Consider the following 57,671-nt stretch of genomic DNA (forward strand, 5'->3'; position numbering starts at 1 on the left):
GGCGTACCGCCGCTCGGTATGCGCGACGCTCGACACGCTGCCGACGCGCTTTCGTTATATCGCGCTCGTCGGCCACACCGGCTGCGGCAAGACGCGCCTGCTGAACGCGCTGCGCGACGCGGGCGCGCAGACGCTCGATCTCGAGGCGCTCGCGTGCCATCGCGGCTCGCTGCTCGGCGCACTGCCGGGCACGCCGCAGCCGGCGCAGAAGGGGTTCGATTCGGGGCTCGTTGAAACGCTCGGACGTTTCGACCCCGAATGGCCGGTGTTCGTCGAATCGGAAAGCCGCAGGATCGGGCTCGTGCAGTTGCCGATCGCGCTGATCGACGCGTTTCACGCGGGGCCGTGGGTGCAGGTCGAAGCGGCGCACGACGAGCGCATCGCGTTCCTGCTCGACGATTACGGCCACCTGTTCGACGAACCGGCCGCGTTCAAGGCGCAGCTCCGTCGGCTGATCGGCCTGCACAGCCGCGAAGAGGTCGCGCACTGGAACGCGCTGATCGATGCGAACGCGCGGGCCGAACTGTTCACCTTGCTGATCGACAAGCATTACGATCCCGCTTATGCGCGCACCTACCGCGCGACGTACGGCAAGCCGAACCGGGCGCTGACGTTCGTTTTCCGGCCCAACGCGGCCGACGTGCGCGATCAGGCCAGCGCGCTGCTGGCCCAACTCGCGCAGGCTGGGCTGCCCGCGTCGGCCGCGCTTGCGGCAGGCGCGAAACCCGAAACCGATAAAGACCAATCGACGACTACACGATGACGACCACACGCACCCAACCCAATCCGGCCCTCGGCTGGATGACCTTCCTGCTGATCGCGGTCGCGGGACTGTTCTATGTGAAATGGTTCCCGTACTACAACAAGGCGTTCGTTGCCGCCGAACACCATTCGATCGGCCAGTCGATCCTGATGGGCACGTCGGCGGCCGCACCCGAGCCGTCGCTGAAGGCTGCGCTCGACTATGCGTGGGCGTACGGCAAGGCGATCTGGCAGGCGATGGTACTGGGCCTGTTGCTCGGTTCGGCCGTGCAGGCGCTGCTGCCCGCACACTGGGTCGCGCGCGTGCTCGGCCGCACGGGCTTCGGCAGTGTCGCCGCGGGCGGCCTGCTGTCGCTGCCCGGGATGATGTGCACGTGCTGCGCGGCGCCGGTCGTCGCGGGGCTGCGTGCGCGCCATGCGTCGCCGGGCGGCGCGGTCGCGTTCTGGCTCGGCAACACGGTGCTGAATCCGGCGGCGCTGGTCTTCATGGGCTTCGTGCTCGGCTGGCACTGGAGCGCGCTGCGCCTCGTGCTCGGCATTGCAATGGTGTTCGGGATCGGTTATCTGCTGAACCGCATTGCTCGCCCTGAAGACCGCAGCATCGACGATGCGCAGCTCGCCGCGCTGGCGGCCGAACAGGCCGCGGCCGGCAATCCGTTCGCCCGCTGGGTGAAGCTGCTTGCCCGCATGGCCGTGCGACTCGTGCCCGAATACATCGTGCTCGTGCTGCTGCTCGGCGCCGCGCGCGCATGGCTGTTCCCGCACATCGGCCCGGACATCGGCAATCATCTCGGCTGGATCGTCGCGTTCGCGGTCGCGGGCATGCTGTTCGTGATCCCGACGGCGGGCGAGGTGCCGATCATCCAGGCGATGCTGTCGCTCGGCATGGGCGTTGGCCCGGCCGCCGCGCTGCTGCTGACGCTGCCGCCGATCAGCGTGCCGTCGCTCGCAATGCTCGCGCGTTCGTTCAAGCCCTACATGCTGGCGATCGTCGCGACCCTCGTCGTCGTGTTCGGGATCGTGAGCGGCCTGCTCGCGGTCGCGTTCGGGTTCTGACGCGCGCGAGCGGCGCGCCGGGCGGGCGCGATCGTCGTATTCATCCGGCGCCGCGGCTTCACGCGTGCGGCGCCCTTTACAAGAAGCAAACAGGAAAACGCATGACCCAACCGAAGATTCATCCTCGACTCGAAAAGGCGCTGACGCGCGGCGATCTCGCGATCCGCCAGGCCAATTCCGCGCGGGCAACTGCCGTGCTGAACGCACTCGGCACGATGATCATCGAGGCCTCCGCAACGATCGGCGTCGACGCCAGCATCGACATTCCGCAGGGCGACCGCATTTACGATCCCGTCAACGGGGTGTGGCCGCAGAAGATGCTGGTGTCGTTCGACGGCCCGGTGGACGAAGCCGACAAGGAAGAACTGCGCTCGGTCTACCTGGTCGCCGACGATCCGGGCACGCAGTTCCGCGTCGAATGGCATCGCGCGGACGGCAAGCTCGGCCGCCAGGAAGGCGGCCCGCTCGCGACCGTCGCGTTCCTGACCGACGTCGAGATTCCGTGGAGCGACGACGACGAGTAACGTCGCCGCATGAAGCCGGCGCTGCGCGCGCCGGCCGTCAGCGCATCATCCGCCGCCGGAACAGCCACGCGGACAGCAGGAATCCGCCGACCGCATAGCCGGCGAGCACCGCAACATGCAACGCGACGTCCGTCGCGGGCCGGCCAAGCATCGCGGGCCGGATCAGCTCGACCGCGTTCGCGAGCGGCAGCGCATGCGCGGCGTGCTGCGCGACCGGCGGCAACTGCGTGATCGGGAAAAACACGCCCGACAGCAGCAGCATCGGCGTCAGCACGAGCGTCTGATAGAACATGAAGAAATCGTAGGACGGCGCGAGCGCCGTGACGATCATCGCGACGCTGGCAAACGCGAGGCCCGCGAGCGCGATCACGGGCAGCGCCGCGAGCATCGACGGAAACTGCGCATAGCCGAGCGCACCCGCGACGAGCATGATCGCGGCCCCCGACAGCATGGCCTTGCTGGCTCCCCAGACGATCTCGCCGAGCACGATGTCGCCGAGCGCGAGCGGCGTATGCATGATCGCTTCCCAGGTGCGCTGCACGTGCATCCGCGAGAAGCCCGAATACATCGATTCGAAGCTCGCGGACATCATCACGCTCGACCCGGCCGTGCCGGCTGCGAGGAACGCGATATACGACACACCATCGACATGGCCGAGCATCAGGCCGAGCCCGAAACCGAGCCCGAACAGATAGATCATCGGATCGGCAAGATTGCCGAACATCGACGCGAGCGCGAGCTTGCGCCAGACGAGATAGTTGCGCCGCCATACGGCGACCCAGTTGGTTGCGTTCGCCGGCATCGCGATCGCGAAGCGTGATTCGCGCGGCGGTGCCGAAGGTGCGGTGGCGGAATAGTTGCGGACGTCCATGGTCGATCAGTCCTGCATTTCGCGGCCCGTGAGCCGCAGGAATACATCCTCCAGATTGGCCGGGCGATGCAGATAGCGCAACCCAGAGCGACCCTTGAGTCGCGCGCTGAGCGGCTCCGGGTCGTTCACGTAGCAGAACAGCGTTTCGCCGCTGATCTCGGTGCGCTTCGCGAACGCCGACAACTCGTCGCGCAGCGCGGCCGGATCGGGCCCGTAGATTTCGATCACGTCGCAGCCGATCTCCGATTCGATCAGCGCATGCGGCGCGCCTTCGGCAATCTTGCGGCCTTCCTCGATCACGCACAGGCGGTCGCACAGGCGTTCGGCTTCTTCCATGAAATGCGTGGTGATCAGGATCGTCTTGCCGTGCGCGAGCAGCGAGCGCAGCCGCTCCCACATCAGGTGCCGCGCCTGCGGATCGAGGCCCGTCGTCGGCTCGTCGAGCACCAGCACGTCGGGGTCGTTGACGAGCGCGCGGGCGAGCGTGAGGCGGCGCTTCATGCCGCCCGACAGCTCGCCGACCTTCGCGTCGGCCTTGTTCTCGAGCTTCGCGAATTCGAGCAGCGGCTGCACGAGCGCGCGCGCAGCGTGAGCCGACATCCCGAAATAGCGGCTGAACACGAGCAGGTTTTCGCGCACGGTGAAGTCGGGGTCGAGATTGTCGAACTGCGGGACGACGCCGACACGCTGGCGCGCATGCCGCGCTCGCGATGGAACAGGTTCGCCGCACAGCGAAATGGTGCCCGCATCGGGATACGCGAGGCCGAGCAACATCTTCAGCGTAGTGGTCTTGCCGGCGCCGTTCGGCCCGAGCAGGCCGTAGCATTCGCCGGCCTGTACGTTGAAGGACAGGCCGTTGACGACGAGTTTGTCGCCATAGCGCTTTTCGACGTTGCGGAGATCGATCGGTGCGACGGACATGGGCATGTTGTCGTTGTAAGCGGGTGGTTCCGCCGCCCGATGCGTGGCCGGTTGGCGAACGGATCGGACGAATGCGGGTCACAGGGGCATGACCGAAGCGCGCGACGCCGGCACGTTATGGCCTGCTGGAATACGAACGAGCCATTCTAGTGCATCGGCTGCGTCTCTTCAGGGCAGGCCTGCACGGTGCGATGCAGGTGTGCACCGATCGTGCACCGCATCATCGCGCACGCGCCGAGCGGGGCGAATCAGCGTTTTCCATCCCTTGCGTCCTGAATTGCGGCGCACCATGATGAATGCGTAGGCTCGTTGTCGCGATAGGGAGGTTTCATGGCTAGCTACAACAAGATTTTGCTGTGTTACGACGGCTCGCTCGAAGGGCGCAAGGCATTGCGTTGCGGCGCCAATCTCGCAATGGACCTGAAGGCCGAAACGCACTTGCTGTCGGTCGTCGACATGCGTTCGAGCATTGCGCAAAGCGCGGGTTTGCTGACCGACGTTGCGTGCGGCCGCTTCGAGGAAACCGCGCGCGAAATCCTGCAGGAAGGCGTGAACTGGCTGCGCGAGCGCGGCGTGCAGGCCGAAGGCCATTTCGCGTTCGGCTATCCGATCGACGAAATCGCGAATCTCGCGTCGGAGCTGAAGGTAGACCTCGTCGTCGTCGGCCACCGGTGCCGCAGCGGGCTATCGAGATGGTGGATGGGGTCGGGCAATACGCAACTGCTCGATCGCGTGAACTGCAGCATTCTGGTTGCGTGTTCGTCGGCGGAGGAGCAGAAGGCCGAAATCGCGCGCGAGCGTGAAGCGGCCACGGCGAGCGGCAAATGATCCAATGACGCAATGATTGCCTGACCGGCGATTCGCACCGGTCAGGCGCCGCACTGCATCCGCGGCGCGGGCGTCGCGCGCGACCGGCTACGCATGCAGGTCGATCGCGGACAACTTCCACGAAAACAGCCCGAAGCGGTGGAATACTGCCGCATAGCGCGTGCCGTCGGCGCTGCGCTGGTAGGTCACGACGAATTCATCGACATTCCGGTAGCCGGCACTGGTTTGCTGCTGGTGCGGCGTGTGCGTTGCATCGTTCGCGTTGGCCGGTGCGGGAGATGCCGGTGCCGGCGATGCTGCTGCCGCGGCTGCGTTGCTGACCGGAACGGCTGCGCTCGCCGGAGCCGGATTGGCTGGCGGTGCGGCCGGTGCGCTGCCCGGTGCATTGCCTTGCGGCAGATTCGACCATTCGGGCGGACGCTCGCCCGGATTGCCGCGCGGCGGCAATCCGCTCATCAGCGCGGCCACGCCCTCCGGGGTCGCGTACGCATCGACCAGCGGGCCGATCAGTGCGGACCCGATCAGCGCACCGATCACCGCGAACGGATTCTCCTTCTTCACCGCGTCGATCCGGCGCATCAACTCTTCCGTGACCTGCTGCTTCAGGCTGATGCGCAGCGACGGAAAATCGACATATTCACTGATGGCCTGCGCATCGCGCGAATCGATCGCCGATTTCAGGCGACCGAGCGCGACGTATGGCGATGCGTATGCATAACCGATCGCCGCAATGACGGCGGCGGCCAGTACGACGATCAGCAGGGGCTTGAGCCGCCATGTGCGGCCCGAAGATCCAGTCACGTTGCCTCCGGTGCGGGAATGTTCCGCAATCAGAGACCGCCTTGCGCGGCCGATCGTTCCTCCGCGATGCAGCGATCGATCATCCGGCACACGGCATCGATCGTGCCGACCATGATCAGGCGCGACCGGCCGTGATAGACGCGCACCGGCGCGCGGCGCGCGGGTTCCGCATGATTCAGGCCGGCATTCAGCGATACCCGCGCGAAAGCGGGGAGCGCCGACGGCAGCAGGGACGCCTGCCGTTCGACTGCGACTTCTTCTTTCACAGGCGCTGCCGCGGACAGCGGTGCGCAAGGCGTGCGGCCGCGCAGATGACGCAGGCGACCGAATTGACGGAAAGGCAGCAGACGGGCAAGGCGTTCCATGATGTTCTCCTCAGCGAGACGGAATGTCAGAGTTCGCCTGATCGGATCAGCCCGACGGCGATGCCTTCCAGCGCGAATTCCGCGCTGCCGGCCTTGACGAAGATGTTTTCGTAATCCGGGTTCTCCGCGATCAGCTCGAGACCGCCCGGCCGGCGCATCAGGCGCTTGACCGTGACGTCGTCGCCGAGACGCGCGACGATGATCTGGCCGTCCTTCGCTTCCGTGCGCTTCTGCACGGCGAGGAGGTCGCCGTCAAGAATGCCGGCGTCGCGCATCGACAGGCCGCGTACCTTCAGCAGGTAGTCGGGCTTGCTGGAAAACAGTGCGGGATCGCACGCGTAATGCTGCGAGATGTGCTCCTGCGCGAGGATCGGGCTACCGGCCGCGACGCGGCCGACGAGCGGCAGCGACAGTTGCATCAGGCCGGCGTGCGGCAGCGTGAACTGGTGCGGGGCGTCGTCGATGCCGAGCAGGCGGATGCCGCGCGATGCGCCGGCGGCCAGCTCGATCACTCCCTTGCGCGCCAATGCGCGCAGGTGCTCCTCGGCTGCATTCGGCGAGCTGAAGCCCAGTTCGGCCGCGATCTCGGCACGGGTGGGCGGGAATCCGGAGCGCTCGATCGCGCGACGGATCAAGTCGAACACTTGCTGCTGACGGGCGGTGAGTTTGGTCATGGCTCAACTGTATGGATAGACAGTGAGCTGTATTTTTATACAGTACTTCGGGAATTTCAAGCGTTACTTGAGGTTCGACGCGATCGCGCCGGTTCCGGCGCGATTTCGCGACGTCCGGACGCCGGTTCATCTGCCGCAACCGTCCATCCCGTATGCGTTAGCACTTTTGAGTATTAAAAAATGAGGAACGATTATTTTTAATCATGTAAGCCGTTCGCTAGACTGGCCCGACATCGCAATACCGACAACACTGGAGAACCAAGGATGGCGAAGCGCAATACGGGGCTGGCGGGCGGAGTGGGCCGCCTGATCGCAACACTCGCGCTGGGCGCGGCGGCGGCGCTGGGCGTCGCGACACACGCCCAGGCCGATACGACCTTCCTGAACGTGTCGTACGACCCGACGCGCGAGCTGTATCAGGACTTCAACCAGGCGTTCGGCAAGGAGTGGAAGGCGAAGACGGGCGAGACGGTCAACTTCAAGCAGTCGCACGGCGGCTCGGGCGCACAGGCGCGCTCGGTGCTCGACGGCCTGCAGGCCGACGTCGTCACGCTGGCGCTCGCGTACGACATCGACGCGCTCGCGAACAAGGGGCTCGTCAACAAGGACTGGCAGAAACGCCTGCCCGACAACGCGTCGCCGTACACGTCGACGATCGTGTTCCTCGTGCGCAAGGGCAATCCGAAGGGGATCAAGGACTGGGACGACCTGACCAAGCCGGGCATCTCGATCGTCACGCCGAACCCGAAGACGTCGGGCGGCGCGCGCTGGAACTACCTGGCCGCGTGGGCGTATGCGGTGCACAAGCCGGGCGGCAACGAGCAGACGGCGAAGGAGTTCGTCACGAAGCTCTACAAGAACGCGGGCGTGCTCGATTCGGGTGCGCGCGGCGCGACCACGAGCTTCGTGCAGCGCGGGATCGGCGACGTGCTGATCGCATGGGAAAACGAGGCATTCCTGTCGGTCAAGGAATTCGGTACCGACAAGTTCGAGATCGTCGTGCCGTCGGTGAGCATCCTGGCCGAGCCGCCCGTCGCGGTGGTCGACAAGGTGGTCGACAAGAAGGGCACGCGCAAGCTGGCCGACGCGTACCTGAACTTCCTGTACAGCCCGCAGGGCCAGGAGATCGCGGCGCGCAACTACTACCGGCCGCGTTCGAAGAGCGTGCCGGCGGAACTGACGAAGCAGTTCCCGAAGCTGAAGCTGTACACGGTCGACGACACGTTCGGCGGCTGGACGAATGCGCAGAAGACGCATTTCGCGGACGGCGGCGTGTTCGACTCGATCTACAAGCCGCAGTAACGCCATAACGACAGCGGCGCGCCACGACAGCGCGCCGCATCCCCGACGGGCCGCCGGCGCAATTCATCGCGCCGGCGTTTGCGTCGGGCCCATGAGCAGCATCGACCCAGCAAGAGCATCCGATGACGACGTACACCTTTCGCAAGCCGAGCGCGCTGCCCGGTTTCGGCGTGACGCTAGGCATCACGGTGGCCTATTTGAGCCTCGTGGTGCTGATTCCGCTCGCCGCCACGTTCCTGAAAACCGCGACGCTGTCGTGGGACCAGTTCGTCACCGCCGTCGCGTCGCCGCGCGTGCTCGCGTCGTACCGGCTGACGTTCTCGGCCGCGCTCGGCGGCGCGCTGATCAACGCCGTGTTCGGCTTCCTCGTCGCGTGGGTGCTCGTGCGCTACACGTTCCCGTTCAAGCGCCTCGTCGATGCGATCGTCGACCTGCCGTTCGCGCTGCCGACGTCGGTCGCCGGCATCTCGCTTGCGGCCGTTTACGCGACCAACGGCTGGGTCGGCCAGTATCTCGCGCCGCTCGGCGTCAAGATCGCGTTCACGCCGGCCGGCGTGCTGGTCGCGCTGACCTTCATCGGGCTGCCGTTCGTCGTGCGCACCGTGCAGCCGGTGCTCGAGGATTTCGAGCGCGAGCAGGAAGAGGCCGCCGCATGCCTCGGCGCATCGCGCTGGCTGACGTTCCGCCGCGTCGTGCTGCCGGCCGTGCTGCCGGCGCTGCTGACCGGTTTCGCGCTGGCGTTCGCGCGCGCGCTCGGCGAATACGGGTCGGTGATCTTCATCGCCGGCAACGTGCCGATGAAATCCGAGATCACGTCGCTGCTCATCATCACGAAGCTCGAGCAATACGACTACGCGGGCGCGACCGCGCTCGCGGTCGTGATGCTGGTCGTGTCGTTCCTGATGCTGCTGCTGATCAACACGCTGCAATGGTATTTGCAGCGCCGGACGAGCCGCGGCTCGTCCGGCAAGGGCGCAAGCGGCCCCGCGACCGTCACCGCAACCGCAACCGCAGCAGGAGGCCAGCAATGAGCCAGGAGGCCACCGTCGTGCTGAAAACCCCGTCGTCGGCCGCGCAAGGGCGCGCCGCAAACCGGCTCGACCCCGTCAGCGAGTCGCGCGTCGTGCGCTGGCTGCTCACGGGCATCGCGCTGGCGTTCCTCGCGTTCTTCCTCGTCGTGCCGCTCGCCGCGGTGTTCGTCGAGGCGCTGAGAAAGGGCGTCGGCTTCTATCTCGAATCGCTGGCCGATCCCGACGCATGGGCGGCAATCAAGCTCACGCTGATCGTCGCCGCGATCGCCGTGCCGCTGAATCTCGTATTCGGCGTGTGCGCATCATGGGCGATCGCGAAGTTCGAATTCCGCGGCAAGGCGCTGCTGACGACGCTGATCGACCTGCCGTTCTCCGTGTCGCCGGTGATCTCGGGCCTCGTATACGTGCTGCTGTTCGGCGCGCAGGGCTGGCTCGGGCCGTGGCTGCAGGATCACGACGTGCAGATCATTTTCGCGGTGCCGGGCATCGTGCTCGCGACGATCTTCGTCACGTTCCCGTTCGTCGCGCGCGAGCTGATTCCGCTGATGCAGGCGCAGGGCACCGACGAGGAAGAAGCCGCGCGCGTGCTCGGCGCGTCGGGCTGGCAGATCTTCCGCCGCGTGACGCTGCCGAACGTGAGGTGGGGCCTGCTGTACGGCGTGATCCTGTGCAACGCGCGCGCGATGGGCGAATTCGGCGCGGTATCGGTCGTGTCGGGCCACATCCGCGGCGTGACCGACACGATGCCGCTGCACGTCGAGATCCTGTACAACGAATACAACTTCGCGGCGGCGTTCGCGGTGGCGTCGGTGCTGGCGCTGCTCGCGCTCGTCACGCTCGCGCTGAAGCTGCTCGCCGAGCGTCATCTCGCCGCCGAACTGGCCGGCGCGCGCGACGCCGTTCCCGCACATGCCGGCCCTGTCGCCGCCGTTTCGTCGAAATCGTAAAGAGGCAACCAGAATGGGTATCACCGTCCGTAACCTTCAGAAGCGCTTCGGCGATTTCACGGCGCTCGACAACGTGTCGCTCGACTTCCCTGCCGGCGAGCTGGTCGCGCTGCTCGGGCCGTCCGGCTGCGGCAAGACCACGCTGCTGCGCGTGATCGCGGGCCTCGAGCACGCGGACGCCGGCCAGGTCGTGCTGCAGGGGCTCGACGTCGCGTCGGTCGGCGCGCGCGACCGTCAGGTCGGTTTCGTGTTCCAGCACTACGCGCTGTTCCGCCACATGACGGTGTTCGAGAACGTCGCGTTCGGGCTGCGCGTGAAGCCGCGCCGCGAGCGGCCGTCGGAAGCCGCGATTCGCGACAAGGTGCACGAGCTGCTGAAGCTCGTGCAGCTCGACTGGCTCGCGCAGCGCTACCCGTCCGAGCTGTCGGGCGGCCAGCGCCAGCGCATCGCGCTGGCCCGTGCGCTCGCGGTAGAGCCGAAGGTGCTGCTGCTTGACGAACCGTTCGGCGCGCTCGACGCGAAGGTCCGCAAGGAGCTGCGCGGCTGGCTGCGCCGTCTGCACGACGACCTGCACATCTCGACGATCTTCGTCACGCACGACCAGGAGGAGGCGCTGGAGGTGGCCGATCGAATCGTCGTGCTGAACCGCGGCCACGTCGAGCAGGTCGGCAGCCCGCAGGACGTCTACGATCATCCGCGGAGCGCGTTCGTGTACGAGTTCCTCGGCGCGGCGAACCGGCTGCCGGGCACGGTCGCCGGGCGCGGCTTCGTCGCCGAGGGCGCCGCTGCACCGATCGAGGTGGACGCCGACTTCGCGGGCCCCGCGAACGCATACGTGCGGCCGCACGACCTGCAGCTTTGGCCGGCAGGAGAAGGGCACCGGGACGGCATCGCCGTGGACGTGCGCCGCGTGATCCCGCTGGGCGGCTCGGTGCGCGTCGAGCTCGAGGCGCGCGCGGGCGGTGCGCTCGAGGCGGAGCTCGATCGCGATGCGTGGCGTGCGCTCTCGCTGCAGGTCGGCGACGGCGCGACGGCCGTGCCGCGCGCGGTGCGCGTGTTTCCCGCGCGTTGAAGCGAGCATGCAGGGCAGGGGGCGGAATTCGCTCCGATTCGACTATCAAACAACGACAGCCTAAGAGGCATACCCATGAATTTTCAGCAATTGCGGTTCGTGCGCGAAGCGGTGCGCCAGAACATGAACCTGACGGAAGTCGCGAACGTGCTGTACACGTCGCAGTCGGGCGTGTCGAAACAGATCAAGGATCTCGAGGATGAGCTGGGCGTCGACATCTTCATTCGGCGCGGCAAGCGGCTGACGGGCCTCACGGAGCCGGGCAAGGCCGTGCACCAGTTGATCGAGCGGATGCTGCTCGACGCCGAGAACCTGCGCCGCGTCGCACGCCAGTTCGCGGACCAGGACAGCGGCCACCTCGTCGTCGCGACCACGCACACGCAGGCGCGCTACGCGCTGCCGAAGGTGATCCGGCAGTTCACCGACGTGTTTCCGAAGGTGCATCTCGCGTTGCGTCAGGGCAGCCCGCAGCAGATCGCGCAGATGATCCTGAACGGCGAGGCCGATCTCGGCATCTCGACCGAGGCGCTCGACCGCTATCCGGACATCGTCACGTTCCCGTGCTATTCGTGGCACCACACGGTCGTCGTGCCGAAGGGCCATCCGCTCGTCGGCCGCGAGAACCTGACGCTCGACGAAATCGCCGAGTACCCGATCATCACGTACGACCAGGATTTCACGGGCCGCTCGCACATCGACCAGGCGTTCGCGCAGGCGGGCGCCGTGCCCGACGTCGTGCTGACCGCGATCGACGCGGACGTGATCAAGACCTATGTCGAGCTCGGGATGGGGATCGGCGTCGTCGCGGCGATGGCTTACGATCCGCAGCGCGACACGGGCCTCGTCGCGCTCGATACGCAGCACCTGTTCGAGGCGAGCACGACGCGGGTCGGGCTGCGCAAGGGCGCGTTCCTGCGCGCGTATGCGTACCGGCTGATCGAGATGTTCGCGCCGCACCTGAACGAAGCGGAAATCGCGGGGATGTTGCGCGAAGCCGTCTGACGGCAGCGCTTCGCGCGCCGTTCGGGCGGTTGCGCCGGGCGGCGCGGCATGCGCTCGCCGGAGGCGATGCGCAGCGCAGCGGCGGATGTGCCGTCGCCGTGTGGTCGTCGCTTGCCGTCGCCGTGAAGCGGCTGCACGGCATCGACAAGTCGGGTGGTGGATGCTGCTGCACTTCGTGCCGAGCGTCGGCGCGATCGCGTTGTTCGTGATGAACGGTTTCGTTGCCGGACGCCGCATGTGAACCGCTTCGGCGAGCCGCCGTCGGCCGATGAAGACGAGCCGGTGCCGCAGGACCCTGCGTGACGCGCGGCGGCCTGCGCAAGTGTGGTTTTTGCGCGTCGCGACGCACGATCGCGCACTCCGAAAAAACCCTTAAATATTGATCAGACAGGTTGCGCGCCGAAGCGAATCGGTACAGCATAGCTTTCACTCCGCCGGCTTCCAGCCGGCGGCGGCGCGTAAACAACAGCACGCGCCAGGCAGTCGGCCGTCTGCCTCGCTTCCATTCCGTGGTACCGACAGCAGCATCGATGGCCATTGCCCGGGTAGTGTGGCGCAAACGTTTGCTTACATTAAAACAACAGTCCGGCCCTTCGGGCCAGTCGCCAGGAGATGTGTATGAATGTCCGCTTTCGCCGTCGCTTCCTGACCGTCGCGCTCGCCGCCGTCGCGGTCGCCGCCGCACCGGCCGTCCACGCGCAATCTGCGGCCAAGCCGAAGGTCGCGCTCGTGATGAAGTCGCTCGCCAACGAGTTCTTCCTGACCATGGAAACCGGCGCGAAGGAATACCAGAAACACAACGCGAATCAGTTCGACCTGATCACCAATGGCATCAAGGACGAGACCGACACCGCGAACCAGATCCGCATCGTCGAGCAGATGATCGTGTCGAAGGTCGACGCGATCGTGCTCGCGCCGGCCGATTCGAAGGCGCTCGTGCCGGTCGTGAAGAAGGCCGTCGACGCGGGGGTCATCGTCGTGAACATCGATAACCGGCTCGATCCTGACGTGCTGAAGTCGAAGAACCTGAACGTGCCGTTCGTCGGCCCCGACAACCGCAAGGGCGCGCGCAAGATCGGCGACTACCTCGCGAAGAAGCTGAAGGCGGGCGACCAGGTCGGCATCCTCGAAGGCGTGTCGACGACGACCAATGCGCAGCAGCGCACGGCCGGCTTCGAGGACGCGATGAAGGCGGGCGGGATGAAGGTCGTATCGGTGCAGTCCGGCGAATGGGAGATCGACAAGGGCAATGCGGTGGCTGCCGCGATGCTCAACGAATACCCGAACCTGAAGGCGCTGCTGTGCGGCAACGACAACATGGCGATCGGCGCCGTGTCGGCCGTGCGCGCAGCCGGCAAGCAGGGCAAGGTGGCCGTGGTCGGCTACGACAACATCAACGCGATCAAGCCGATGCTGAAGGACGGCCGCGTGCTCGCGACCGCCGATCAGTACGCGGCGAAGCAGGCCGTGTTCGGCATCGACACGGCGCTCAAGGCGATCGCGGAGCATCGCAAGCAGGCCGACATGTCCGGCGTGGTCGAGACGCCGGTGGATCTCGTGACGAAGTGACGCCGCGCCGGTGCGGCCGCCGCCCTCAAGAATCGGGCGCGGCGGCCGTTATCCGGTGTGAGCGCGATCACGGCCACTGCATGCACATGCACTAGTGAGCGTCACACCCGCGCGCCGCGTGCGCGCGGCCGCAACCAGGATCGCGATGGAACCGACCTTCCAACCCTCCCGTTCAGCCGCCCCGGTGCTGTCCGTATCCGGTATCGGCAAGACCTATACCGAACCCGTGCTCGCCGACGTCACGCTGACGCTCGCGGCGGGCCAGGCGCTCGCGTTGACGGGCGAGAACGGCGCCGGCAAGAGCACGCTGTCCAAGATCATCGGCGGGCTCGTCGAACCGACCGCCGGCACGATGCAGCTCGGCGGCCAAGCGTATGCGCCCGCGAGCCGCACGCAGGCCGAGGCGCTCGGCGTGCGCATGGTGATGCAGGAGCTGAACCTGCTGCCGACGCTGACGGTCGCCGAAAACCTGTTCCTGAACCGCCTGCCGCGGCGCTTCGGGATCATCGACCGCGCGCGGCTGCGCGACGACGCGCGCGCTGCGATGGCGCAGGTCGGGCTCGACACGGTCGATCCCGATACGCCCGTCGGCGCGCTCGGCATCGGCCATCAACAGATGGTCGAAATCGCGCGCAACCTGATCGGCGACTGCCGCGTGCTGATACTCGACGAACCGACCGCAATGCTGACCGCACGCGAAGTCGCGCTGCTGTTCGAGCAGATCGACCGGCTGAAGGCGCGCGGTGTCGCGATCGTCTACATCTCGCACCGGCTCGAGGAACTCGCGCGCGTCGCCGAGTGCGTCGCGGTGCTGCGCGACGGCCGGCTCGTGCATGCGGGCGACATGGCGGCGACGACGTCCGACCGGCTCGTCACGCTGATGGTCGGGCGCGAGGTCGGCGAGCACATCGATCTCGGCGAACGCCATATCGGCGCGCCGCGGCTTGTCGTGTCGGGCCTCACACGTGGGTCGGCCGTGCGGGACGTGTCGCTCGAGGTGCGCGCGGGCGAGATCTTCGGCATTTCGGGGCTGATCGGCGCGGGGCGCACTGAATTGCTGCGGCTGATCTACGGCGCCGATACGCCCGATGCCGGGATGATCGCGGTCGGCCAGCCGCTGAAACCGGCGCGGATCGGGTCGCCCGTCGATGCGGTGAAGCATGGCATCGCGCTGATTACCGAGGATCGCAAGGGTGAAGGGCTGCTGCTGTCGCAGTCGGTCACCGCGAACGTGTCGCTCGGCCAGCTCGACCGGCTCGCGCGCGGCGGCATCGTCGACACCGCGCGCGAAACGGCGCTCGCCGAGCGGCAGATCGACGCGCTGCGGATCCGCACGCACGGTGCGGCGCAGGCGGTCGGCGAGCTGTCGGGAGGCAACCAGCAGAAGGTTGTGATCGGCCGCTGGCTCGCGCGCGACATGGGCGTGCTGCTGTTCGACGAGCCGACGCGCGGGATCGACGTCGGCGCCAAATTCGAGATCTACACTTTGATGGGCGCGCTCGCGCGCGAAGGCCGCGCGCTCGTTGTCGTGTCGAGCGACCTGCGCGAGCTGATGCTGATCTGCGACCGGATCGGCGTGATGTCGGCCGGGCGCATGACCGCCGTGTTCGAGCGCGGCAACTGGACCCAGGATGCGCTGCTGGCCGCGGCGTTCGCCGGCTTCGGCCGCGAGACGCCGCCGGGCGGCGCGCAGCATCCGGACGCGGGGCCGGCGCAGGGCGCCGCTCCCGGCACTTCGACGACAGGACGACCGCAATGACCCAGCCTCCCGTATCCCCGACCGATGCAGGCGCGCAGCAGGACGTGACGGGGCGCCGCGCGCGCACGCTGTCCGGCACGCGGCTCGGCCTGTCGAACTATCTCGGGCTCGCCGGCGCGCTGGCCGCGATGATCGCGCTGTTTTCGGCGCTGAGTTCGCATTTCCTGACCTACGACACGTTCAGCACGATCGCGAACCAGATTCCCGATCTCGTCGTGATGTCGGTCGGGATGACCTTCGTGCTGATCATCGCCGGGATCGACCTGTCGGTCGGTTCGGTGCTTGCGCTCGCCGCGTCGATGGTCAGCGTCGCCGCGCTGAAATGGCAGTGGGGGCCGCTGCCGGCCGCGCTGATCGGGATCGCGGTCGCAACCGTCACGGGCGCGCTGACGGGCGCGGTCACGGTCGGCTGGCGGATCCCGTCGTTCATCGTGTCGCTCGGCGTGCTGGAGGCCGCGCGCGGCCTCGCCTATCAGCTGACGAATTCGCGCACGGCCTATATCGGCGACGCGTTCGATTTCCTGTCGAACCCGATCGCGCTCGGCATCTCGCCGGCATTCCTGATCGCGGTCGCGGTGATGATCGCAGCCCAGTTCGTGCTCACGCGCACCGTGTTCGGACGCTATCTCGTCGGGATCGGCACGAACGAGGAAGCCGTCCGACTTGCCGGGGTTAACCCGCGGCCGTATAAAATCCTCGTATTCGCATTGATGGGTGCGCTCGCGGGGCTCGCATCGCTGTTCCAGATTTCGCGGCTCGAGGCGGCCGATCCGAACGCGGGCGTGGGCCTCGAACTGCAGGTGATCGCGGCTGTCGTGATCGGCGGCACGAGCCTGATGGGCGGGCGCGGCTCGGTGATCAGCACGTTCTTCGGCGTGTTGATCATCTCCGTGCTGGCCGCGGGGCTGGCGCAGATCGGCGCGAACGAGCCGACGAAACGGATCATCACCGGCGCGGTGATCGTGGTGGCGGTCGTGCTCGATACGTATCGCAGCCGGCGCGCACGCGCGCGGTAGAAAGACAGACAGAACAGACCAGAGAGAAACGGGAAATGGCGACGATCAAGGATGTGGCGGCCATGGCGGGCGTGTCGTTTACGACCGTCTCGCACGTGGTGAACAATTCGCGGCCGGTGTCAGCGGATGTGCGTGCGAAGGTCGAGGGCGCAATCCGCGAGCTGAACTACGTGCCATCGGCCGTGGCGCGCTCGCTGAAGGCGCGGGCGACGGCGACCATCGGCCTCGTCGTGCCGAACAGCACGAATCCGTACTTCGCGGAGCTTGCGCGCGGCATCGAGGATCAGTGCGCGGCCAACGGCTATTGCGTGTTCTTCTGCAACTCGGACGACGATCCCGTGAAGCAGCGCAACTACCTGCGCGTGCTGCAGGAAAAGCGCATCGACGGGCTGATCGTCGCATCGGCAGGCGAGGATGCGGTGCTGGCGCAGACGCTCGCGGACACGCATGCGCCGCTCGTCGTCGTCGACCGCAACATCGAGGGGCTCGCGGCCGATCTCGTGCAGATCGACCATGAACGCGGCGCGTACCTGGCGACGCGCCACCTGCTCGAACTCGGGCACGCGAAGATCGGCTGCATCACCGGGCCGACCGACACGGCCGTCAGCGCGATGCGCGTGCACGGCTTCATCCGCGCGATGGCCGAGCGCGGGGTCGACATCGTGCCGGGCGCGATCGCGGAAAGCGACTTTTCGTGCCTCGGCGGTTATCACGCGGCGTCGCGGCTGTTCGAATCGGTGCGGCCGAGCGCGATCTTCGCGGGCAACGACCTGATGGGCGTCGGCGCGCTGCGCGCGGCCGCCGAGCGCGGAATGCGCGTACCCGACGACTGCTCGATCATCGGTTTCGACGACATCGAATTTTCCCGCTACACGTATCCTGCGCTGTCGACGGTCGGCCAGTCGGTGCGCGCGCTCGGCGAAATGGCCGCGCAGACGCTGATCGAGCGGATCGGCGGCGGCTCGACGGCCGTGCCGAGCCGCCGTCGCGTCGTGTCGCCGCGCCTCGTGCTGCGCGAATCGACGGCGATCTACCGCGAACCGGCCGCATCGGGCGGTCGCGCATGACGGCGCTCGCTGCGGGCGCCGGCCGCGTGACGGTGGTCGGCAGCCTGAACATGGATCTCGTCGTGCGTGCGCCGCGGTTGCCGCTGCCGGGCGAAACGCTCGCCGGGCACGCGTTCGCGCAGGCGGCGGGCGGCAAGGGCGGCAACCAGGCCGTTGCCGCCGCCCGGCTCGGCGCGCAGGTCGCGATGATCGGCTGCGTCGGCGCGGACGCGCACGGCGCGGCACTGCGCGCGGGCCTCGAAGCCGAGGGCATCGACTGCACGGGGCTTGCGACGAGCGCGTCGGCGTCGACCGGCGTCGCGCTGATCGTCGTCGACGATGCGAGCCAGAACGCGATCGTGATCGTCGCGGGCGGCAACGGCGAGGTCACGACCGATACGATCGCACGGCACGAAGCCGCGCTGGCGTCGGCCGACGTGCTGATCTGCCAGCTCGAGACGCCGCCCGATGCCGTGTTCGCGGCACTGTCGGCCGGGCAGCGGCTCGGCCGCACGGTGGTGCTCAATCCGGCCCCGGCCGTCGCGCCGCTGCCGGCCGGCTGGCTGCCGCTCGTCGATTACCTGATCCCGAACGAAGTCGAGGCGGCCGCGCTGACCGCGCTGCCGGTACGCGATCCGGCCGAGGCGGAAGCCGCCGCGCGTTCGCTGCAGGCCGGCGGCGCGCGCAACGTGCTGGTCACGCTCGGTGCGCGCGGTGTGCTCGCGCTGACGGCCGACGGCATCGCGCGGCACTATCCGGCGCCGACCGTGCAGGCCGTCGACACGACGGCGGCCGGCGATACCTTCATCGGCGGTTTTTCCGCGCGGATCGCAGCCGGCGCGGACGTCGACGCGGCCATCCGCTTCGCGCAACGCGCGGCGGCGCTGTCGGTCACGCGAGCGGGCGCGCAGCCGTCGATTCCGACACTCGCGGAACTGGCCGAATAGGGCTGGATCCCTGATGCCGCATCACGGCCGGCCGTCGCACGAGACGGCCGGCCGTGTCTGCTGCCCCGGCCGGCATCGCGCGAGCCCTCTCCCATCCTGTTTGTCGCCACCCGGATCTCGCACCAATTATTCAGAAGGATGAAATAAACAGACAAATAATTCGAAAAAATACCGTGGAAACCATCAAGTTGTGCAGCGTACGGTCGTAAATGCACCGAGTGAAGCAATGCTTCGAGCCAACGGGCCCGGCCCGTTCATGACGACGCAACACAGGAAGGATGATGGTCTTCAGGAACCTGACGATTCGTACGCGCATCGGTTTGACGATGGCGTTTCTGGCGGTGCTGCTGGGCGTAACCGGCGTGCTCGGGCTGTACGGGATGACGCGTGCGAACGACTCGACGCGCGATATTTTCACGAACCAGATGCCGAGTGCGGTCGACGTGGCGGTCGCGGAAATGTTTGCCGCGCGCGAGCGCCTCGCGCTCGACCGCGCGGCGCTGCTGTCCGGCACGCCCGACTCGGCGGCGGCCATCGAGCGCAGCCGCGCGATGCGCACGCAGTCCGACGCGTGGTGGCAGAAATACCTCGCGCTGCCGCGCGACGCGGAGGAGGATCGCCTGGCGCAGGATGTCGCCGCGAAGCGGCTGGCGCTGCAACGCAGTTGCGACGCGTTCGCGAGCATCGTCGGGGCCGACCAGCGCGATCGCATCGGCGACGGCGCGAAGGAGCTCCAGGCGCGCTACAACGACCTCTCGGTGGCGAGCGAGGCACTGCGCAACTTCCAGTTCACCGCTGCAAAGGAGGGCTTCGATCATGCGCAATCGGTGTACGACACGCTGCGCGTGCTGTCGATCGCCGCGCTCGCGGCCGGCATCGGCGCCGCGCTGTTGTCGTGGCTGACGCTGAGCCGCGCGATCGGCCGCCCGATCGCGGACGCGCTCGCGCATTTCGACGCGATTTCCGCAGGTGACCTGCGCCGGCCGATCGTCGTGCACCGGCGCGACGAGATGGGCCAGCTTCTCGACGGCCTCGCGAAGATGCAGCGCGGGCTCGTCGACACGGTTCGCACCGTGCGCGGCGGCAGCGAGTCGATCGCGACCGCGGCCCGCCAGATCGCGGCCGGCAACATCGACCTGTCGTCGCGCACCGAGGAACAGGCCGCTGCGCTGCAGGAAACCGCATCGAGCATGGAACAGCTGACCGGCACCGTGAAACAGAACGCGGACAATGCACGCCAGGCAAGCGCACTGGCCGCGAATGCGTCGGAGATTGCAAACAAGGGCAATACGGTGGTCGGCCAGGTGGTCGGCACGATGGGCGAGATCAACGACAGCTCGGCCAAGATCGCGGACATCATCGCGATCATCGAGGGAATCGCGTTCCAGACCAACATTCTTGCGCTGAATGCGGCCGTCGAAGCCGCACGCGCGGGCGAGGAAGGGCGCGGCTTTGCGGTCGTCGCGGGCGAGGTGCGCAGCCTCGCCCAGCGTTCGTCGACCGCGGCCAAGGAGATCAAGGCGCTGATCGACGCGTCGGTGGAGCGCATCCGGTCGGGTTCCACGCTGGTCGACGAAGCGGGGCGCACGATGAGCGACGTGATCAGTGCGGTGCAGCGCGTGACGGACATCATGGGTGAAATTGCCGCGGCGTCCGAGGAGCAGAGCGGCGGGATCGACCAGGTGGCGCGCGCCGTTGCGCAGATGGACGAGGTCACGCAGCAGAATGCGGCGCTCGTCGAGGAAGCCGCGGCCGCCGCGCAGTCGCTCGACGAACAGGCCGCGCGCCTGCGTGAAACGGCGTCGGTGTTCCAGCTCGACGACGAAGCGGCACGCCCGGGCGCCGTCGCGCCGGTCGCAGTGCGTCACGCATCGCGTGCCCCCGCGGCGGCCGTTGCCGCGCCGGCACCGGCACAACAGGCTGCTGCGCGCGACGATCGCGATGCACCGCCGAAGCGCATGGCTGCGGCGATGCCGGCGCGCAAGCCCGTGGCTGCATCCGCAGCGCCCGCAGCGGCGCCGGTCGCTGCCGCCGCCGGCGGTGACGACTGGGAGACCTTCTGATTCGCGCATGCCGCGCATCTATCCCCATTTGGTGACGAACGACGCCCGCGACATGCGGGCGTCGTCGTTTCGGCGTCGGACAAAATGTGACAGCGCGCGTGAACGGTCACGCATCGTCGCATGCATCGCGCGACCAGCACCGACGGATGCGCGCAACACGCGCAACGGTGCGCGTCGTGTTCCCGCATCCGTCGTACGGGTATCTCCGTAAGGGGCACGGCAAAAAAATTGTAACGGTGCGCGCGGCGTGTCGTCGTAAACGACGGCTCGAACGTATAGGGATGAAGGGGGGCGTGACGACGTCGGAAGTGTCCAACGCACAAGACGATCCGTTGTTCGACGAGACGCGACGGATGCAGTTTCTGCGGCTCGGGAGGTCGATTGTAAAACGACGAAATACGTTGTCCAAGCGGTGTTGTCGAGAATGACGAACTTCATACGAAGAGTTCGTGAAAAAAAATTAGAAAGGGTTTAGGATGAATTCGAACGCGCTTGCTTCTGCGCAGTCGTACGAAGGCAGGCACGTCTTCAGACTCAGGCGAGGGAGGTAGCATGGATATTTACAGCAGCTTCGCGAACCGCTTCGAAAAAATGCGAGAGGAAGAGCTCTCGCTGGAGGAGTATCTCGCGCTCTGCAAGAACGATCCATCCGCGTACGCGACGGCTGGTGAACGCATGCTGGCAGCAATCGGGGAACCTGAACACATCGATACCCGCAACGAGCCGCGCCTGTCGCGGATCTTCGCGAACAAGGTCATCAAGGTCTATCCCGCATTCCGTGAGTTCTACGGAATGGAGGAAGTGATCGAGCAGGTGGTCGCGTATTTCCGCCACGCCGCGCAAGGGCTCGAAGAGAAGAAGCAGATCCTCTACCTGCTCGGTCCGGTGGGCGGCGGCAAGTCGTCGATCGCCGAGCGTCTGAAGCAACTGATGGAGCGCGTGCCGTTCTATGCACTGAAGGGCTCGCCCGTCAACGAATCGCCGCTGGGGCTGTTCGACTACGACGAAGACGGCCCGATCCTAGAGGAACAGTACGGCATTCCGCGCCGCTACCTGAAGAGCATCCTGAGCCCGTGGGCCGTCAAGCGCCTGCACGAATACAACGGCGACATCCGCCAGTTCCGCGTCGTGCGCCGCTATCCGTCGATCCTGCGGCAGATCGGCATTGCGAAGACGGAGCCGGGGGACGAGAACAACCAGGACATCTCGTCGCTGGTCGGCAAGGTCGACATCCGCAAGCTCGAGCAGTATGCGCAGGACGACGCCGACGCATACAGCTACTCGGGCGGCCTGTGTCTCGCGAACCAGGGCCTGCTCGAGTTCGTCGAAATGTTCAAGGCGCCGATCAAGGTGCTGCACCCGCTGCTGACCGCCACGCAGGAAGGCAACTTCAAGGGCACCGAGGGCTTCGGCGCGATTCCGTTCGACGGGATCATCCTCGCGCACTCGAACGAGTCGGAGTGGAAGGCGTTCCGCAACAACCGCAACAACGAGGCGCTGCTCGACCGGATCTTCGTCGTGAAGGTGCCGTACTGCCTGCGTGTGTCGGAAGAGACCAAGATCTACGAGAAGCTGATCCGCAACTCGTCGCTCGCCGAGGCCGTATGCGCGCCGGGCACGCTGAAGATGATGTCGCAGTTCTCGGTGCTGTCGCGCCTGCACGAGCCGGAGAATTCGAGCCTGTTCTCGAAGATGCAGGTGTACGACGGCGAAAACCTGAAGGACACCGATCCGAAGGCGAAGTCGTACCAGGAATATCGCGACTACGCGGGTGTGGACGAAGGGATGACGGGCGTGTCGACACGCTTCGCGTTCAAGATCCTGTCGCGCGTGTTCAACTTCGATTCGAGCGAGGTCGCGGCCAATCCCGTGCACCTGATGTACGTGCTCGAACAGCAGATCGAACGCGAGCAGTTCCCGCCGGAAACCGAGCAGAAGTACCTGTCCTTCGTGAAGGACGTGCTCGCGTCGCGCTACGCGGATTTCATCGGCAAGGAGATCCAGACGGCCTACCTCGAGTCGTATTCGGAGTACGGCCAGAACATCTTCGACCGCTACGTCACGTATGCCGACTTCTGGATCCAGGATCAGGAATTCCGCGATCACGATACGGGCGAGAGCTTCGATCGCGCCGCGCTGAACGCGGAGCTGGAGAAGATCGAGAAGCCCGCCGGCATCAGCAATCCGAAGGATTACCGCAACGAGATCGTGAACTTCGTGTTGCGTGCGCGGGCGGCGAATGCGGGCAAGAACCCCGTGTGGACGAGCTACGAGAAGTTGCGCGTCGTGATCGAGAAGAAGATGTTCTCGAACACCGAGGAACTGTTGCCGGTGATTTCGTTCAACGCAAAGGGTTCGGCGGAAGAGCAGCGCAAGCATGAGGACTTTGTAAACCGGATGGTCGCGAAGGGCTATACGCCGAAGCAGGTGAGGCTGCTTTGCGACTGGTACCTGCGCGTGCGCAAGTCGTCATGACGCGCGCGGTACCGAGCCCGTGCGGCGAGTCCGCACGGGCGCTTTCAGGGACGCCGCCCGCATGACGGGAGACGGCATGTGCGGCGAGCGTCCCGGCATATCGACTTTCGAGCGGGAGACCGGCAGTGCTTCATCAAATCATCGACCGCAGGCTGGCCGGCAAGAACAAGAGTATCGCCAACCGCGAACGCTTTCTGCGTCGCGTCAAGAACTACATTCGTCGTGCCGTGTCCGACGCGGTGCGCGACCGTAGCATCAAGGATATCCAGAGCACGCAGAGCATCACGATCCCGCGCAAGGACATCGCGGAGCCGAATTTCCGGCACGGGCCGGGCGGGCGTCGTGAATACGTGCATCCCGGCAACGAGGACTACGTGCGCGGCGACAAGATCCCGCGCCCGCAGGGCGGTTCGGGCGGCGGCGGCAGTCAGGCGAGCAACGAGGGCGAAGGGCAGGACGACTTCGTGTTCGAGCTGTCGCGCGACGAGTTCATGCAGTACTTCTTCGACGATCTCGAACTGCCGCGCCTCGTGAAGACGCACCTGCTGACGGTGCCGAGCTGGAAGAACGTGCGCGCGGGCTGGTCGGCGGAAGGCACGCCGAACAACATCGACGTCGTGCGTTCGCTGCGCAGCGCGCTCGGCCGGCGCATCGCGCTCGGCTCGCCGCTCGTCAACGAGCTGCGCGAACTCGAGGCACAGCTCGAAGCGATGAAGAGCGATCCGGAAGACCGCCGCGCGGAAATCGCGACGCTCGAGGCCGAGATCCATCACCTGAAGGGGCGCATCTGGCGGATTCCGTTCATCGATCCGTTCGACCTGCGCTACATCAACCGCGTGAAGCAGCCGCAGCCGTCGAGCCAGGCCGTGATGTTCTGCCTGATGGACGTGTCGGGCTCGATGGACGAGCAGCGCAAGGATCTCGCGAAGCGCTTCTTCATCCTGCTTTACCTGTTTCTCAAGCGCAACTACGAGCGCATCGAGGTCGTGTTCATCCGTCACCATACGCGCGCCGAGGAAGTCGACGAGGATACCTTCTTCCATTCGACCGAGAGCGGCGGCACGGTCGTGTCGAGCGCGCTCGAACTGATGCGCAAGGTGCAGAACGAGCGTTACTCGCCGACCGAATGGAACATCTACGGCGCGCAGGCGTCCGACGGCGACAACTGGACCGACGATTCGCCCAAGTGTCGCAAAATCCTGGAAGAGGATATCCTCACGAAGACGCGTTACTTCGCGTATATCCAGGTCGCGCCGGAAGAGCAGAATTTGTGGCTGGAATACGCGCAACTGGCGCTGTCGCAACCGCATCTCGCGATGAAAAAAGTGGAATCGGCTGCCGACATTTACCCGGTGTTTCGCGAATTGTTCGAAAAGCAGGTGGAAACGTCATGACGACCCGCCATCTGCACAACGAGTCGCGCGGCTACGAGCCGCGCCCCTCCGGCGGCGACACGGCCGGCCCTGCCGCATCGCAGCAACGCGCGCAGGCCGAACCGTCGCCGCCGGCCGCCGACTTGCCCGGTTCCGGGCAAAAGGAAGCGCGTATGAACGTTGCCGAACGCAAGCCGCTGCCGTGCCCGTCCGACTGGACGTTCGAACTGCTCGAGGAATACGACACGCACATCTCGCAGGTCGCCGAACAATACGAGCTCGACATCTACCCGATCCAGCTCGAACTGATCAGCGCCGAACAGATGATGGACGCGTATGCGTCGGTCGGGATGCCCGTCAACTACCGCCACTGGTCGTTCGGCAAGCACTTCCTTTCGACCGAGAAGAGCTACCGCCGCGGCCAGATGGGCCTCGCGTACGAAATCGTCATCAATTCGAACCCGTGCATCGCGTATCTGATGGAAGAGAACACGATGACGATGCAGGCGCTCGTGATCGCGCACGCGGCGTACGGGCACAACTCGTTTTTCAAGGGCAACTACCTGTTCCGGCTGTGGACCGACGCGCACGCGATCATCGACTATCTCGTGTATGCGAAGAACTACGTCGCGGAATGCGAGGAGCGCTACGGGCTCGATCGCGTCGAGGAACTGCTCGATTCGTGCCATGCGCTGATGAACTACGGCGTCGACCGCTACAAGCGGCCGCAGAAGCCGTCGCTGTCGAAGGAAGCGGCGTTGCGGCGCGAGCGTGAGGCGTACCTGCAGTCGCAGGTGAACGAACTGTGGCGCACGCTGCCGGGCAAGAAACCCGAGCTGATGGAGGAGCAGGAAGACCGCTATCCGCCCGAGCCGCAGGAGAACCTGCTGTATTTCGCGGAGAAGAACGCGCCGCTGCTCGAGCCGTGGGAGCGGGAAGTGATCCGCATCGTGCGCAAGATCGGCCAGTATTTCTACCCGCAGCGGCAGACGCAGGTGATGAACGAAGGCTGGGCGACGTTCTGGCACTACACGCTGCTGAACACGCTGTACAACCAGGGCAAGCTGGAAGACAGCTTCATGATGGAGTTCCTGCATTCGCACAGCAACGTGGTCTACCAGCCGCCCGTCACGAAGCCGTACTACAGCGGGATCAACCCGTACGCCCTCGGTTTCTCGATGATGAGCGACATCCGGCGGATCTGCGAAGCACCGACGGAAGAGGACTACAAGTGGTTTCCGGAGATCGCGGGCACCCCGTGGCTGCCGGCGATGCACTACGCGATGCGCAACTTCAAGGACGAGAGCTTCATCGCACAGTACCTGTCGCCGAACCTGATCCGCGAGATGCGGCTCTTCTCGGTGCTCGACGACGACATGCGCGATTCGCTCGAGGTGTCGGCGATCCACGACGATTCCGGCTACCAGTACGTGCGGCAGGCGTTGTCGCGGCAGTACGACATCCATCACCGCGAGCCGAACATCCAGGTGTGGGCCGTGAACACGCGCGGCGACCGCAGCCTCACGCTGCGCCACTTCATGACCGACAACCGCCACCTGTCGAGCGACAGCGACGAAGTGCTCAAGCACATGGCGCGGCTGTGGCAGTTCGACGTGTACCTGGAAAGCGTCGACGAGGCCGGCACCGTGCGCAAGCGCTACGAGTGCCGCTACGTGCCGCCGGAGGTGCGTGTGTGAGCGCCGCTTTCGAATAGTTTGCATCGGACGCCAGCCCACGGGCTGGCGTTTTCATATGACGAACGCGCGGCGGGAGAAAAATTTTCTACATCCGGACGAACCCGGAAAGCCTGTTACTTTACATTTCGCTAAAATCGCGTAGCGCCGTGCCGCCGGAACCGGTGCCACGTGCGACCGCACGCGGCGGCCCCCAAGCCGTCTCGCCCAGAAAGCATTAAAAGGAACAGACCAATCCATGGACGTCCAGACCGACCAAGCTGCGCTGTCCGCGCATGACACCCGGCGGCGCGTGTTCGCCATCGTCGGCGCCTCATCGGGCAACCTCGTCGAGTGGTTCGACTTCTACATCTACTCGTTCTGCGCGCTGTACTTCGCGCCGGCGTTCTTCCCGAGCGGCAACACGACGACGCAGCTGCTGAACACGGCCGGCGTGTTCGCGGCCGGCTTCCTGATGCGCCCGATCGGCGGCTGGCTGTTCGGCCGCATCGCCGACCGTCACGGCCGCCGCGCGGCGATGATGATCTCGGTGCTGATGATGTGCGGCGGCTCGCTCGTGATCGCGGTGCTGCCGACCTATGCGCAGATCGGCGCGCTCGCGCCGGCGCTGCTGCTGGTCGCGCGCCTGTTCCAGGGCCTGTCGGTGGGCGGCGAATACGGGACGAGCGCGACCTACATGAGCGAGGTCGCGCTGAAGGGCCGGCGCGGCTTCTTCGCGTCGTTCCAGTACGTGACGCTGATCGGCGGCCAGCTTTGTGCGTTGCTGGTGCTCGTGATCCTGCAGCAGACGCTGTCGACCGATGAACTGAAGGCGTGGGGCTGGCGCATTCCGTTCGTCGTCGGCGCGGCGGCCGCGCTGATCTCGCTGTACCTGCGGAAATCGCTCGACGAGACGTCGACGAGCGCATCGCGAGACAAGAAGGACGCCGGCACGATCCGCGGCGTGTGGCGGCACAAGGGCGCGTTCTTCACGGTGGTCGGCTTCACGGCCGGCGGCTCGCTGATCTTCTACACGTTCACGACGTACATGCAGAAGTACCTCGTGAACACGGCCGGCATGCACGCGAAGACGGCCAGCAACGTGATGACCGTCGCGCTGCTCGTCTACATGCTGATGCAGCCGGTGTTCGGCGCACTGTCCGACAAGATCGGCCGCCGCACGTCGATGATCCTGTTCGGCTCGTTCGCGGTGATCGGCACGGTGCCGCTGATGCATGCGCTGAAGGACGTGACGAGCCCCGTGGCCGCGTTCGTGCTGATCACGGTCGCGCTGGCGATCGTCAGCTTCTATACGTCGATCAGCGGCCTCATCAAGGCCGAGATGTTCCCGCCGGAAGTGCGCGCGATGGGCGTCGGCCTGTCGTACGCGGTCGCGAACGCGATCTTCGGCGGCTCGGCCGAGTATGTCGCGCTGTGGTTCAAGTCGATCGGCAGCGAGGAAACCTTTTACTGGTACGTGACGGTGCTGTGCGCGATCTCGCTGATCGTGTCGTGGCGGATGCGCGATCCGAGCAAGGAAGGTTATCTGCGCAACGAACCGTGATCGATTGCGCATCGCGCGCAGTCGCATCGTGACGAACGTCCTGCCAGCCGGCGGGACGTTTTTTTGCGGCGCGCGATTACGCGTGCGGCGGCGCGTGGTCGAACACGCTCGACGGCCGGCCTCGCTCGACCAGCCATGCGAACATCTGCTCGATGCTCGGCGAGCGCGACGGGCCGTATACAGCGAACCGGACGATCGCGCAGGTAGACATCCTCGGCATCGCGTCGGCGGGGCGCGTCATATCGATATCGAAATCGATTCGTTGTCCGTTACGCTCAATTTCCTTAATCTGAGCCGGTAGTTCGTGTGACACCTCCTTGACTGGGATTCGCGCCCGCTGCCTGCAGCGGGCGTCTTTTTTTGCGCTGCATGCCACGCCAGTCCCGACGGGGTTGGTGCCGCTGCGCGGCTCGCATGGCTCATCACGAAACCCGCTGAGCAAAGCACCATTTGTTGGTTCGGATTCGCCGCACGCGCTGATACGTTAGCGGCTTCGCGACACCACACTTCGTCGCGATGTTCCTCGAACCGGCCGCCGCGCGATCCGCGGCGGCCTTCATGACAAATCAGGTCGTGCTCATGAAAATCCACACTCTTGCTACGTGGCTCGTCGGGGCTGCGCTCGTTACCGCAGGCACGGTCGCGCATGCGGACCGTCTCGACGACATCAAGAAGGCCGGCGTGCTGCGCGTCGCGACGTTCGACAGCAACCCGCCGTTCGGTTATGTCGATGCGAAGAACAACCACATCGTCGGCCTCGACGTCGACTATGCGAAGGCACTCGCCGACAAGCTCGGCGTAAAGCTGCAACTCCAGCCGACCAACCCCGCGAACCGCATTCCGTTCCTGACGTCCGGCAAGGTCGATCTCGTGCTTGCGAACTTCACGATCACCGACGAGCGCGCGAAGCAGGTCGACTTCAGCATTCCGTATTTCTCGTCGGGCCAGCAGTTTCTCGCGAAGAAGGGCGTGCTGAAATCGGCCGACCAGTTGAACGGTCTGCGCGTCGGCGCGGACAAGGGCACGACGAACGAGATCACGCTGCGCGAGAAATTCCCGAAGGCGACGATCGTCGCGTACGACGACACGCCGTTCGCGTTCGCCGCGCTGCGCGCCGGCAACGTGCAGGCGATCACGCAGGACGGCCCGAAGCTGATCGGCCTGCTCGCGAACGTGCCCGACAAGCAGAACTACGAGATCCCCGCTTTCACGATCTCGAACGACTACATGGGCGTCGGCGTGCCGAAAGGCGAGACGCGCCTGCTGGGCTTCGTCAACGACACGCTGAAGGGGCTCGAGGCGAACGGCCGCGCCGTGCAGATCTACGATGCATGGTTCGGGCCGACGACGAAGACGCCGCTCACGCGCATCTTCCGCATCGGCGACAAGACCTGAGCCGCGTCGCACGCGCGCCGCGATTTGCCGGAACATCGGCATCGCGGCGCTTTCCGTTTTGTTCCGATCGCGTGCTTAGCGCACGTCCCTCAGCATGCTCGGGTTGGCTCCCAAATATCTGTCCTGGCTCTGGCAGGGTTTCCTGCTGACACTCGGCCTCGCGGCCGCGTCGGCCGTCGCCGCGACCGCCGGCGGGCTGCTGCTCGCGGTCATGCGGCATGTGCGCGGCAGGGTGCTGCGCACGGCGGCCGCCGCATACGTCGTTGCGTTCCGCAACACGCCGCTGCTCGTGCAGTTGCTGTTCTGGTATTTCGGCGTCGCGTCGTTGCTGCCCGACACGTGGATCGCGTGGCTGAACGCGCGCCATGAAGTGAGCGCGGGCCCGCTCACGCTCGCATGGCCATCGTTCGAATTCGTCGCGGGCTGGGTCGGGCTGAGCGCATACACGGCCGCGTTCGTCGCCGAGGAATGCGAAGCCGGCCTGCGCGGCGTGCGCCGCGCGCAACATGACGCGGCAGCCGCGCTCGGCCTCACGCCGATGCAGTCGCTGCGCTACGTGGTATTGCCGCAGGCCGTGCGCATCGCGCTGCCGCCGCTGTTCGGCCAATACATGAATCTCGTGAAGAACTCGTCGCTCGCGATGGCGATCGGTGTGGCCGAGTTGTCATATGCGTCGCGGCAGGTCGAAACGGAAACGTTCAAGACCTTCGCCGCGTTCGGCGTTGCGACCTTGCTGTACGTCGCGGCGGTGGCCGCGATCGAGGCCGGTGCGTACGCGGCCACGCAATGGCGCGACCGGCTTGGCGCGAGGCGTTGACGATGGATTTTTCGCTGCTGCTCTCCAACCTGCCGTACCTGCTCGTCGGCGCGTTCCCGGAAGGCCCGCTCGGCGGCGCCGCGCTGTCGCTGGTGCTTGCGATCGCGTCGGCCGTTGCATCGGCCGTGCTCGGCATCGCGCTCGGTGTCGCGATGGCGCTCGCGCGCGGTCCCGGCCGCCTGCTGCTGCTCGCGTTCATCGGGTTCTTCCGCGCGATTCCCGTGCTGATGCTGATCTTCTGGACGTACTTCCTGATGCCCGTGCTGCTGCATATGGATGTGCCGGGGCTCGCGACGGTCGTCTGCGCGCTCGCGCTCGTCGGCGGCGCGTATCTCGCGCATGCGGTGCATGCGGGCATCGTCGCCGCGGGCGACGGCCAATGGCAGGCCGGGCTGTCGCTCGGGCTCACGCGCTGGCAGACGGTGCGCCATGTGCTGCTGCCGCAGGCGATCCGGATCATGACGCCGTCGTTCGTCAACCAGTGGGTCGCGCTCGTGAAGGACACGTCGCTCGCGTATATCGTCGGCGTGCCGGAACTTTCGTTCGTCGCGACGCAGGTGAACAACCGGCTGATGGTGTATCCGGCGCCGATCTTCCTGTTCGTCGCGGCGATCTATCTGGTGCTGTGCACGTCGCTCGACGGCGCGGCACGCTGGCTGTTGTCTCGCGGCCAGCGTGCGGAACGTGTCGAGCAGGCGAGCGCCGAGCGCGCGGAGCCAGCGCGGTGACGGTGTGCCGTGGCCGTGACGAACGGCCGGTGGGGAAGCGCTAGTGAATATCCGCAGCGGGCAGCACACCGGGCAGGTCGGGCCCGGCGTGCAGTACGGACAGGAACGGTAGATGGCCGGCCGCCTGCGCCGTCGCTTCCGGAGCGACGGGGGGCGGCACGCGCGTCACGACGCCGAGTAGTGCGTGTTGAAGACCGCGCGCAGCGTCGATTTGTCGGTCGCGAAATCGCCCCACAGCGGCCCGTCGTTCTGCGCGAACGCGAACGGCGCCGTATTGATCGACGCGAGGCGGAAGCGCCATTGCGCCGCTTCCTGGCGGAACGCGGTGAGTTGCATGTCGGACAGCGCTGTCTGCGCGTTGGCAAGCGTGACCAGCGGGTCGACCGGGTCGTTCGCGACGCGCACCTCGAAATGCAGGTGCGGGCCCGTTGCGGCGCCCGTCATCCCGACCGAACCGAGCCGCTGGCCCTGCTTCACGATTTCGCCGGTCTTGAGCCCGTGCGCGAACGCGGACAGGTGCGCGTAATAAGTCGAGTAGCCATCCGCGTGATCGACGATCACGTAGCGGCCGTAGCCGCCCGGATCGGTGCCGACGAACGACACGACGCCGTCGGCCGCCGCGCCGACGGGCGTGCCGGACGGCGCGGCGAGATCGACGCCCGTGTGGAACGCCATCGCCTGCGACAGCGGATGGACGCGCTCGCCGAAGAACGAGCTGATGCGCGTCCACTTGACCGGCATCGTGAACGCGGCGGCTTCGAGCGGCGAACCGTCGAGCGTGTAGTACGCGCCGTGCTCGGCACCCGGCGCGCGGAACCAGATCGCGCCGAACGTGCGGCCGGCGACGCGCAGTTCGAGTGCGGTGAGGCGCGGCGTGCCGTCGGTCGTATCGAACGCGACGCGGTAATAGTCGCCGCGCTGTGCACTCGCGCGCATCGCGACCTTGCCGGTGACGAGATCGCCGAGCTGGATGCGCACCTCGGGCGGCATGTCGAGCCGGTTCAGCGTATCGGACAGCGTGAGCTCGATGTCGCCCGCGCGCATCCCGTGCTGGTTTTCGGGCGGCGCAAGCTGGAACAGGCTCGCATAGCCGAGCATGTCGTTGCGGTGTGCGCTGAGCGGCGCAAACAGGCCCGGCTGCAGGCTGCGGTCGTTGCGTTCGCCGTATTCATTGCGCTCGCCGATCGTGCGGGCGAGCTCGCTCGTCACGAAATGCTGTGCGGTGGGAAACGGCGTGTCGGACAGCACGCGCTGCGGCAGCACGGCCGTGCCCGAGTCGACGGCGCCCGGCAGTTGCGATACGGCCGGCAGCGCGGCGGCAAGGCCGAGGGCGGCGAGGGCGCCGAGCACGGCGGCCGGCACGAGCGCGCGCACGACGCGCTGCGCGCGGCCGGGCGCGAAAGCATCAGGAGTTGCGGCAGGCTTGACCAAGGTGTCCACATCCAGGAAAGCGGTTCAAAGGGGGTGTGGGCAGGGGCCGCCGGCGGCTCAACCGTCGAATGGCGACGGGGCGGGCGGCGGGCGTGCAACAAAACAGGCCCCGCCAGGGGCCTGTGTCGTTTCCGTTCGACCCAACGCGCGGGGCGGACCCGCTTCGAACGGCGGCGTGTTTACCGGGTCGAACCCGGTTATCACGAAGACGCTAAAGAATGATGACAGCGTCAGTCTACCGATGTTCCGCGAAACGTTAAAAATTTTAAAGGGGGTCAGCTCATTCGTTTCGCAGTGCGGTAAATCGGGTTAAATCAGAATTTGTTACGATAATTTTCGTCAGTCCGGCAATTTTTGCGCGCGGCCGCGCAGCGCGGCGGACGTGCGGACGGCGTCGAAGCCGGCGTCGAGCATCGCTTCGGCGTCGTTCCACAGATTGCCGCGCAGCCGGTTGGTCCAGATCATCGACGCGAACACGCCTTCGAGCAGCGACACGAGATAGACGGCGGCCAGATGCACGTCGAGATCGGCGGCGAGTTCGCCGGCCGCGATCGCGCGGCGCAGCAGCGCCTTCGTGATTCGCAGCATCTGCAGCTCGAGCAGCATGCGGCGCCGCTGCAGCGCGCCGTTTTCCTCGCTCTGCTCGCACTTCGTATAGAGGATCACGAGCACGCGCTGCATCGGGCCCGGCTCGCCGCACTCCTGCAGATAGTGCGACGCGGCACGCCGCAGCGTGGCGAGCGGCGGCAGGCCGTCGCCCGCGTCGAAGCCTTCCGACGTGCGCGCGAACGCGCGGTCGCACATCGCGAGACACACTTCCATCTTGTTGCGGTAGTGGCCGTAGACGGCGCCCCGCGACATCCCGGCGGCCTCGGCGAGGTCCGCCATCGCGGTTTGCGCGACGCCTTTCTCGAGCAGCACGAGCTCGGCGGCGTCGAGGATCCGGTGCTTGATGGCGAGCGATTCTTCCCGGGTCTTGCGGGCCATGTCGTGAGTTTCCTTACAATTCGCTGTCGTTTTATTGAGACAGTGTGGCGTTCAGGTTGAAACAGCGTTTATTTAATCAGTCGTGACTGATTATAATCGACCACCCTGAGCCGCCGCATTTTATCGGCGGCGAACGATCCGAGGTCACCATGAATAACAACAATTGCTTCCTGTCGCGCTACCGCCGGCTGGCGCCGTTCACGCTGGCGGCCGCGCTCGTCGTGGCCGGATGCGGCAAGGGCGGGCAGGACGCGGAGAAAGAGACCGCGAAGCAGGCGACCGTCGTCACGGTACGCCCGACAGCCGTGCCGATGACCGTCGAATTGCCGGGCCGGCTCGACGCGTACCGGCAGGCGGAAGTGCGCGCGCGGGTCGCGGGCATCGTCACCGCGCGCACCTACGAGGAAGGCCAGGAAGTGAAGCAGGGCGCGGTGCTGTTCCGCATCGATCCCGCGCCGCTGAAGGCCGCGCGCGACGCCGCGCAGGGTGCGCTCGCGAAGGCGCAGGCCGCCGCGCTCGCGGCGAGCGACAAGCGCCGCCGTTACGACGATCTGGTGCGCGACCGCGCGGTCAGCGAGCGCGACCATACCGAGGCCGTTGCCGACGACACGCAGGCGAAAGCCGGGGTTGTATCCGCGAAGGCCGAGCTCGCGCGTGCGCAGTTGCAGCTCGACTATGCGACCGTCACCGCGCCGATCGCGGGCCGCGCACGGCGCGCGCTCGTGACCGAAGGCGCGCTCGTCGGCCAGGACCAGGCGACCCCGCTCACGACCGTCGAGCAGCTCGATCCGATCTACGTGAACTTCTCGCAGCCGGCCGCCGATGTCGACGCGCTGCGCCGCGCGGTGAAGAGCGGTCGCGCGACGGGCATTGCGCAGCACGACATCGCGGTGACGCTGTTGCGCGCCGACGGCACCGCGTATCCGCTGAAGGGCAAGCTGCTGTTCAGCGATCTCGCGGTCGACCCGACCACCGACACCGTCGCGATGCGCGCGCTGTTCCCGAATCCGGAGCGCGAGCTGCTGCCGGGCGCGTATGTGCGGATCGCGCTCGACACCGCGGTCGACCAGCGGGCAATCCTCGTTCCGCGCGACGCGCTGCTGCGCACGACCGATCGCACATCGGTGCGTGTCGTCGGCACGAACGGCAAGGTCAAGGACGTCGAGGTCGCGGCCGACCAGATGAGCGGCCATGGCTGGCGCATCACGCGCGGACTGACGGGCGGCGAGCGCGTGATCGTCGACAACGCCGCGCAGTTCGCGCCCGATACGGCCGTCAAGCCCGTCGAGAAGGCGCCGCCGTCGAAGGCGGCGCCGGCAGCGGCCGCTTCGCAAGCGGCCGCCCGTCAAACCTGACCGGTTCAAACCAACATGGCACGTTTCTTCATCGATCGCCCCGTCTTCGCGTGGGTGATCGCAATCTTCATCATGCTGGGCGGCGCGTTCGCGATCCGCACGCTGCCCGTAGCGCAATATCCGGACATCGCGCCGCCCGTCGTCAGCATCTATGCGACATACCCGGGTGCGTCCGCGCAGGTCGTCGAGGAATCGGTGACCGCGCTGATCGAGCGCGAGATGAACGGCGCGCCGGGGCTGATGTATACGTCCGCGACGAGCAGCGCCGGGATGGCGTCGCTGTACCTGACGTTCAAGCAGGGCGTGAACGCCGATCTCGCGGCCGTCGAAGTGCAGAACCGGCTGAAGACGGTCGAGGCGCGCTTGCCCGAGCCCGTGCGCCGCGACGGCATCCAGGTCGAGAAGGCCGCCGACAACATCCAGCTCGTCGTGTCGCTGACGTCGGACGACGGCCGGATGACCGACGTGCAGCTCGGCGAATATGCATCGGCGAACGTCGTGCAGGCGCTGCGCCGCGTCGCCGGCGTCGGCAGGGTGCAGTTCTGGGGCGCCGAATATGCGATGCGGATCTGGCCCGACCCGGTGAAGATGGCCGGGCACGGCCTCACCGCGTCGGATATCGCGTCGGCGGTGCGCGCGCACAACGCGCGCGTGACGATCGGCGACATCGGCCGCAGCGCGGTGCCGGCCAGCGCGCCGATCGCGGCGACCGTGTTCGCCGACGCGCCGCTGAAGACGCCGGCCGATTTCGGCGCGATCGCGCTGCGCACGCAGGCCGACGGCTCCGCGCTATACCTGCGCGACGTCGCACGCGTCGAGTTCGGCGGCAATGACTACAACTATCCGTCGTACGTGAACGGCAAGGTCGCGACCGGGATGGGCATCAAGCTCGCACCGGGCTCGAACGCGGTATCCACCGAGAAGCGCGTGCGCGCGACGATGGACGAGCTGTCCGCGTATTTCCCGCCGGGCGTGAAGTACCAGATTCCGTACGAGACGTCGTCGTTCGTGCGCGTGTCGATGAACAAGGTCGTCACGACGCTGATCGAGGCCGGCGTGCTGGTGTTCCTCGTGATGTTCCTGTTCATGCAGAACCTGCGCGCGACGCTGATCCCGACGCTCGTCGTGCCGGTCGCGCTTGCGGGCACGTTCGGTGTGATGTATGCGGCGGGCTTCTCGATCAACGTGCTGACGATGTTCGGGATGGTGCTCGCGATCGGCATCCTCGTCGACGATGCGATCGTCGTGGTCGAGAACGTCGAGCGGCTGATGGTCGAGGAAGGGCTCGGCCCGTACGACGCGACCGTCAAGGCGATGAAGCAGATCAGCGGCGCGATCGTCGGGATCACCGTGGTGCTGACGTCGGTGTTCGTGCCGATGGCGTTCTTCGGCGGCGCGGTGGGCAACATCTACCGGCAGTTCGCGCTGTCGCTCGCGGTGTCGATCGGTTTCTCGGCATTCCTCGCGCTGTCGCTGACGCCCGCGCTGTGCGCGACGCTGCTCAAGCCCGTGTCCGGCGACCATCACGAGAAGCGCGGCTTCTTCGGCTGGTTCAACCGCTTCGTCGCGCGTGCGACGCAGCGCTATGCGACGCGTGTCGGCGCGATGCTGAAGAAGCCGCTGCGCTGGCTCGTCGTGTACGGCGCGCTGACCGCGGCCGCGGCGCTGATGCTCACGCAGCTGCCGACCGCGTTCCTGCCGGACGAGGATCAGGGCAACTTCATGGTGATGGTGATCCGGCCGCAGGGCACGCCGCTCGCGGAAACGATGCAGAGCGTGCGCGAGGTCGAGTCGTATATCCGCACCGACGAGCCGGCCGCGTATACGTTCGCGCTCGGCGGTTTCAACCTGTACGGCGAAGGGCCGAACGGCGGGATGATCTTCGTCATGCTGAAGAACTGGAAGGAGCGCAAGGCCGCGCGCGATCACGTGCAGTCGATCGTCGCGCGCGTCAACGAGCGCTTCGCGGACACGCCGAACACGACGGTGTTCGCGATGAACTCGCCGGCGCTGCCCGATCTCGGCTCGTCGAGCGGCTTCGACTTCCGGTTGCAGAACCGCGGCGGGCTCGACTACGCGACGTTCAGCGCCGCGCGCGAGCAACTGCTCGCGGCGGGCGGCAAGGACCGCGCGCTCACCGACCTGATGTTCGCGGGCACGCAGGACGCGCCGCAACTGAAGCTCGACATCGATCGCGCGAAGGCGTCGGCGCTTGGCGTGTCGATGGACGAGATCAACACGACGCTCGCGGTGATGTTCGGCTCGGACTATATCGGCGACTTCATGCACGGCACGCAGGTGCGGCGCGTGGTCGTGCAGGCCGACGGGCTGCACCGGCTCGATCCGGACGACGTGAAGAAGCTGCGCGTGCGCAACGCGCGCGGCGAGATGGTGCCGCTCGCGGCGTTCACGACGCTGCACTGGACGATGGGGCCGCCGCAGCTCACGCGCTACAACGGCTATCCTTCGTTCACGATCAACGGCTCGGCCGCGGCAGGCCACAGCAGCGGCGAGGCGATGGCCGCGATCGAGCGGATCGCCGCGAAGCTGCCGGCCGGCATCGGCTACGCGTGGTCGGGGCAGTCGTTCGAGGAGCGGCTGTCGGGCGCGCAGGCGCCGATGCTGTTCGCGCTGTCGGTGCTGGTCGTGTTCCTCGCGCTCGCGGCGCTCTACGAGAGCTGGTCGATCCCGTTCGCGGTGATGCTGGTCGTCCCGCTCGGCGTGATCGGCGCGGTGCTCGGCGTCACGCTGCGGATGATGCCGAACGACATTTATTTCAAGGTGGGGCTGATCGCGACGATCGGTTTGTCGGCGAAGAACGCGATCCTGATCGTCGAAGTCGCGAAGGATCTGGTCGCGCAGCGCATGTCGCTCGTCGACGCCGCGCTCGAGGCCGCGCGGCTGCGGCTGCGGCCGATCGTGATGACGTCGCTCGCGTTCGGCGTCGGCGTGCTGCCGCTCGCGTTCGCGTCGGGCGCGGCATCCGGCGCGCAGATGGCGATCGGCACCGGCGTGCTCGGCGGCGTGATCACGGCGACCGTGCTCGCGGTGTTCCTCGTGCCGCTGTTTTTCGTGATCGTCGGCCGCCTGTTCGACGTCGGCCCGCGCCGGCGCGGCGGCACGCAGCCGGCGACGATGGAGGGATCCCGATGATGTTTGCGCTGAATGCACGCGCCGTGCTGCGGGCCCAGCTCACGCTGGCCGCCGCGCTCGCGCTCGCCGGCTGCTCGCTCGCGCCGCGCTACGAGCGGCCGGCGGCGCCGGTGCCGGCCACCTATGCGCCGGCCGACGGAAGCCTGGAGCCGGCTGCGACGTCTGATGCAACGCCTGCCGACGCCGCGCGGCTCGACGACTGGCATGCGTATTTCACCGATCCGGCGCTGCAGGCGTGGATCGACGCGGCGCTCGCGAACAACCGCGACCTGCGGATCGCGGCCGGCCGGCTCGAGGAGGCGCGTGCGCTGTACGGCGTGCAGCGCGCGGACCTGATGCCGTCGGTCGATGCGAATCTCGGCTATGAACGCGTGCGCCAGTACGACCCGGTCGTGCGCGAAAGCGCGATCAGCGGGCTGTATCGCGCGGGCGTCGGCGTCAGTGCGTACGAACTCGACCTGTTCGGCCGCGTGCGCAACCTGTCCGACGCGGCGCTCGCCGAATATTTCGCGACGGCCGACGCGCAGCGCACGGTCCGTATCGGCGTGATCGCCGAAGTGGCGGGGGCGTATGTGTCGGAGCGCTCGCTGTACGAGCAGCTCGCGCTGGCGCAGCGCACGCTCGACGCACGCGGGCGCATCGCCGCGCTCACGCAGCGCCGCTACGCGGCAGGCACGAGCGACGCGATCGAGCTGCGCTCGGCCGAGATGCTGGTGGCGTCCGCGCGTGCGTCGCAGGCCGCGCTGCAGCGCGAGCATGCGCAGGCCGTGCGGGCGCTGCAGTTGCTCGCGGGCGATTTCGCGCGCAACGTGCCCGGCGACGCGACCGCGCTCGACACGTTGTCGATCGCGCCCGTGGCACCCGGCGCACCGAGCGCGCTGCTCGAACGGCGGCCGGACATCCGGCAGGCCGAGGCGCGGCTCAAGGCCGCGAACGCGCAGATCGGCGCCGCACGCGCGGCGTTCTTCCCGCGCATCGCGCTGACGACCGACTACGGCTCGGTCAGCGACGCGTTCTCGAGCCTGTTCGCGGCGGGCACGAGCGTGTGGACGTTCGCGCCGCGCATCACGCTGCCGATCTTCGCGGGCGGACGCAATCGCGCGAACCTCGACGTCGCGAACGCGCGCAAGCACATCGCGGTCGCCGAATACGAGAAGACCGTGCAGACCGCGTTCCGCGAAGTGGCCGACGCGTTCGCCGCGCGCGACTGGATCGATCGTCAGTTGGCGGCGCAGCAGGACGTCTACACGGCGGACGGTGCGCGGCTGAAGCTCGCGGAGCGCCGTTATGCGGGCGGCGTCGCGACGTATCTCGAACTGCTCGACGCGCAGCGCAGCACGTACGAGTCGGGGCAGGAACTGATCCGGCTCAAGCAACTCCGGCTCGCGAACGCGATCGCGCTGTATCGCGCGCTCGGCGGCGGCTGGGCGCCCGCATCGGCGTCGGCGTCGACGGAGGTCGCGGCTTCCGCATGATGTGCGTTGCCTGACGCCGCAGCGCGCCGGGCAACGAGACGGCGGCCGCACGATTCGACGTGCGGCCGCCGTTTCGATCGACATCGTTGCCCGCTGCATCGCCGATCTCTATCGGCGTTGGCTTCCGCTGCCGGGCAAGTCATCCAGGCCGCTTTTCATCCCGTGGCAGCGCGGAAGGGCATCTTCCGGAACGGCCCGCATCCGGCGACCGATCGTGTCGCCATCCGGCGCAAACGTGCGCCGCGCATCTTCCTTTTTCATCTCGTCCATTCAGACCCGCACATCGCGTGCCGACGGTCGCGCAAATGCCTGATTCTCGATCGGCAATTGACGATCGGATTAATTCGTGTATTGGAATTAATGAGGGCGGCAAAGTGTCGCGGCAAAACGTTTGTATTTGTTTCGCAATCGTTTGCGCAATAAATCGGGGCTGTCGGAATTCGGAGTTAATTTCCTGTCGGTTGAAAATGATTTGATATCGGTGTTGTCGTCCGGCAACGATGGCGGCATTGGACAAGATTTTGTCTTTTTCGGATCGAGTCCGGGGTGCGCCAATGCCAGCAAGGATGAGGTGGGTTATTTGGGTCATCGAAGAAAAATATCGTTAATCTTCAATCGGTTCCGTGGGGCAAAAAAATAACTTCGGGGTAAATCGAGTGGATTGAGGATTGTCGGGAGGGGATGTGATTTTCGAGATGTAAATCGAACATTGTCAGAAGCATTTAACAATGATTTACAAAAAACTTTCACGATTATCTCGATAATGCCGCCTCGTGACGGACGGGAGCCAACCACACGCTGCCTTTTGTATCCGCCACGTCGTCCATTCCCCTTGCAATTCTCACGGAAAACGTCATGAAAAAATCCCTCCTGACCGCTGTCGCACTCGCGGCCCTGTCGACCTCGGCCTTCGCAGCGGGCACCGGCACGATCAACTTCACGGGCGAGATCGTCGCGGGCGCATGCGGCATCGATTCGGGCTCGGTCAACCAGACCGTGAATCTCGGCAAGGTGCCGACCAACGTGTTCAAGCAGGCTGGCGACAAGTCCACGCCGACCAACTTCGACATCAAGCTGACCGACTGCGACACGAGCATCGCGCAGAACGCGTACTTCACGTTCACGGGCACGTCGAGCGCTGGCCAGCCGAAGCTGCTCGCCACGATCGGTTCGGCAACCAACGTCGGCATCCGCCTGCAGGCCGCGTCGGGCGAATACCTCGACAACGGCGCCGAGCAGAAGGCCCCGACCGTGCTGCAAAACGGCACGAACATCGCACGCTTCGCAGCGATGTACGAAGCGACGGCAGCCGGCGTGACGCCGGGTACCGCCGACGGCGTCGCGAACTTCACGGTTCGCTACCAGTAAGCGTCCGTATCGGAGGAGGGGTGCGTGCATCCCTTCCTCCTTCTTCTTTCCTTCCTGTTTCCTTCTCCTCGGACTTCCGGTAGCGCCGCGTGCGAATCAGACATTCCTTCCTTTGCGTCTGCGTGCTGGTCGTCGGCAGCCAGAGCCATGCGACGGAATTCAATGCGTCGTTTCTCGACATCGACGGAACGAGCAATGTCGACCTGTCGCAGTTCTCGCAGGCCGACTTCACGCTGCCGGGCGAGTACATGCTCGACGTGCAGGTCAACGACCTGTTCTACGGGCTGCAGGCGATCGAGTTCATTGCCGTCGACGCGTCCGGAGCGGGCAAGCCATGCCTGCGGCCGGAGCTCGTCGCGCAGTTCGGGCTGAAGCCTTCGCTCGCGAAGGACCTGCCGCGCTTCCAGGGCGGACGCTGCGTCGATCTCGGCGCGATCGAGGGGGCGACCGTGCGTTACCTGAAGAGCGACGGGCGGCTCAAGATCACGATTCCGCAGGCCGCGCTCGAATTCACCGATTCGACCTACCTGCCGCCGGAGCGCTGGTCCGAAGGGATTCCCGGCGCGATGCTCGACTATCGCGTGATCGCGAACACGAACCGCAACTTCGGTGCGGGCGGCGGGCAGACGAATTCGATCCAGGCCTACGGGACGATCGGCGCGAACTGGGATGCATGGCGCTTTCGCGGCGACTACCAGGCGCAGTCGAACGTGGGCAACACGGCGTACGCGGACCGCACGTTCCGCTTCAGCCGGCTTTACGCGTTTCGCGCGCTGCCGTCGATCCAGTCGACGGTGACGTTCGGCGACGACTACCTGAGCTCCGACATTTTCGACACGTTCGCGCTGACAGGCGCGTCGATCCGCAGCGACGACCGCATGCTGCCGCCTTCGCTGCGCGGTTATGCGCCGCTGATCGCGGGCGTCGCGCGCACCAACGCGACCGTGACCGTGTCGCAGGCGGGCCGCGTGCTGTACGTGACGCGCGTGTCGCCGGGCGCGTTCGCGCTGCAGAACATCAACACGAGCGTGCAGGGCACGCTCGACGTCGCGGTCGAGGAAGAGGACGGCAGCGTGCAGCGCTTTCAGGTGACGACGGCCGCCGTACCGTTTCTCGCGCGCACCGGACAGTTGCGCTACAAGGCTGCCGTCGGCAAGCCGCGCCTGTTCGGCGGCGCCGGCATCACGCCGTTCTTCGGCTTCGGCGAAATCGCGTACGGTCTGCCGCTCGACGTCACGGTGTACGGCGGCTTCATCGCCGCATCGGGCTATACGTCGATCGCGCTCGGCATCGGCCGCGATTTCGGCGCGTTCGGCGCGGTGTCGACCGACGTCACGCATGCGCGGGCGCGCCTGTGGTGGAACGGCGCGACGCGCAACGGCAACTCGTACCGCGTCAACTATTCGAAGCACTTCGACGGGCTCGACGCCGACGTGCGCTTCTTCGGCTACCGCTTCTCCGAACGCGACTACACGAACTTCGCGCAGTTCACGGGCGACCCGACCGCGTACGGCCTCGCGAACAGCAAGCAGCGCTACTCGGCGACGATGTCGAAGCGCTTCGGCGACACGTCGACCTATTTCTCGTACGACCAGACGACCTACTGGGCGCGCTCGTCCGAGCAGCGCGTCGGCCTCACGTTGACGCGTGCGTTCTCGGTCGGCGCGCTGCGCAACCTGAACGTCAGCGTGTCGGCATTTCGCACGCAGAGCGCGGGCGCGAGCGGCAACCAGTTTTCGATCACCGCGACGCTGCCGATCGGCGGCCGCCACACCGTCACGTCGAACCTGACGACGGGCAGCGGCAGCACGAGCGTGAACGCGGGCTACATCTACGACGATCCGGACGGCCGCACCTACCAGGTCAACGCGGGCGCGACCGACGGCCGCGCATCGGCGAACGCGAGCTTCCGCCAGCGTGCGTCGGCGTACCAGCTCACGGCGCAGGCGTCGACGCTCGCCAATGCGTATGCTGCCGCGTCGCTCGAGGTCGACGGTTCGTTCGTCGCGACGCAGTACGGCGTGTCCGCGCACGCGAACGGCAACGCGGGCGATACGCGGCTGCTGGTGTCGACCGACGGCGTGCCCGACGTGCCGCTGTCCGGCACGCTCACGCATACCGATTCGCGCGGCTATGCGGTGCTCGACGGCATCTCGCCGTACAACGTGTACGACGCGACCGTCAACGTCGAGAAGCTGCCGCTCGAAGTGCAGGTGACGAACCCGATCCAGCGCATGGTACTGACCGACGGCGCGATCGGCTTCGTGAAGTTCGCCGCCGCGCGCGGCAGCAACCTGTACCTGACGCTGACCGACCCGGCCGGCAAGCCGCTGCCGTTCGGTGCGTCGGTGCAGGACGCGGCGAACGGCAAGGAGCTCGGCATCGTCGGCGAGGGCGGTGCGGCGTTCCTGACGCAGGTTCAGCCGAAGTCGTCGCTCGCGGTGCGCGCGGGCGAACGCACGCTCTGCACGGTCGATGCGCTGCCGAACCAGCTCCAACTCGAAGGCACGCCGATCCCGGTGACGTGCCAGACGCCCGGCGAGTCGCACGCAGCGGCCGCGCGGGTCGAACGATGATTCCACGGATCCTGCGATGAAAAACTCTCTTTCCCTTTCCTTCCCGCGCCGCGCGTCGTGCGCACTCGCGACCGCCGGCGCGCTGCTCGCGGGCGCCGCGCATGCGGCGATCGTGCCGGACCGCACGCGCGTGATCTTCAACGAAGGCGAGCAGGCCGCGATCGTCACGATCACGAACAAGAGCACGACGTATCCGTATCTCGTGCAGTCGTGGCTCGAGGACGCGAAAGGCAACAAGATCACGTCGCCGCTGATGGTCGTGCCGCCGCTGCAGCGCGTCGAGGCGAACGAGCGCAACGTGCTGCGGATCGCGAAGCTGCCGGGCACCGAGTTGCCGGCCGATCGCGAATCGGTGTTCTACCTGAACATCCGCGAAGTGCCGCCGAAGACCGATACGCCGAACACGCTGCAGATCGCGCTGCATACGCAGATGAAGCTGTTCTACCGGCCGAAGGCCGTGCAGCCAGCGCGCGACGAGGACTGGACGCTGCCGATGACGCTGCGCGTCGACGCGGCCGCGCACAAGCTGGTGTTCGACAACCCGACGCCGTATCACGTGACGGTGGTCGACGTGAGTTCGGGCGCGCAGAAGACGCCGGTGCCGATCGAGCCCGTGATGGTGAGCCCGATGAGCACGGCCGACGTGCCGTTCAAGGCCGCGACGCCGTCGACGCTGTTCGTCACGCATATCGACGATTACGGCGGCCAGGTGGCGGTCGAGTATGCGTGCGAGGCGGGGGCTTGCAAGAGCGTGAAGAAATGAACGGGGGAATGCGTCATCGGGAATCGCCGGCGGCATGGTTGCGCTGGGTCGTACTCGTGCTGCTGGTCTCGGCCGTGCAGCCTGCGTGGGCACTGCGCTGCCTGACCAACAGCGGCGCGACTTCGTTGACCGAGCCGATCGGCGGCGTTGCGTCGTATCCGACCGACGCGCCGGACGGCTACGTGATCTGGGTGTCGCCGGTGCGCACGACGTCGGGGTACTGCTACAAGGACCTGGGTGACGACGGCAGCCTGAAGGTCGTCGACAACATTTATTTCTACGCGAATCCGAATCGCACGAACCCTGCCGCATGGGGGCTCGAGATCGGCATCCGCTACAAGGGCGTCGACTATTTCGACAAGACCAGCAATCGCGGCGGCGGGGTGTTTACCGGATATTCGGTGCCGCCGTGCAGCAGGTACGACTTCGACCGCGGGCGTTGCCAGCAGACGCGCATCAGCATCGACTATCAGGTCGTCGTGCGCAAGAAGGGCAACTGGGTCCAGCCGCCGAGCGATATCTATACGGTGTTCCAGTTCGACGGCGAGTTCGGGCTGAATGCATTCGGCACGAGCTTCCAGTACCGCCTGAGCGGCCTGCGCAACCTCAAGCCGACGCCGTGCTTCGTCGACGTACTCGTGACGCCCGAACCGGGCATCGTCAACTTCGGACAGGTGCAGGCGGTCGGCAACGGCTTCCTGCCGGCGGTGCCGCGCAAGCGATTCTCGTTGTCGCTGACCAAGAAATGCAACGTCGCGGTGCGCGTCGACGGGTACTTCGAAACGAGCTATCCGGTTCGGAACGGTTTGCTGGTACCTGCGAAGGACAGCAATTTCGGCATCGGCATCGAAGACAGCCAGGGCAAGGCGATTCCGTTCAACGAACAGTTCACGCTGACGCAGTTTCCCTCCAACGTGATGAATCAGAGCGTGCTGATGGACGCGGTGCTGAAGTCGTTCGGGCCGCCGAAGATCGGGCGATTCGATGCGACGGCGACGATCCGGTTGTTTATCTATTGACGCATGCGTGCGCGGTCGGCATCGCACGATCACGTTCGCTCGAACAACGATCCCGTCAATTGTTCAGACAAATCCTGACAACCGGAAGGGGTATCCGGTAATCGGATTGAGAATGATTTGCGTTTACGTTAAATTGCGCTATCTCGGAATTTGACGGAGCAGATCGATGGCGATGGCGGAAGTGCTCGACCGACCGGCGGCGGCAACGGCGAACCCGTTCGTCGGCAGTTATCCGGACCTGCCGTTGCGCGCCGCACCGCGCGCGCGCCGTGCCGCGGAGCCCCGCGCGCAGGGCGCGCTGCTCGACGTGCTGATTTCGCATCGCGCAATGCTCGTCAATGTCGCGCGCGGCTTCGTCGGTTGCGCGAGCCGTGCCGAGGACGTCGTGCACGACGTATTCGTGAAGCTCGTCGAATTCCCGAACCAGGACGCGGTGCGCCAGCCGGTCGCGTACGTGACGCGGATGGTGCGCAATGCGTCGATCGATGCGTGCCGCCGGCAGAGCCTCGAAAACGTCTATCACACGGAAGAGGACGACGGCTTCGACGTGCCGTCGCCCGAGCCGACGCCGGAAGCCGCGCTGATGACGCGCGATACGCTGCGGCGCGTGTGGGCCGCGCTCGACGACCTGCCGGCGCGCAGCCGCGCCGCCTTCGAGATGGTGCGGCTGCGCGAGGAGACGCTGCAGACCGCGGCGCGCGCGCTGAACGTATCGCAGACGCTCGTGCATTTCATGGTGCGCGACGCGGAGCGCCACTGCGCGGAATGCCTCGACGCGTGCCATCGCGGCGTCGCGTGCCCGGTGTTCCTGGGCGGCCGCGCGCGGCGGCGGTAAAAAAACGCGCCGGCCAATCGTCTATCAGACAGGAGCGGCGCAATCCGCCGCTTCGCATCCTTCAACCGTCTCCTGCTTTTTTCCGATCATGACGCAAGCCACGACGCCTTCCGCCGACACCGACGATCTCGTCTACACGGTCGTCATCAACGACGAAGAACAGTATTCGATCTGGCCGACGTTCCGGCCCGTGCCGGCCGGCTGGCGCGAGGTCGGCGTGAGCGGCCCGAAGGCCGACTGTCTCGCGCACATCGAGACCGTCTGGACCGACATGCGCCCCGCGAGCCTGCGCCGCGCAATGGACGGCGAGCGCGCGACGCGCGCATCGTGACCCGCAGCGCCGCGACCCGGCGCGCCACCTGAAGAGGACGTTGCATGACCCTGCTTTCGTTGCCGACGCTCGACGACCTGCGTATCGAGCCGGGGCTGCCCACCGTCGTGTCGCCGCGCGGCAGCGACGGCATGTCGATCGACGAAGTCGCGCCGCTGGCGCGCGAGATCGCCGCCGACACGCTCGAACGGGCGGGCGGCGTGCTGTTCACGGGCTTTCACGTGCCGTCGATCGATGCGTTCCAGCAGTTCGCGGCATCGTTCGGCGATCCGCTGATCGGCTATGAATACGCGTCGACGCCGCGCAGCCAGGTCGAAGGCGCGGTCTACACGTCGACCGAATACCCGCCGCACCGCGCGATTCCGCTGCACAACGAGCAGTCGTATACGCGCGAATGGCCGCTGCGGATCTGGTTCCACTGCGCGCTCGCGGCGCCGAAGGGCGGTGCGACGCCGATCGCGGACAGCCGCGCCGTGTATCGCGCGCTCGATCCGGCGCTGATCGCGCGTTTCGAGCGGCGCGAGCTGCTGTACGTGCGCAATTTCGGGCAGGGGCTCGACCTGCCGTGGCAGCAGTCGTTCGGCACCGACGAGCCGGCCGAGGTCGAGCGGATGTGCGCGGCGCGCGGCATCGAATGCGCATGGCGCACCGACGACGACGGCGAACTGCTGCTGCGCACGCGCGAACGCTGCCAGGCCGTCGCGCGCCATCCGCGCACCGGCGATCGCGTGTGGTTCAACCAGGCGAACCTGTTTCATCTGTCCGCGCTCGACGACGACATGCAGGAAGCGCTCGTCGATGCGGTCGGGCCCGAGAACGTGCCGCGCAACGTGTACTACGGCGACGGCGAGCCGCTCGAGGCCGATGCGCTCGCGGAAATCCGCGGCGTGCTCGGCCAGCAGCGCATCGTGTTCCCGTGGCGCACGGGCGACGTGCTGATGCTCGACAACATGCTGACCGCGCATGCGCGCGACCCGTTCGAAGGGCCGCGCAAGGTCGTCGTCGCGATGGCGCTGAGTTACACGGTCCCGCGCGCGACCGAGCGGAGGACCGATGACGCGTAGTACCGCCGCGCTTGCCGGGCGCGGATTGACGGTAGGTTATCGCGACCATGTCGTGATCGACGGGCTGGACCTGTCGATCGCGGCCGGCCGCGTGACCGCGCTGTGCGGGCCGAATGGCTGCGGCAAGAGCACGCTGCTGCGCACGCTCGCGGGCCTGCAGCCCGCGCGTGCCGGCCATGTCGAAGTGAACGGCAAGCCGCTCGCGTCGTTTCGCCGTCGCGCGCTCGCGCGCGAGCTGACGATGCTCGCGCAGTTCAACCAGATTCCGTCGGGCCTCACGGTGCGCGAACTCGTCGCGTACGGGCGCTATGCGTACGGCGGCTTCCTGCGCGGCCTGTCGCGCGCCGACCATGCGGCGATCGACGAGGCGCTCGAGACCAGCGGCCTTGCGGACGATGCGGGCCGCGACGTCGGCGCGCTGTCGGGCGGCGAACGCCAGCGCGCGTGGATCGCGATGGCGCTCGCGCAGCAGGCGCCGATCGTGCTGCTCGACGAGCCGACCACCTATCTCGACATCCATCACCAGCTCGACATCCTCGATGCGCTGCGCGCGCTGAACCGCGCGCGCGGGCTGACGATCGTGTGGGTGCTGCACGACCTGAACCAGGCGGCCGCGTACAGCGACGAGATCGTGCTGATGCGCGCGGGCCGCCTCGTCGCGCAGGGCTCGCCCGACGCGATGCTCGATCCGGCGCGGCTGCGCGCGGCGTTCGGCGTCGAGATGCTGAAGCTCGCGCATCCGCAGACGGGCGCGCCGATGTGCGTGCCGGCCTACGGGCCGTCGAGCGTCGGTACGCCGCAGGCGGCCGGCGTCTTCGATCGGGATCTCGCCGTATGACGACGTTCGCGATGCGCAAGCGCCTCGCGGCGACGGGGAAGGGGGCGGCCACCGGCCGGGCCGGCACGATTGCGATCGGCCTCGTCGCGCTGATCGCGATACTCGCGGCGCTGCGCGTCGCACCCGATTTACGCGTGTGGTGGGCGGCGGCGCCCGGCAGCGACGCCGCCGCGCTCGCGCACGTGTTCCTGTTCGACCTCAACCTGCCGCGTGTCGCGGCCGCGCTCGTCGCGGGCGGCTGCCTCGGCATCGCGGGTGCGCTGTTCCAGTCGCTCACGCGCAATCCGCTCGCGTCGCCCGACCTGCTCGGCGTGACGGGCGGCGCGCAGCTCGGCCTGCTCGCGGCGATGCTCGTGCCGGCACTGGCGGGCGTCGCATCGGTGCCGCTGCTGTTCGGGTGCGGGCTGGCCGCCGCTGCAGTCGCGATCGTCGCGGCCGGCGGCTGGCGCGCGACGCCGTTGCGGCTCGTGCTCGCGGGCAGCGTGTGCATGCTGCTGTTCGCGGCGCTGTCGACGCTCGTGCTCGCGTTCTTCGAGCAGAACATCGCGGGCGCCGCGCTGTGGACCAACGGCAGCCTGTACCAGCCGGGCGCGACGGGCCTCGCGCTCGCCGCGCGCTGGCTCGTCGTGCCGCTGGTCGCGCTGCCGTTCGTGATCCGGCCGCTGAACCCGCTCACGCTCGGCGACGACGCGGCGGCCGCGGCCGGCGTGCGCGTCGATGCGACGCGGCTTGCCGCGACGCTCGTCGCGGTCGCGTTCACGAGCGTGGCCGTCAGCATCGCGGGCCCGCTGTCGTATGTCGGCCTCGTCGCGCCGAACCTGCTGCGCCAGGTGCGCGGTGCGCGCGCGGCGCGGCTCGGCGTGCTGGTGCCGCTGTCGGCGCTCGCCGGCGGCGCGCTCGTGCTCGTCACCGACAGCGCGGTGCTCGCGTCGGGACTCGACGCGACACTGTCGACCGGCGTCGCGATCGCGCTGGTCGGCACGCCGCTGATGCTCGCGATGATCCGGCGCGGCGCTGCATGGTCGGGCGTGCTGCATGCGGATGCCGAACGCGCGGCGGGCGGCGGCTCGACGCGGTTCGTCGGCTGGCTCGAACGGCTCGGCTGGCCGCTGCGCACGGCGCTGTTCGTCGTGGTCGGCGCGCTGGTGGTGTCGGTCGGCGTGTCGGCCGGCCCCGAGTGGCTGTCGCCCGCGCGCTGGTCCGCCGCGCTGTCCGGCCAGGATGCGCTCGCGCGAATGCTGATCGGCCTGCGCATGCCGCGCCTGCTGTGCGCGCTGCTCGCGGGCGCGCTGCTGGCCGTGAGCGGCGTCGCGATGCAGAGCGTCGTGCGCAATCCGCTCGCGGGCCCCGAAGTGCTCGGCGTCACGCAGGGCGCGGGGCTCGTCACGTTGTTCGCATTGTCGACGTGGCCGTTGATGGGTCACGTGACGCTCGCGGCGGCCACGCTGATTGGCGGCGGACTGTCGCTCGCGATCACGCTCGCGCTGAATCACCGGCATCGTTATGCGCCGCTCGCGGTTGCGTTGACCGGTATCGTGATCGGCGCGCTATGGACGACGCTCGCGCAATGGCTGATCACGCAGCAAAGCGTGCAGCCCGCGCGCTTCGTCGTGTGGCTCGTCGGCGGTACCTATGGCCGCAGCTGGGGCGAGGTGTCGATGCTGCTGCCGTGGTGCGTGCTTGCGGTGCCCGTGTTCGCTTGGCTCGCGCGACCGCTCGACATGCTCGCGCTCGGCGACGACCAGGCGGCCGCGCTCGGCCTGCCGGTGGCCGCGCTGCGGCCGCTCGCGCTGACGATCGCGACGCTCGCCGCGTGCGCGGCCGTTGCGGCGGTCGGGCCGGTCGGCTTCATCGGGCTGATGGCGCCGCACGTCGCGACGATGCTCGGCGCGCGCCGGCATCGCACGCGGCTATGGCTCGCGGCCGCGTGCGGCGCGCTGATCCTCGGCGTCGCGGATCTCGCGGCGCGCACGGTCGTCGCGCCGCGCGAAGTGCCGGCCGGCGTGCTGACCGCGCTGATCGGCGCGCCGTACCTGCTCGGGCTGCTGATCCTCGAGGGGCGCCGCGCCCGGCGCGCAGGGCGATGACGCCGTCGTTCGACGGCGCGCGGGCCACGCGCTTCTCGGCGTTCGCGCCCGAACCGTTCGCCGAACATCTCGACGTCGTCTGGCTCGGTATGCCCGACGACGCACACGCGCCGGGCCGCATCGTCGTGCCCGTCAGCGCGTTGCCCTCGCATCGCGAGGCCGTGCTCGACGCGATGGTCCGTCACTACGGCGGCGATCCGGCACGGCATGCGCGCGCGCTGATCTCGCAATGGAGCAAATACTATTTCGGCCGTGCGGCGCCGGCCGGCGTCGTCGCCGCGCTGACGCTCGGCCGGTCGCTCGACATGGCGCCCGAACGCACGTTCGTCGCGCTCGACGACGGGATGCCCGCCGCGCTGTATTTCGCGGCGGACGCGCTCGGCGCGCCGTGCGACGACCCCGCGCCGCGCTATGCGGGGCTCGTCGAGCATCTCGGCGCGGTGATCGATCTGCTCGCGGCGATGGGCCGCGTCACGCCGCGCGTGCTGTGGAGCAACGCGGGCAATCTGCTCGACTATCTGCTCGACACCTGCCGTTCGCTGCCTTGCGCGGCCGATCCCGTGCGCGACGCGGGCTGGCTGTTCGGCTCGACGTGCTTCGCGTGCGAACCGAATCCGCTGCGCATGCCGGTGCGCGACGCCGTGCCGCGCTCGCCGCTGCTGCCGACGCCGTTTCGCGCGCGCCGCGTGTGCTGCCTGCGCTACGAAATTCCTGGAGAAACGCAACTGTGTGGAAGCTGCCCCCTGCTATTGACGATGGACGACGCGGCGCTGGCCGGGCAGGACGCGATCCGGTGACGCATGCCGGCCGCCGGCACGCGTTGGGCGCACTCGCGGCGCTCGGTGCCGCGTGCTGCGGCGTGTTTTCCGCGTCGGCCGGCGCGGTTGCCGTTGCCGGCGGCGGACCCGGCACGCCGGGCGCCGTGTCGCTGGCCGGCAATCCCGTCGTGTCGCAGGCAAGCGCGAAGATGCCCGTGCGGCCGCAGCGCGTGGTCGCGCTCGACTTCATGTTCGCGGAAAGCGTGGTCGCGCTCGACCTCGTGCCGGTCGGGATGGCAGATACCGCGTTCTATCCGGGCTGGCTCGGCTACCAGAGCGACCGGCTCGCGCACGTGACCGACGTCGGCTCGCGGCAGGAGCCGGGGCTCGAGGCGATCGCGGCGGTCAAGCCCGACCTGATCATCGGCGTCGGCTTCCGGCATGCACCGATCTTCGACGCGCTCGACCGGATCGCGCCGACGATCCTGTTCCAGTTCAGCCCGAATGTTTCCGACGGCGGCGTGCCCGTCACGCAGCTCGACTGGATGCGGCAGATCTTCAGGACGATCGGCGCGGTGACGGGGCGCGACGCGCGCGCGCAGGCAGTCGATGCACAACTCGACGCGGGCATCGCGCGCAATGCGGCGCGGCTCGCGGCAGCGGGAAGAAAGGGCGAGCGCATCGCGCTGCTGCAGGATCTCGGCTTGCCCGACCGTTACTGGGCCTATACGGGCAACAGCACGTCGGCGGGCCTCGCGCGTGCGCTCGGGCTCGATCCGTGGCCGAAGAAGCCGACGCGGGAAGGCACGCTGTACGTGACGTCGGCCGACCTGCTCACGCAGCGCGACCTGGCCGTGCTGTTCGTGACCGCGTCGGCGATGGACGTACCGCTGTCGGCGAAACTCGATTCGCCGGTGTGGCGTTTCGTGCCCGCGCTACGCGAGCGCCGGATCGCGCTCATCGAACGCAATATCTGGGGGTTCGGCGGGCCGATGTCGGCGCTGAAGCTGGCCGACGTGATGACCGATACGATGCTGAAGCTGCCGGCCGCGCGTTGAGCGCGCGGCGGTTTGTCGGCGGATAACGCCGCTTTGACGGACGTGGCGTTGTCATCTGCATGAGGGGGGATAGTCTCGGCTTTCCCTTTCCGCCATGCGTCAACAATACATTCCCTTCTTGACCGAGCATCGCCGACGCGCTGCCATTGCCGCGCGTCGGCGATCTATCGATGAATGGCTTACGCGCTCAGCGCGTCGACACCGTCCCGAGCACGCAAACGCGCCGGCATCGTGTCGCTGACGATGCGCCCGTTGTCGAGCTTCAGCAGCCGGTCGGCGAGGTCGAAATAGCGGTCGTCGTGCGTGATCACGATCACGGCCTTGCCGCGCGCGCGCAGCTCGGGCAGCAGCTGCTCGTAGAACACGGCCTTGAACGACGGATCCTGGTCGGCCGCCCATTCGTCGAACAGGTAGAACGGCCGGTCTTCCAGATACGCGACGACGAGCGCGAGCCGCTTGCGCTGGCCGGTCGACAGCGCGCGGGTCGAGAACGCACCGTCGACCACCTTCACCTTGTGGTCGAGCGCCAGCTTCGCGACGAGCGCGTTCGCCCGCGCATCGGCCTGCGCGCGGGCCGGATCGTCAGGATCGACGATGCCGAGCAGCGCATCGAACAGGTGGAAATCGTTGAACACCGCGCTGAAGCGCTGCCGATACGCTGCCCGCTCGCGCCAGCCGATCGTGCGGCCGTCGACCTCGATCGTGCCTTCCTCGGGCTCGTAGAGTCCGGTCAGCACCTTCGCGAGCGTCGTCTTGCCGCTGCCGTTGCCGCCGACGATGAACACGAGCTCGCCCGGCTTGATCGTCAGGTCGATCGGCCCGATGCTGAACATCCGTTCGTCGCGCTCGTGGAAATACGCGTGCGTGACGCCGCGCAACGTGACGGCGCCGGCCGGCGGTACGTCTGGCGCGTCGGCCGCGGGCGGCACCGTGCGCAGCGCGCCGAATTCGGCCATCACACCCTCGATCCGCGTGAGCGACACGCGTGCCGCGTTGACGGTCGGCAGGTTGTTCAGGAGCCCGTCGAGCGGCACGAGCATGAACAGGAACACGACGACGTAGCCGGCCGCCGCGCCCGGATCGGCATGCACGCCGAGTTGCGACCAGAACGATGCCACGCCGAGGAATACGTAGAACAGGAAGATGATCCAGCCGACGCCGACCGCATACGCGCTGAACGCGCGGCGGCGGTGGTCGCGCACTTCGCCGATCGCGGCGCCGAGCTGGCCGTCGACGAACTGGCGCGCGCGCGCATCGTGCAGCTTCAGTTCCTTCGCGCCGGAAAACAGCGAGCCGAGATAGCCGAACAGGCGGTCCTGCGCCTGGCCGGCCGCTTCGAGCGACGCGATCGCACGGCGGTCGCCGGTGTGATAACCGAGCGAGCCGGCGATGATCGCGGCCAGCGCCAGCACGCACACGGGCCACGACAGCCACGCGAGATAGCCGAGGCAGCCGAACACGATCGAGCCGTGCATGACCAGGTTCGGCAGCGCGAAGAACAGCATCGACACGTTGGTCGCGTCGTCGGTCAGCACCGACTGCACGGGCGCGGCGCCGATCCGCTCGATGTCGCGCAACTCGGCCGCGCCGACGCGCCGCGCGAGATGCACGCGCAGCCGCGCCATCGTGTCCTGCGACAGGCGCGCGAACAGCGTGCCCGACACGATCCGCGTGACGAGCGCGATCACCGCGCACAGCGCGAAGCGCCACGCGAGCGACGCATCGGCGGCGCCCGGCTGCGCGAGCGCGCGGTTCAGCGTCGCGACGAGCAGCACGCTCGCGACGCCGTTCAGCACGCACGCGGTAAGCGCCAGCGCGAGCGACGTACGGCTTTCGCGCAGCAGCGCGAGGATCAGGCGCGCCGCGGGGCGGGCGGGCGAGGCGTCGAGGGACGGCGGGGAAGAAGGCTCGTGGGCAGCAGTCATCGGCAACGTCGGTAAAGGGAAGGCAAGCGAATACGCGGAAACGAAAAAGTCGATGCGAAAGCGGTGGGCGGGGGCGGGCCCCGTTCCGGCTTTCCTCCCTGATAGACGAACGGGCCGCGCAAATATTTAGCAGCGCCTGCAAAAAAAACGCCCAAGCACGCTTCGAGCGCAAAACGGTAAAAAATCGGCCGCGCCGTTCGTCACACCAGTGAAGCCGCCCCAAGCGGCCCCGAGACTTGGCCGAAGCGGCCGGACCGAAGGATTTCACGCACATGACGAGTTTCCCGACTGCGCTGCATCACCGAATCCGCGAACTGGCGCGCATCGCGCCCGACGCACCGGCAATCGCGGTACCTTTCCAGAACGACTTGCGCCTGTCGCGCGGCGCGCTCGACGCGCGTGCGTCGCGGCTGGCCCGGCAACTGCGCGCGGCCGGCGTCGGCGCGGAAGTGCGGGTCGGCGTCTGCGTCGAGCGCTCGTGCGAGCTGTTCGTCGCGCTGCTGGCCGTGCTGAAGGCGGGCGGCGTGTTCGTGCCGCTCGATCCGCGTCATCCGGCCGCGCGCCTCGATTGGATCGTGCAGGATGCGCAACTGCGGCACGGCATCGTCGACGAAGCCGGCCGCGCGGCGCTCGGCGCGCCGTTCGAACATGCGTTCGACGCGGCTGCCGAAGCGGCGGGCGAGCAGGACCTCGCTGCCGATGACGAAGACGTGCCCGTGCACCCGCGTGCGGCCGCCTACATGATCTATACGTCGGGCTCGACGGGCACGCCGAAGGCGGTCGTCGTCGAACACGGGCCGCTCGCCGCGCATTGCGACGCGCTCGCGGCCGCGTTGCCGATCGACGCAGGCGACCGCCTGCTGCATTTCGCGTCGGTCAATTTCGACGCCGCTCACGAGTGCTGGCTCACGCCGCTCGCGATCGGCGCCAGTATCGTCGTGGCGCCGCCGCAGCCGTTCGCGCCCGACGCCGCGCATGCGCTGATGGTGCGCGAATCGGTCAACGTCGCCGCGTTCCCGCCCGCGTACCTGCGCGAATTCGCGGCTGTCGCCGCGCGCGACGGCGTGCCGCCGGCATTGCGCGTGCTCGCGTTCGGTGGCGAAGCGCTGCCGCAGCAGGCATTCGAATTCGTGCGCCGCACGTTTCCGTCGGTACGCCTGATCAACGGCTACGGGCCGACCGAGGCCGTGATCTCGCCGATGCTGTGGCCGGTCGAGCCGGGCGAGACGCCGGTGCTGGCCGCCGACGACGCGTATGCGTCGCTGCCGATCGGCCGCGTGATCGGCCCGCGCGTCGCGCGCATTGACGGCGATGAGGCCGATGGCGTGGGCGAGCTGCTGCTCGGCGGCGCCTGCGTCGCGCGCGGCTATCACGGCCGCCCGGCGCTGACGGCCGAACGCTTCATTCCCGATCAGGACGGCGAGCCGGGTGCGCGCGTCTACCGCACGGGCGATCTCGCACGCCTGCGCGACGACGGTGCATTCGACTATCTCGGCCGCCTCGACGACCAGGTCCAGGTACGCGGCGTGCGCGTGGAGCCCGCGGAAATCGCTGCGTGCCTGCGCTCGCATCCGGCCGTGGCCGACTCGGCCGTGGTCGCCGAAACCGGCAACGGGCCGACGCGGCTGATCGCATGCGTCGCGCTGCGCGCGGCGGCCGACGATGCGGCACTGAAGTTGCACGTGGCCGCGCAATTGCCGGCGGCATGGCAACCGCACCGGTTCGTACGTTGCGATGCGCTGCCGTATACGTTGAACGGCAAGGTCGACCGTGCCGCGCTGCGCGAGCGGATTGCCGCCGCGCGCGACACGACGCAACGCGCCGGCGACGCGCCGCGCACGCCGACCGAGCAGCAACTCGCCGGCATCTGGCAGACGCTGCTCGGCCTCGACGCCGCTCCGGCGCGCGACGACCGTTTCTTCGCGCTGGGCGCCGATTCGCTCGCCGCGATGCAGTTGCAGGCCGCGATTCGCGCCGCATCGCGCGTGAACCTGCGGCTCGATACGCTGTTCGCCGATCCGGCGCTCGCCGAACTGGCCGAAATGGTCGATCGCGCGGAACGCGAGACCGGCGAGCCGCTGGCCGCCATTTCCGCGCGTCGCGCGCCGGCCGATACGGCCGCATCGGGCGCGCCGCATGTCGACCGTGCGGCGTCGCTCGCGCAGCAACGCTTCTGGGTGCTCGCGCAAACGCGCGATGCGAGCGCCGCATATCACATCGCCGCGCACTGGACGATCGACGGCACGCTCGATCGCGACGCGCTGCAGCGCGCGCTCGATCACGTGATCGGGCGTCATGAGGCGTGGCGCACGACGCTCGTCGACAACGACGACGGCGTCGTGATGCAGCGGATTCATACGCATCTGGCGGTGTCGATCGCCGACATCGACCTGCGCGACCAGCCGCCGGCCGCGCGCGACGCGCAAGCCGCGCGGCTCGCCGAGCGCGACGCGGCCGAGCCGTTCGACCTCGCACACGGCCCGCTGCTGCGCGCGACGCTCGTCGCGCTCGCCGACGACCGTCACCGCCTGCTGCTGACCGCGCATCACGCGATCACCGACGGCTGGAGCTCGCGCTGCGCGTTCGACGAACTGTCGGCCGCGTACCGCGCGTATGCGGAAGGCCGTGAACCGTCGCTGCCCGATCTGCCGATCCAGTACGCCGACTACGCGGACTGGCAGCGCGACATGCTGGCCGGCGGCGAGGGCGAACGCCAGCTCGATTACTGGCGCGGCGCATTGCGCGACGTGCCGGGCCCGATCGCGCTGCCGGTCGACCGTCAGCCGGGCGCTGCGCGCACGCTGCAGGGTGCACGCGTGTCGGTGCGCCTGCCCGACGCGGTCGCGGCCGACGTGCGTCAACTCGCGCGCGACGCGCAGGCCACCGTCTTCACGGTGCTGCTGGCCGCGCTCGACGCATGGCTGTCGCGCCTGACCGGCGAAACGGACGTCGTCGTCGCGGTGCCGGTCGCGCATCGCCAGCGCGCTGAAACGCGCGCGATGCTCGGGCTGTTCCTGAATACTGTCGCGCTGCGCGTGCGCGTGGCGCCGACGCTGCCGTTCCGCGCGCTCGTCGACGCGGCGCGCACGGCGGCGCTCGACGCGGTCGCGCACCAGGACGTGCCGTTCGAGCGTGTCGTCGATGCGGTGAAGCCGCCGGTCAAGCGCGGCGACGAATGGCTGCGCGTGAAATTCGCGCAGCAGTTCGACGCGCGGCACGACAGCGTGCTGCCGGGTGCGACCGCTGTTGCTACGCCGGGGCCCGATCTGGCCGCGCGTTTCGACTTCGCGCTGGATTTCACCGACGACGCGAACGGGATCGAACTGGTCGCAGCCTATGCGACCGACTGCATCGACGCCGACACCGCACGCGCGTGGCTCGACAGCTATGCTGCGCTCGTCGGCGCGGCCGCGCACGATCCGCAACGCGCGACGGCCGCGCTGCCGTGCGACGTGTCGGCCGCATCGCGCCAGCCGCGCGACGGCCGCGCGCTGCGCGTCGAACATGCCGACATCGTCGCCGCGTTCGCGCGACAGGCGGCCGTGTATCCGCATCGCGTCGCGCTCGCCGATGCGTCGGCGTCGCTGACGTTCGCCGAACTCGACGATGCGTCGAACCGAATCGCGCGCGCGCTGACACAGCGTGGCGCGACGGCAGAAGCACCGGTCGTCATCTGCATCGAACGTTCGGCGCGCTTCGTCGTCGGCCTGCTCGGCGCGCTGAAGGCCGGTGCGCTCGCCGTATTGCTCGATCCCACACAGCCGGCCGCACGACTGGCCGCGGCGGCAGCCGACTGCGGCGCGCGCTGGGCGCTCGTCGCGGATACGGCCGCATGGCCGGCCGGCATCGACGCTCAGCCGCTCGACGTCGACACGCTCGCACATGACGCGACGCTCGCGCATGCAGCCGGCGTGCGCGTCGCACCGCATCCGGAACAGGGCGCGTACCTGATCTATACGTCAGGTTCGACCGGCACGCCGAAGGGCGTCGTCGTGTCGCACGGCGCACTGGCCGACTACGTGCAGGGGATGCTCGACGAACTCGCGTTCGCGCCGGACGCATCGTTC

At 67.5% G+C, this 57,671-nt stretch carries 47 protein-coding genes (2 of these 47 running past the window's edge); 37 read left to right on the forward strand and 10 right to left on the reverse strand.

Annotated features, from left to right (window positions below; genetic code table 11):
• From mnmH to FPJ27_RS27000, 3 genes are all read left to right on the forward strand, one after another.
• Positions 1-763 carry the 3' portion of a tRNA 2-selenouridine(34) synthase MnmH gene (gene mnmH / locus FPJ27_RS26990; RefSeq protein WP_204426294.1) on the forward strand. Its footprint begins 365 nt before the window's first position, so the window shows 763 of its 1,128 coding nt (coding positions 366-1,128); its start codon lies beyond the left edge, outside the window; it ends in the stop codon at positions 761-763.
• Positions 760-1,818, forward strand: a complete 1,059-nt coding sequence (locus FPJ27_RS26995; RefSeq protein WP_204426295.1) for a permease — start codon at positions 760-762, stop codon at positions 1,816-1,818. The genes mnmH and FPJ27_RS26995 overlap by 4 nt, the downstream gene beginning before the upstream one ends.
• A gap of 101 nt (positions 1,819-1,919) precedes the next feature.
• The gene (locus FPJ27_RS27000) at positions 1,920-2,342 is read left to right on the forward strand and encodes a hypothetical protein (RefSeq protein ID WP_072441525.1); all 423 of its coding nucleotides are present in this window, start codon (positions 1,920-1,922) and stop codon (positions 2,340-2,342) included.
• Between the two features lie 37 nt (positions 2,343-2,379).
• Here FPJ27_RS27000 and FPJ27_RS27005 read toward each other — a convergent pair whose 3' ends face one another.
• Positions 2,380-3,213 (reverse strand): ABC transporter permease, encoded by an 834-nt coding sequence (locus FPJ27_RS27005; protein WP_034184108.1) that lies wholly within the window; start codon positions 3,211-3,213, stop codon positions 2,380-2,382.
• A 6-nt stretch (positions 3,214-3,219) separates the two neighbouring features.
• Positions 3,220-4,134, reverse strand: coding sequence for a nodulation factor ABC transporter ATP-binding protein NodI (gene nodI, locus FPJ27_RS27010; RefSeq protein ID WP_204426296.1), 915 nt, complete (start codon positions 4,132-4,134; stop codon positions 3,220-3,222).
• Positions 4,135-4,464: 330 nt separating this feature from the next.
• Here nodI and FPJ27_RS27015 point away from each other — a divergent pair, with 330 nt between their 5' ends.
• On the forward strand, positions 4,465-4,962 hold the full coding sequence (locus tag FPJ27_RS27015; RefSeq protein ID WP_034184109.1) for a universal stress protein: 498 nt from the start codon (positions 4,465-4,467) through the stop codon (positions 4,960-4,962).
• An 87-nt stretch (positions 4,963-5,049) separates the two neighbouring features.
• Here the strand turns inward: FPJ27_RS27015 and FPJ27_RS27020 are convergent, their stop codons facing one another.
• The 3 genes from FPJ27_RS27020 to lexA are packed head-to-tail and all read right to left on the reverse strand — an operon-like array spanning position 5,050 to position 6,802.
• Complete coding sequence (locus FPJ27_RS27020; protein WP_204426297.1) at positions 5,050-5,763, reverse strand: DUF2939 domain-containing protein; 714 nt, start codon at positions 5,761-5,763, stop codon at positions 5,050-5,052.
• 29 nt (positions 5,764-5,792) lie between these two features.
• Entirely contained in the window at positions 5,793-6,128 is a 336-nt protein-coding gene (locus FPJ27_RS27025) for a hypothetical protein (protein WP_034184111.1), read from the reverse strand.
• Between the two features lie 26 nt (positions 6,129-6,154).
• Positions 6,155-6,802, reverse strand: coding sequence for a transcriptional repressor LexA (gene lexA / locus FPJ27_RS27030; protein WP_009689103.1), 648 nt, complete (start codon positions 6,800-6,802; stop codon positions 6,155-6,157).
• Between the two features lie 264 nt (positions 6,803-7,066).
• Between lexA and FPJ27_RS27035 the strand changes: the two genes are divergently transcribed.
• The 15 genes from FPJ27_RS27035 to FPJ27_RS27105 all read left to right on the forward strand — a co-directional run bounded on the left by FPJ27_RS27035 (position 7,067) and on the right by FPJ27_RS27105 (position 27,641).
• Positions 7,067-8,104 (forward strand): sulfate ABC transporter substrate-binding protein, encoded by a 1,038-nt coding sequence (locus FPJ27_RS27035; protein WP_204426298.1) that lies wholly within the window; start codon positions 7,067-7,069, stop codon positions 8,102-8,104.
• A gap of 122 nt (positions 8,105-8,226) precedes the next feature.
• Positions 8,227-9,135: a sulfate ABC transporter permease subunit CysT gene (gene cysT, locus FPJ27_RS27040; RefSeq protein ID WP_204426299.1), complete on the forward strand. Its 909-nt coding sequence runs from the start codon at positions 8,227-8,229 to the stop codon at positions 9,133-9,135.
• On the forward strand, positions 9,132-10,082 hold the full coding sequence (gene cysW / locus FPJ27_RS27045; RefSeq protein ID WP_204426300.1) for a sulfate ABC transporter permease subunit CysW: 951 nt from the start codon (positions 9,132-9,134) through the stop codon (positions 10,080-10,082). The genes cysT and cysW overlap by 4 nt, the downstream gene beginning before the upstream one ends.
• 13 nt (positions 10,083-10,095) lie before the next feature.
• The gene (locus tag FPJ27_RS27050; protein WP_204426301.1) at positions 10,096-11,154 is read left to right on the forward strand and encodes a sulfate ABC transporter ATP-binding protein; all 1,059 of its coding nucleotides are present in this window, start codon (positions 10,096-10,098) and stop codon (positions 11,152-11,154) included.
• A 75-nt stretch (positions 11,155-11,229) separates the two neighbouring features.
• Positions 11,230-12,156 carry a CysB family HTH-type transcriptional regulator gene (locus tag FPJ27_RS27055; protein WP_034184116.1) on the forward strand — a complete coding sequence of 309 codons (927 nt, stop codon included), beginning with the start codon at positions 11,230-11,232 and terminating at the stop codon, positions 12,154-12,156.
• A 618-nt stretch (positions 12,157-12,774) separates the two neighbouring features.
• A complete protein-coding gene (locus FPJ27_RS27060; RefSeq protein ID WP_072441500.1) occupies positions 12,775-13,725 on the forward strand; it encodes a sugar ABC transporter substrate-binding protein in 951 nt (316 codons plus the stop codon).
• 145 nt (positions 13,726-13,870) lie between these two features.
• Positions 13,871-15,484: a sugar ABC transporter ATP-binding protein gene (locus FPJ27_RS27065; RefSeq protein ID WP_204426302.1), complete on the forward strand. Its 1,614-nt coding sequence runs from the start codon at positions 13,871-13,873 to the stop codon at positions 15,482-15,484.
• Positions 15,481-16,500 carry an ABC transporter permease gene (locus FPJ27_RS27070; protein ID WP_034184119.1) on the forward strand — a complete coding sequence of 340 codons (1,020 nt, stop codon included), beginning with the start codon at positions 15,481-15,483 and terminating at the stop codon, positions 16,498-16,500. The genes FPJ27_RS27065 and FPJ27_RS27070 overlap by 4 nt, the downstream gene beginning before the upstream one ends.
• 35 nt (positions 16,501-16,535) lie before the next feature.
• The gene (locus FPJ27_RS27075; protein WP_072441495.1) at positions 16,536-17,567 is read left to right on the forward strand and encodes a LacI family DNA-binding transcriptional regulator; all 1,032 of its coding nucleotides are present in this window, start codon (positions 16,536-16,538) and stop codon (positions 17,565-17,567) included.
• Positions 17,564-18,493 (forward strand): ribokinase, encoded by a 930-nt coding sequence (gene rbsK, locus FPJ27_RS27080; protein ID WP_204426303.1) that lies wholly within the window; start codon positions 17,564-17,566, stop codon positions 18,491-18,493. The genes FPJ27_RS27075 and rbsK overlap by 4 nt, the downstream gene beginning before the upstream one ends.
• A 281-nt stretch (positions 18,494-18,774) precedes the next feature.
• A complete protein-coding gene (locus tag FPJ27_RS27085; RefSeq protein WP_204426355.1) occupies positions 18,775-20,556 on the forward strand; it encodes a methyl-accepting chemotaxis protein in 1,782 nt (593 codons plus the stop codon).
• 552 nt (positions 20,557-21,108) lie between these two features.
• Positions 21,109-23,031, forward strand: a complete 1,923-nt coding sequence (locus FPJ27_RS27090; RefSeq protein WP_034184123.1) for a PrkA family serine protein kinase — start codon at positions 21,109-21,111, stop codon at positions 23,029-23,031.
• Between the two features lie 125 nt (positions 23,032-23,156).
• Positions 23,157-24,425 carry a YeaH/YhbH family protein gene (locus FPJ27_RS27095; protein ID WP_034184124.1) on the forward strand — a complete coding sequence of 423 codons (1,269 nt, stop codon included), beginning with the start codon at positions 23,157-23,159 and terminating at the stop codon, positions 24,423-24,425.
• A complete protein-coding gene (locus FPJ27_RS27100; RefSeq protein ID WP_204426304.1) occupies positions 24,422-26,101 on the forward strand; it encodes a SpoVR family protein in 1,680 nt (559 codons plus the stop codon). The genes FPJ27_RS27095 and FPJ27_RS27100 overlap by 4 nt, the downstream gene beginning before the upstream one ends.
• A gap of 235 nt (positions 26,102-26,336) precedes the next feature.
• Positions 26,337-27,641 (forward strand): MFS family transporter, encoded by a 1,305-nt coding sequence (locus FPJ27_RS27105; protein ID WP_072441484.1) that lies wholly within the window; start codon positions 26,337-26,339, stop codon positions 27,639-27,641.
• A 76-nt stretch (positions 27,642-27,717) separates the two neighbouring features.
• Here the strand turns inward: FPJ27_RS27105 and FPJ27_RS27110 are convergent, their stop codons facing one another.
• Positions 27,718-27,882, reverse strand: coding sequence for a hypothetical protein (locus FPJ27_RS27110; protein WP_204426305.1), 165 nt, complete (start codon positions 27,880-27,882; stop codon positions 27,718-27,720).
• A gap of 338 nt (positions 27,883-28,220) precedes the next feature.
• Between FPJ27_RS27110 and FPJ27_RS27115 the strand changes: the two genes are divergently transcribed.
• The 3 genes from FPJ27_RS27115 to FPJ27_RS27125 all read left to right on the forward strand — a co-directional run bounded on the left by FPJ27_RS27115 (position 28,221) and on the right by FPJ27_RS27125 (position 30,581).
• The gene (locus FPJ27_RS27115; protein WP_041489925.1) at positions 28,221-29,036 is read left to right on the forward strand and encodes an ABC transporter substrate-binding protein; all 816 of its coding nucleotides are present in this window, start codon (positions 28,221-28,223) and stop codon (positions 29,034-29,036) included.
• Positions 29,037-29,130: 94 nt separating this feature from the next.
• Positions 29,131-29,853 carry an amino acid ABC transporter permease gene (locus tag FPJ27_RS27120; protein ID WP_204426306.1) on the forward strand — a complete coding sequence of 241 codons (723 nt, stop codon included), beginning with the start codon at positions 29,131-29,133 and terminating at the stop codon, positions 29,851-29,853.
• Positions 29,854-29,855: 2 nt separating this feature from the next.
• Positions 29,856-30,581, forward strand: coding sequence for an amino acid ABC transporter permease (locus FPJ27_RS27125; RefSeq protein WP_072441758.1), 726 nt, complete (start codon positions 29,856-29,858; stop codon positions 30,579-30,581).
• Between the two features lie 165 nt (positions 30,582-30,746).
• On the opposite strand, the gene FPJ27_RS27130 is transcribed toward FPJ27_RS27125, so the two are convergent.
• Both FPJ27_RS27130 and FPJ27_RS27135 read right to left on the reverse strand, forming a co-directional pair.
• Entirely contained in the window at positions 30,747-32,012 is a 1,266-nt protein-coding gene (locus tag FPJ27_RS27130) for a M23 family metallopeptidase (RefSeq protein ID WP_204426307.1), read from the reverse strand.
• A gap of 339 nt (positions 32,013-32,351) precedes the next feature.
• Positions 32,352-32,999, reverse strand: coding sequence for a TetR family transcriptional regulator (locus FPJ27_RS27135; protein WP_072441475.1), 648 nt, complete (start codon positions 32,997-32,999; stop codon positions 32,352-32,354).
• A gap of 149 nt (positions 33,000-33,148) precedes the next feature.
• Here FPJ27_RS27135 and FPJ27_RS27140 point away from each other — a divergent pair, with 149 nt between their 5' ends.
• From FPJ27_RS27140 to FPJ27_RS27150, 3 genes are read left to right on the forward strand one after another with little or no spacing between them, the layout of a single operon-like run.
• A complete protein-coding gene (locus FPJ27_RS27140) occupies positions 33,149-34,354 on the forward strand; it encodes a MexX/AxyX family multidrug efflux RND transporter periplasmic adaptor subunit (protein WP_204426308.1) in 1,206 nt (401 codons plus the stop codon).
• A gap of 15 nt (positions 34,355-34,369) precedes the next feature.
• The gene (locus FPJ27_RS27145; protein WP_204426309.1) at positions 34,370-37,507 is read left to right on the forward strand and encodes a multidrug efflux RND transporter permease subunit; all 3,138 of its coding nucleotides are present in this window, start codon (positions 34,370-34,372) and stop codon (positions 37,505-37,507) included.
• Entirely contained in the window at positions 37,507-38,982 is a 1,476-nt protein-coding gene (locus FPJ27_RS27150; protein ID WP_204426356.1) for an efflux transporter outer membrane subunit, read from the forward strand. Before FPJ27_RS27145 ends, FPJ27_RS27150 begins: the two co-directional genes overlap by 1 nt.
• 108 nt (positions 38,983-39,090) lie before the next feature.
• On the opposite strand, the gene FPJ27_RS27155 is transcribed toward FPJ27_RS27150, so the two are convergent.
• Positions 39,091-39,252, reverse strand: a complete 162-nt coding sequence (locus tag FPJ27_RS27155; RefSeq protein WP_204426310.1) for a hypothetical protein — start codon at positions 39,250-39,252, stop codon at positions 39,091-39,093.
• Between the two features lie 585 nt (positions 39,253-39,837).
• Here FPJ27_RS27155 and FPJ27_RS27160 point away from each other — a divergent pair.
• From FPJ27_RS27160 to FPJ27_RS27210, 11 genes are all read left to right on the forward strand, one after another.
• A complete protein-coding gene (locus tag FPJ27_RS27160; RefSeq protein ID WP_034184132.1) occupies positions 39,838-40,350 on the forward strand; it encodes a fimbrial protein in 513 nt (170 codons plus the stop codon).
• 122 nt (positions 40,351-40,472) lie between these two features.
• Positions 40,473-42,926: a fimbria/pilus outer membrane usher protein gene (locus FPJ27_RS27165; protein ID WP_204426357.1), complete on the forward strand. Its 2,454-nt coding sequence runs from the start codon at positions 40,473-40,475 to the stop codon at positions 42,924-42,926.
• 16 nt (positions 42,927-42,942) lie between these two features.
• Entirely contained in the window at positions 42,943-43,689 is a 747-nt protein-coding gene (locus FPJ27_RS27170) for a molecular chaperone (RefSeq protein WP_204426311.1), read from the forward strand.
• Between the two features lie 8 nt (positions 43,690-43,697).
• Positions 43,698-44,708 carry a fimbrial protein gene (locus FPJ27_RS27175; protein WP_239483387.1) on the forward strand — a complete coding sequence of 337 codons (1,011 nt, stop codon included), beginning with the start codon at positions 43,698-43,700 and terminating at the stop codon, positions 44,706-44,708.
• Between the two features lie 166 nt (positions 44,709-44,874).
• Positions 44,875-45,543: an RNA polymerase factor sigma-70 gene (locus FPJ27_RS27180; RefSeq protein ID WP_204426313.1), complete on the forward strand. Its 669-nt coding sequence runs from the start codon at positions 44,875-44,877 to the stop codon at positions 45,541-45,543.
• Positions 45,544-45,631: 88 nt separating this feature from the next.
• Positions 45,632-45,874, forward strand: coding sequence for an MbtH family protein (locus FPJ27_RS27185; RefSeq protein ID WP_047900635.1), 243 nt, complete (start codon positions 45,632-45,634; stop codon positions 45,872-45,874).
• Between the two features lie 44 nt (positions 45,875-45,918).
• Positions 45,919-46,938: a TauD/TfdA family dioxygenase gene (locus tag FPJ27_RS27190; protein WP_204426314.1), complete on the forward strand. Its 1,020-nt coding sequence runs from the start codon at positions 45,919-45,921 to the stop codon at positions 46,936-46,938.
• Entirely contained in the window at positions 46,928-47,776 is an 849-nt protein-coding gene (locus FPJ27_RS27195; RefSeq protein ID WP_204426315.1) for an ABC transporter ATP-binding protein, read from the forward strand. Before FPJ27_RS27190 ends, FPJ27_RS27195 begins: the two co-directional genes overlap by 11 nt.
• Positions 47,773-49,863 (forward strand): Fe(3+)-hydroxamate ABC transporter permease FhuB, encoded by a 2,091-nt coding sequence (gene fhuB / locus FPJ27_RS27200; RefSeq protein WP_204426316.1) that lies wholly within the window; start codon positions 47,773-47,775, stop codon positions 49,861-49,863. The genes FPJ27_RS27195 and fhuB overlap by 4 nt, the downstream gene beginning before the upstream one ends.
• Positions 49,860-50,660 carry a siderophore-iron reductase FhuF gene (gene fhuF / locus FPJ27_RS27205; RefSeq protein ID WP_204426317.1) on the forward strand — a complete coding sequence of 267 codons (801 nt, stop codon included), beginning with the start codon at positions 49,860-49,862 and terminating at the stop codon, positions 50,658-50,660. Before fhuB ends, fhuF begins: the two co-directional genes overlap by 4 nt.
• Positions 50,657-51,679, forward strand: a complete 1,023-nt coding sequence (locus tag FPJ27_RS27210; protein ID WP_204426318.1) for an iron-siderophore ABC transporter substrate-binding protein — start codon at positions 50,657-50,659, stop codon at positions 51,677-51,679. Before fhuF ends, FPJ27_RS27210 begins: the two co-directional genes overlap by 4 nt.
• A 179-nt stretch (positions 51,680-51,858) precedes the next feature.
• On the opposite strand, the gene FPJ27_RS27215 is transcribed toward FPJ27_RS27210, so the two are convergent.
• Complete coding sequence (locus tag FPJ27_RS27215; protein WP_204426319.1) at positions 51,859-53,604, reverse strand: cyclic peptide export ABC transporter; 1,746 nt, start codon at positions 53,602-53,604, stop codon at positions 51,859-51,861.
• 272 nt (positions 53,605-53,876) lie between these two features.
• On the opposite strand from FPJ27_RS27215, the gene FPJ27_RS27220 reads away from it, so the two are divergent.
• Positions 53,877-57,671: the 5' portion of a non-ribosomal peptide synthetase gene (locus FPJ27_RS27220; protein ID WP_204426320.1), read on the forward strand. It continues 5,871 nt past the right edge of the window; the window shows 3,795 of its 9,666 coding nt (coding positions 1-3,795); it begins with the start codon at positions 53,877-53,879; the stop codon falls past the right edge of the window.

This window comes from Burkholderia sp. MS455, assembly GCF_016899445.1.
GTDB classification, from domain to species: Bacteria; Pseudomonadota; Gammaproteobacteria; order Burkholderiales; family Burkholderiaceae; genus Burkholderia; species Burkholderia pyrrocinia_C.

Coding starts and splice junctions, on each gene's coding strand:
- FPJ27_RS26995 (WP_204426295.1), top strand. CDS start 760: ATGACGACCACACGCACCCAACCCAATCCGGCCCTCGGCTGGATGACC.
- FPJ27_RS27000 (WP_072441525.1), top strand. CDS start 1,920: ATGACCCAACCGAAGATTCATCCTCGACTCGAAAAGGCGCTGACGCGC.
- FPJ27_RS27005 (WP_034184108.1), bottom strand. CDS start 3,213: ATGGACGTCCGCAACTATTCCGCCACCGCACCTTCGGCACCGCCGCGC.
- nodI (WP_204426296.1), bottom strand. CDS start 4,134: ATGTCCGTCGCACCGATCGATCTCCGCAACGTCGAAAAGCGCTATGGC.
- FPJ27_RS27015 (WP_034184109.1), top strand. CDS start 4,465: ATGGCTAGCTACAACAAGATTTTGCTGTGTTACGACGGCTCGCTCGAA.
- FPJ27_RS27025 (WP_034184111.1), bottom strand. CDS start 6,128: ATGGAACGCCTTGCCCGTCTGCTGCCTTTCCGTCAATTCGGTCGCCTG.
- lexA (WP_009689103.1), bottom strand. CDS start 6,802: ATGACCAAACTCACCGCCCGTCAGCAGCAAGTGTTCGACTTGATCCGT.
- FPJ27_RS27035 (WP_204426298.1), top strand. CDS start 7,067: ATGGCGAAGCGCAATACGGGGCTGGCGGGCGGAGTGGGCCGCCTGATC.
- cysT (WP_204426299.1), top strand. CDS start 8,227: ATGACGACGTACACCTTTCGCAAGCCGAGCGCGCTGCCCGGTTTCGGC.
- cysW (WP_204426300.1), top strand. CDS start 9,132: ATGAGCCAGGAGGCCACCGTCGTGCTGAAAACCCCGTCGTCGGCCGCG.
- FPJ27_RS27050 (WP_204426301.1), top strand. CDS start 10,096: ATGGGTATCACCGTCCGTAACCTTCAGAAGCGCTTCGGCGATTTCACG.
- FPJ27_RS27055 (WP_034184116.1), top strand. CDS start 11,230: ATGAATTTTCAGCAATTGCGGTTCGTGCGCGAAGCGGTGCGCCAGAAC.
- FPJ27_RS27060 (WP_072441500.1), top strand. CDS start 12,775: ATGAATGTCCGCTTTCGCCGTCGCTTCCTGACCGTCGCGCTCGCCGCC.
- FPJ27_RS27065 (WP_204426302.1), top strand. CDS start 13,871: ATGGAACCGACCTTCCAACCCTCCCGTTCAGCCGCCCCGGTGCTGTCC.
- FPJ27_RS27070 (WP_034184119.1), top strand. CDS start 15,481: ATGACCCAGCCTCCCGTATCCCCGACCGATGCAGGCGCGCAGCAGGAC.
- FPJ27_RS27075 (WP_072441495.1), top strand. CDS start 16,536: ATGGCGACGATCAAGGATGTGGCGGCCATGGCGGGCGTGTCGTTTACG.
- rbsK (WP_204426303.1), top strand. CDS start 17,564: ATGACGGCGCTCGCTGCGGGCGCCGGCCGCGTGACGGTGGTCGGCAGC.
- FPJ27_RS27085 (WP_204426355.1), top strand. CDS start 18,775: ATGGTCTTCAGGAACCTGACGATTCGTACGCGCATCGGTTTGACGATG.
- FPJ27_RS27090 (WP_034184123.1), top strand. CDS start 21,109: ATGGATATTTACAGCAGCTTCGCGAACCGCTTCGAAAAAATGCGAGAG.
- FPJ27_RS27100 (WP_204426304.1), top strand. CDS start 24,422: ATGACGACCCGCCATCTGCACAACGAGTCGCGCGGCTACGAGCCGCGC.
- FPJ27_RS27105 (WP_072441484.1), top strand. CDS start 26,337: ATGGACGTCCAGACCGACCAAGCTGCGCTGTCCGCGCATGACACCCGG.
- FPJ27_RS27110 (WP_204426305.1), bottom strand. CDS start 27,882: ATGACGCGCCCCGCCGACGCGATGCCGAGGATGTCTACCTGCGCGATC.
- FPJ27_RS27115 (WP_041489925.1), top strand. CDS start 28,221: ATGAAAATCCACACTCTTGCTACGTGGCTCGTCGGGGCTGCGCTCGTT.
- FPJ27_RS27120 (WP_204426306.1), top strand. CDS start 29,131: ATGCTCGGGTTGGCTCCCAAATATCTGTCCTGGCTCTGGCAGGGTTTC.
- FPJ27_RS27125 (WP_072441758.1), top strand. CDS start 29,856: ATGGATTTTTCGCTGCTGCTCTCCAACCTGCCGTACCTGCTCGTCGGC.
- FPJ27_RS27135 (WP_072441475.1), bottom strand. CDS start 32,999: ATGGCCCGCAAGACCCGGGAAGAATCGCTCGCCATCAAGCACCGGATC.
- FPJ27_RS27140 (WP_204426308.1), top strand. CDS start 33,149: ATGAATAACAACAATTGCTTCCTGTCGCGCTACCGCCGGCTGGCGCCG.
- FPJ27_RS27145 (WP_204426309.1), top strand. CDS start 34,370: ATGGCACGTTTCTTCATCGATCGCCCCGTCTTCGCGTGGGTGATCGCA.
- FPJ27_RS27150 (WP_204426356.1), top strand. CDS start 37,507: ATGTTTGCGCTGAATGCACGCGCCGTGCTGCGGGCCCAGCTCACGCTG.
- FPJ27_RS27155 (WP_204426310.1), bottom strand. CDS start 39,252: ATGGACGAGATGAAAAAGGAAGATGCGCGGCGCACGTTTGCGCCGGAT.
- FPJ27_RS27160 (WP_034184132.1), top strand. CDS start 39,838: ATGAAAAAATCCCTCCTGACCGCTGTCGCACTCGCGGCCCTGTCGACC.
- FPJ27_RS27170 (WP_204426311.1), top strand. CDS start 42,943: ATGAAAAACTCTCTTTCCCTTTCCTTCCCGCGCCGCGCGTCGTGCGCA.
- FPJ27_RS27175 (WP_239483387.1), top strand. CDS start 43,698: ATGCGTCATCGGGAATCGCCGGCGGCATGGTTGCGCTGGGTCGTACTC.
- FPJ27_RS27180 (WP_204426313.1), top strand. CDS start 44,875: ATGGCGATGGCGGAAGTGCTCGACCGACCGGCGGCGGCAACGGCGAAC.
- FPJ27_RS27185 (WP_047900635.1), top strand. CDS start 45,632: ATGACGCAAGCCACGACGCCTTCCGCCGACACCGACGATCTCGTCTAC.
- FPJ27_RS27190 (WP_204426314.1), top strand. CDS start 45,919: ATGACCCTGCTTTCGTTGCCGACGCTCGACGACCTGCGTATCGAGCCG.
- FPJ27_RS27195 (WP_204426315.1), top strand. CDS start 46,928: ATGACGCGTAGTACCGCCGCGCTTGCCGGGCGCGGATTGACGGTAGGT.
- fhuB (WP_204426316.1), top strand. CDS start 47,773: ATGACGACGTTCGCGATGCGCAAGCGCCTCGCGGCGACGGGGAAGGGG.
- fhuF (WP_204426317.1), top strand. CDS start 49,860: ATGACGCCGTCGTTCGACGGCGCGCGGGCCACGCGCTTCTCGGCGTTC.
- FPJ27_RS27215 (WP_204426319.1), bottom strand. CDS start 53,604: ATGACTGCTGCCCACGAGCCTTCTTCCCCGCCGTCCCTCGACGCCTCG.